43 protein-coding genes (1 of these 43 running past the window's edge) are annotated in these 57,671 nt (G+C 71.3%); 29 read left to right on the top strand and 14 right to left on the bottom strand.

Annotated features, from left to right (window positions below; all coding sequences use genetic code 11):
- The 6 genes from ABD481_RS03205 to ABD481_RS03180 all read right to left on the bottom strand — a co-directional run.
- Positions 1–1,575, bottom strand: the 5' portion of a protein-coding gene (locus ABD481_RS03205) for a ricin-type beta-trefoil lectin domain protein (RefSeq protein ID WP_344663964.1). 369 nt of this gene lie to the left of the window's left edge; the window shows 1,575 of its 1,944 coding nt (coding positions 1–1,575); its start codon is at positions 1,573–1,575; its stop codon lies beyond the left edge, outside the window.
- Positions 1,576–1,773: 198 nt separating this feature from the next.
- Positions 1,774–2,769, bottom strand: a complete 996-nt coding sequence (locus tag ABD481_RS03200; protein ID WP_344663963.1) for an ABC transporter permease — start codon at positions 2,767–2,769, stop codon at positions 1,774–1,776.
- Between the two features lie 130 nt (positions 2,770–2,899).
- The gene (locus tag ABD481_RS03195; protein ID WP_344663962.1) at positions 2,900–3,916 is read right to left on the bottom strand and encodes a sugar ABC transporter substrate-binding protein; all 1,017 of its coding nucleotides are present in this window, start codon (positions 3,914–3,916) and stop codon (positions 2,900–2,902) included.
- Positions 3,917–4,038: 122 nt separating this feature from the next.
- Positions 4,039–5,067, bottom strand: coding sequence for an ABC transporter permease (locus tag ABD481_RS03190; protein ID WP_344663961.1), 1,029 nt, complete (start codon positions 5,065–5,067; stop codon positions 4,039–4,041).
- Entirely contained in the window at positions 5,064–6,599 is a 1,536-nt protein-coding gene (locus ABD481_RS03185; protein WP_344663960.1) for a sugar ABC transporter ATP-binding protein, read from the bottom strand. The genes ABD481_RS03190 and ABD481_RS03185 overlap by 4 nt, the downstream gene beginning before the upstream one ends.
- Before the next feature lie 273 nt (positions 6,600–6,872).
- Positions 6,873–7,709 (bottom strand): fumarylacetoacetate hydrolase family protein, encoded by an 837-nt coding sequence (locus ABD481_RS03180; RefSeq protein ID WP_344663959.1) that lies wholly within the window; start codon positions 7,707–7,709, stop codon positions 6,873–6,875.
- 265 nt (positions 7,710–7,974) lie between these two features.
- On the opposite strand from ABD481_RS03180, the gene ABD481_RS03175 reads away from it, so the two are divergent.
- The 7 genes from ABD481_RS03175 to ABD481_RS03145 are packed head-to-tail and all read left to right on the top strand — an operon-like array spanning position 7,975 to position 15,672.
- Positions 7,975–9,510, top strand: coding sequence for a UxaA family hydrolase (locus ABD481_RS03175; RefSeq protein WP_344663958.1), 1,536 nt, complete (start codon positions 7,975–7,977; stop codon positions 9,508–9,510).
- A complete protein-coding gene (locus ABD481_RS03170) occupies positions 9,507–10,466 on the top strand; it encodes an SMP-30/gluconolactonase/LRE family protein (protein ID WP_344663957.1) in 960 nt (319 codons plus the stop codon). The genes ABD481_RS03175 and ABD481_RS03170 overlap by 4 nt, the downstream gene beginning before the upstream one ends.
- Positions 10,463–11,224: an SDR family NAD(P)-dependent oxidoreductase gene (locus ABD481_RS03165; RefSeq protein WP_344663956.1), complete on the top strand. Its 762-nt coding sequence runs from the start codon at positions 10,463–10,465 to the stop codon at positions 11,222–11,224. Before ABD481_RS03170 ends, ABD481_RS03165 begins: the two co-directional genes overlap by 4 nt.
- Positions 11,221–12,012, top strand: coding sequence for an SDR family NAD(P)-dependent oxidoreductase (locus ABD481_RS03160; RefSeq protein WP_344663955.1), 792 nt, complete (start codon positions 11,221–11,223; stop codon positions 12,010–12,012). The genes ABD481_RS03165 and ABD481_RS03160 overlap by 4 nt, the downstream gene beginning before the upstream one ends.
- Positions 12,009–13,481 carry an FAD-binding oxidoreductase gene (locus tag ABD481_RS03155; protein ID WP_425559101.1) on the top strand — a complete coding sequence of 491 codons (1,473 nt, stop codon included), beginning with the start codon at positions 12,009–12,011 and terminating at the stop codon, positions 13,479–13,481. The genes ABD481_RS03160 and ABD481_RS03155 overlap by 4 nt, the downstream gene beginning before the upstream one ends.
- Complete coding sequence (locus tag ABD481_RS03150) at positions 13,478–14,647, top strand: (Fe-S)-binding protein (protein WP_344663954.1); 1,170 nt, start codon at positions 13,478–13,480, stop codon at positions 14,645–14,647. The genes ABD481_RS03155 and ABD481_RS03150 overlap by 4 nt, the downstream gene beginning before the upstream one ends.
- The gene (locus ABD481_RS03145) at positions 14,644–15,672 is read left to right on the top strand and encodes a LysR family transcriptional regulator (RefSeq protein ID WP_344663953.1); all 1,029 of its coding nucleotides are present in this window, start codon (positions 14,644–14,646) and stop codon (positions 15,670–15,672) included. The genes ABD481_RS03150 and ABD481_RS03145 overlap by 4 nt, the downstream gene beginning before the upstream one ends.
- On the opposite strand, the gene ABD481_RS03140 is transcribed toward ABD481_RS03145, so the two are convergent.
- The gene (locus ABD481_RS03140; protein WP_344663952.1) at positions 15,621–17,240 is read right to left on the bottom strand and encodes an MFS transporter; all 1,620 of its coding nucleotides are present in this window, start codon (positions 17,238–17,240) and stop codon (positions 15,621–15,623) included. The genes ABD481_RS03145 and ABD481_RS03140 overlap by 52 nt on opposite strands.
- Positions 17,241–17,421: 181 nt before the next feature.
- On the opposite strand from ABD481_RS03140, the gene ABD481_RS03135 reads away from it, so the two are divergent.
- From ABD481_RS03135 to ABD481_RS03055, 17 genes are all read left to right on the top strand, one after another.
- Positions 17,422–18,261, top strand: a complete 840-nt coding sequence (locus ABD481_RS03135; protein WP_344663951.1) for a helix-turn-helix transcriptional regulator — start codon at positions 17,422–17,424, stop codon at positions 18,259–18,261.
- Positions 18,262–18,390: 129 nt separating this feature from the next.
- On the top strand, positions 18,391–19,314 hold the full coding sequence (locus ABD481_RS03130; protein ID WP_344663950.1) for an SPFH domain-containing protein: 924 nt from the start codon (positions 18,391–18,393) through the stop codon (positions 19,312–19,314).
- Between the two features lie 36 nt (positions 19,315–19,350).
- Positions 19,351–19,605, top strand: a complete 255-nt coding sequence (locus ABD481_RS03125) for a type II toxin-antitoxin system antitoxin (RefSeq protein WP_344663949.1) — start codon at positions 19,351–19,353, stop codon at positions 19,603–19,605.
- Positions 19,606–20,130: 525 nt separating this feature from the next.
- Complete coding sequence (locus ABD481_RS03120; RefSeq protein WP_344663948.1) at positions 20,131–21,453, top strand: phage tail sheath family protein; 1,323 nt, start codon at positions 20,131–20,133, stop codon at positions 21,451–21,453.
- Between the two features lie 11 nt (positions 21,454–21,464).
- The gene (locus ABD481_RS03115) at positions 21,465–21,905 is read left to right on the top strand and encodes a phage tail protein (protein ID WP_344663947.1); all 441 of its coding nucleotides are present in this window, start codon (positions 21,465–21,467) and stop codon (positions 21,903–21,905) included.
- The gene (locus tag ABD481_RS47320; RefSeq protein ID WP_425559106.1) at positions 21,818–22,261 is read left to right on the top strand and encodes a hypothetical protein; all 444 of its coding nucleotides are present in this window, start codon (positions 21,818–21,820) and stop codon (positions 22,259–22,261) included. The genes ABD481_RS03115 and ABD481_RS47320 overlap by 88 nt, the downstream gene beginning before the upstream one ends.
- Positions 22,262–22,278: 17 nt before the next feature.
- Positions 22,279–22,416, top strand: coding sequence for a DUF6760 family protein (locus ABD481_RS03105; protein WP_425559100.1), 138 nt, complete (start codon positions 22,279–22,281; stop codon positions 22,414–22,416).
- Positions 22,417–23,431: 1,015 nt separating this feature from the next.
- Positions 23,432–23,566, top strand: a complete 135-nt coding sequence (locus ABD481_RS03100; protein WP_344663946.1) for a hypothetical protein — start codon at positions 23,432–23,434, stop codon at positions 23,564–23,566.
- 60 nt (positions 23,567–23,626) lie between these two features.
- Positions 23,627–24,055, top strand: a complete 429-nt coding sequence (locus ABD481_RS03095) for a phage tail protein (protein ID WP_344663945.1) — start codon at positions 23,627–23,629, stop codon at positions 24,053–24,055.
- Positions 24,056–24,070: 15 nt separating this feature from the next.
- The gene (locus ABD481_RS03090) at positions 24,071–24,844 is read left to right on the top strand and encodes a CIS tube protein (RefSeq protein ID WP_344663944.1); all 774 of its coding nucleotides are present in this window, start codon (positions 24,071–24,073) and stop codon (positions 24,842–24,844) included.
- Entirely contained in the window at positions 24,841–26,520 is a 1,680-nt protein-coding gene (locus ABD481_RS03085) for a VgrG-related protein (RefSeq protein ID WP_344663943.1), read from the top strand. Before ABD481_RS03090 ends, ABD481_RS03085 begins: the two co-directional genes overlap by 4 nt.
- Positions 26,520–27,044 carry a GPW/gp25 family protein gene (locus tag ABD481_RS03080; RefSeq protein WP_344663942.1) on the top strand — a complete coding sequence of 175 codons (525 nt, stop codon included), beginning with the start codon at positions 26,520–26,522 and terminating at the stop codon, positions 27,042–27,044. Before ABD481_RS03085 ends, ABD481_RS03080 begins: the two co-directional genes overlap by 1 nt.
- Positions 27,041–30,226, top strand: a complete 3,186-nt coding sequence (locus ABD481_RS03075; RefSeq protein ID WP_344663941.1) for a peptidase inhibitor family I36 protein — start codon at positions 27,041–27,043, stop codon at positions 30,224–30,226. The genes ABD481_RS03080 and ABD481_RS03075 overlap by 4 nt, the downstream gene beginning before the upstream one ends.
- A 425-nt stretch (positions 30,227–30,651) precedes the next feature.
- Positions 30,652–33,792 (top strand): peptidase inhibitor family I36 protein, encoded by a 3,141-nt coding sequence (locus ABD481_RS03070; RefSeq protein WP_344663940.1) that lies wholly within the window; start codon positions 30,652–30,654, stop codon positions 33,790–33,792.
- 145 nt (positions 33,793–33,937) lie between these two features.
- On the top strand, positions 33,938–36,676 hold the full coding sequence (locus ABD481_RS03065) for a baseplate J/gp47 family protein (RefSeq protein ID WP_344663939.1): 2,739 nt from the start codon (positions 33,938–33,940) through the stop codon (positions 36,674–36,676).
- Positions 36,673–37,278 (top strand): Pvc16 family protein, encoded by a 606-nt coding sequence (locus tag ABD481_RS03060; protein ID WP_344663938.1) that lies wholly within the window; start codon positions 36,673–36,675, stop codon positions 37,276–37,278. The genes ABD481_RS03065 and ABD481_RS03060 overlap by 4 nt, the downstream gene beginning before the upstream one ends.
- A gap of 2 nt (positions 37,279–37,280) precedes the next feature.
- Entirely contained in the window at positions 37,281–39,434 is a 2,154-nt protein-coding gene (locus tag ABD481_RS03055; RefSeq protein ID WP_344663937.1) for an AAA family ATPase, read from the top strand.
- Here the strand turns inward: ABD481_RS03055 and ABD481_RS03050 are convergent.
- Positions 39,421–39,861, bottom strand: coding sequence for a hypothetical protein (locus ABD481_RS03050; protein ID WP_344663936.1), 441 nt, complete (start codon positions 39,859–39,861; stop codon positions 39,421–39,423). The genes ABD481_RS03055 and ABD481_RS03050 overlap by 14 nt on opposite strands.
- The gene (locus tag ABD481_RS03045; protein WP_344663935.1) at positions 39,858–40,433 is read right to left on the bottom strand and encodes a response regulator transcription factor; all 576 of its coding nucleotides are present in this window, start codon (positions 40,431–40,433) and stop codon (positions 39,858–39,860) included. The genes ABD481_RS03050 and ABD481_RS03045 overlap by 4 nt, the downstream gene beginning before the upstream one ends.
- 314 nt (positions 40,434–40,747) lie before the next feature.
- On the opposite strand from ABD481_RS03045, the gene ABD481_RS03040 reads away from it, so the two are divergent.
- Positions 40,748–41,920 (top strand): nucleotidyltransferase family protein, encoded by a 1,173-nt coding sequence (locus ABD481_RS03040; protein ID WP_344663934.1) that lies wholly within the window; start codon positions 40,748–40,750, stop codon positions 41,918–41,920.
- A 22-nt stretch (positions 41,921–41,942) separates the two neighbouring features.
- Here the strand turns inward: ABD481_RS03040 and ABD481_RS03035 are convergent, their stop codons facing one another.
- Genes ABD481_RS03035 through ABD481_RS03025 form a run of 3 tightly spaced genes read right to left on the bottom strand, consistent with a single transcriptional unit; the run spans position 41,943 to position 44,641 of the window.
- Positions 41,943–42,764 carry an ABC transporter permease gene (locus ABD481_RS03035; protein ID WP_344663933.1) on the bottom strand — a complete coding sequence of 274 codons (822 nt, stop codon included), beginning with the start codon at positions 42,762–42,764 and terminating at the stop codon, positions 41,943–41,945.
- A 40-nt stretch (positions 42,765–42,804) separates the two neighbouring features.
- Positions 42,805–43,560 (bottom strand): ABC transporter permease, encoded by a 756-nt coding sequence (locus ABD481_RS03030; protein ID WP_344663932.1) that lies wholly within the window; start codon positions 43,558–43,560, stop codon positions 42,805–42,807.
- A gap of 13 nt (positions 43,561–43,573) precedes the next feature.
- Positions 43,574–44,641, bottom strand: a complete 1,068-nt coding sequence (locus ABD481_RS03025) for an ABC transporter ATP-binding protein (RefSeq protein WP_344664144.1) — start codon at positions 44,639–44,641, stop codon at positions 43,574–43,576.
- A gap of 147 nt (positions 44,642–44,788) precedes the next feature.
- On the opposite strand from ABD481_RS03025, the gene ABD481_RS03020 reads away from it, so the two are divergent.
- Both ABD481_RS03020 and ABD481_RS03015 read left to right on the top strand, forming a co-directional pair.
- Positions 44,789–45,829: an alpha/beta fold hydrolase gene (locus tag ABD481_RS03020; RefSeq protein ID WP_344663931.1), complete on the top strand. Its 1,041-nt coding sequence runs from the start codon at positions 44,789–44,791 to the stop codon at positions 45,827–45,829.
- Between the two features lie 718 nt (positions 45,830–46,547).
- Positions 46,548–52,709 (top strand): ricin-type beta-trefoil lectin domain protein, encoded by a 6,162-nt coding sequence (locus tag ABD481_RS03015; protein ID WP_344663930.1) that lies wholly within the window; start codon positions 46,548–46,550, stop codon positions 52,707–52,709.
- A 105-nt stretch (positions 52,710–52,814) separates the two neighbouring features.
- Here the strand turns inward: ABD481_RS03015 and ABD481_RS03010 are convergent, their stop codons facing one another.
- Both ABD481_RS03010 and ABD481_RS03005 read right to left on the bottom strand, forming a co-directional pair.
- Positions 52,815–53,207 carry a cupin domain-containing protein gene (locus ABD481_RS03010; protein ID WP_344663929.1) on the bottom strand — a complete coding sequence of 131 codons (393 nt, stop codon included), beginning with the start codon at positions 53,205–53,207 and terminating at the stop codon, positions 52,815–52,817.
- Between the two features lie 31 nt (positions 53,208–53,238).
- Positions 53,239–54,150 (bottom strand): SAM-dependent methyltransferase, encoded by a 912-nt coding sequence (locus ABD481_RS03005; protein WP_344663928.1) that lies wholly within the window; start codon positions 54,148–54,150, stop codon positions 53,239–53,241.
- Between the two features lie 54 nt (positions 54,151–54,204).
- Here ABD481_RS03005 and ABD481_RS03000 point away from each other — a divergent pair, with 54 nt between their 5' ends.
- Both ABD481_RS03000 and ABD481_RS02995 read left to right on the top strand, forming a co-directional pair.
- Positions 54,205–54,633 (top strand): MarR family winged helix-turn-helix transcriptional regulator, encoded by a 429-nt coding sequence (locus tag ABD481_RS03000; protein WP_344663927.1) that lies wholly within the window; start codon positions 54,205–54,207, stop codon positions 54,631–54,633.
- A 149-nt stretch (positions 54,634–54,782) separates the two neighbouring features.
- Entirely contained in the window at positions 54,783–57,071 is a 2,289-nt protein-coding gene (locus ABD481_RS02995) for an ATP-binding protein (protein WP_344663926.1), read from the top strand.
- Positions 57,072–57,671 lie beyond the last annotated feature (600 nt).

The following is a 57,671-nucleotide window of genomic DNA, read 5'->3' as shown; positions in this document are numbered from 1 at the left end:
CCGCAGGCCCACCGGGGAGCCGGTGAGGCGCCACTTCTGGTTGGTGCCGCCGCCGCAGGACCACAGCTGGAGGTTGGTGGTGCCGTAGAGGTCGGCGTCGACGCACAGGTGGGACTGGCCGCCGCGGAGGGTTCCGTCGGAGAAGAAGAACCACTTCTGGTTCGCCCCGCCGGTGCAGTCGCTGATGACGACCTTGGTGCCGTTGGTCGTGCCGGCTCCGAGGGCGGTCAGGCATTTGGCGCCGCCGTAGACGGTGATCGTGTTGTTCGCCTGCCGCTTCCACTGCTGGTTGGCGGCGTTCGTGCAGCCGGCCACCTGGCCCTGCGTGCCGTTGGTCTGCGAGGAGCCGGGGACGTCGAGGCACTTGTTGTAGTAGACGCTGCGCAGCTCGGTGGTCTGGGAGCCCGGGCCGCCCCAGGCGTATTCGAGCCGGTCGACGGAGGTCGGGTTGGGAGTCCACAGCGGCAGGTTGCTGGAGCTCGTGGTGTCGAACGCGCTGAACAGCCGCTGGTTGTTGAGCGTGTCGTGGTCCGGGGTGGAGGTCCGGCCGCCGATGGTGTGGCACCAGATGGCGCCGAGGTGGTAGGTGTGCACGACGTCGGTGACGGCCTTCAGGAAGGCCACCTCCTTGTCGGTGGTGCCGCTGGGAGCGGCGTCGTAGTCCACGCCGGTGTCCGACTCGGCGCCGAACTCCTCGATCACGGTGCGCGAGGAGCAGTTGCCCATCAGGGTCGTGATGTCGGTGACCCACTGGTCGTAGGTCCGCGCGGCGTAGGGGAAGCCGTAGCGGTGCATGGCCAGGTAGACGCCGTTGAAGCGGGCGTCGTTGCACAGCGGCCGCAGGTCGCTGCCCCAGCCGCCGCCGTCGAGCTGCGCGCCCTCGACGAACAGCCGGTTGCTCGGGACGCCGTCACCGGTCATCCGGGTGATCCAGGTGGCCGCGAAGTCCAGCCACTGCTGGGTGGTGAAGCCGATGGGCTCGTTGATCGGGTCCAGATAGACCAGCGGCTGCGACTTGTACTTCGCCGCGAGCGTGTCCCACATCTGGTTCCAGGACGGCAGCAGGCCGGAGTTCACCATGTTGGTCCCGTCCTGCGACCAGTAGCACAGGACCACCTTGAACCCGCGGGCGACGGCCGCGTCGATGACACCGTAGTAGCTGGTGCCGGCCGCCGTGACCGGGTTGATCGGGATCCGGACCGTGTTCGCGCCGAGGTTGGAGGCGAAGGTCGCGAACATCGCGTCGGCCTTGGTGCGCGTCGCGTTGTAGTCGTCGGACGCGGACAGGCCCTGGAGCACGAGCGGGTCGGCGGTGAAGTTGTCGCCGAGCCGCGACCAGTGCACCCCGTGGAACTGGCTGGGGTCGAACGTCGGCGTGGCGGCCGCGGCCGGGGCGGCGCCGGTGACGAGCAGGAGCGGGACCGTGGCGACGGCGGTGGCCGCCGCCAGCACCCAGGACAGCAGACGGCGCTTGAGCCGGGTGGCGGACGGAGCAGCGGCAAGCGGAGCCGCGGCGGACGGAGCTGTGGGCGGGGACGGGTCCGAAGTGCGACGGGCGGGGAGGAGGCGGGCCATGGTCTTCCTTTCCAGAATCGGCATGACGGGACCGGGGATGAAGCTAGCGACGGCGGTCCGAATACGTCGATCGTGACTTTCAGAACACTGCGATCCGTCTGGCGGATGGCGATTCCCGCAGAACGCAACCGGCCGACCGGACGGCCGAGTGACAAGGTCGCTGGCGGTCCGGCCGGCCGGGAAAAGCCCTGGAACACGTCAGGAAGCGGCAGATCGCCTCCGCAGCCAACGCAATATCCCGTCGGCGGAAGCGGCCACGAAAATAAAGCATCCGGTGACCATTTGCTGGTCATAACTCTGCAATCCCAGAAGGCTCATCCCATTGGCCAGGAATCCCAGGAACAGCACCCCGATCCCGGTGCGCAGCAGACTCCCCCGGCCGCCGGCCAGGCTGGTCCCGCCGAGCACGACGGCGCCGACGACGTTCAGCAGCAGCGGACCGCCCATCCCGGCGCCGGCCCCGGCGAGCCCCGAGGTCAGCACCATGCCGGCGGCGGCCGAGAACAGCCCGGCCACCATGTAGACGCTGGTCCGGGTGCGGACCACATTGACGCCGCTGATGCGCGCCACCTCCGGGTTCGCCCCGACGTGCAGCACCCGGCGGCCCCAGACCGTCCGCGTGAGCGCGATCTGCGCCAGCACGTAGAGCACGAGCGCCACCCAGACCGAGTACGGCACCCCGCCGGGGCCGTCGATGCTGAACCGGACGAACCCGGCCGGCACCGGGGCGATCGTCCGGCCGTGGCTGAGCAGCGTCGTGCAGCCGCTCACCACGTACAGGCCGGCCAGCGTCACGGCGAACGGCACCACGTTCAGCCGGGCCACGACCTGCCCGATCAGCAGCCCGATCAGCATGCCGGTGGCCAGTCCGGCGACGATCCCCAGCGCCATGCTGCCGGTGCTGGTGATGATCCACGCCCCGGCGACGCCGCCGGCGCCGATCACGCTGCCGGTCGACAGGTCGATCCCGCCGGTGAGGATCACGAACGTGGCCCCGATCGCCGCGATCGCGACCACGGCCGACTGGCTCAGGACGTTGGTCAGGTTCGACGCGGTCAGCAGGCCGTCGGTCAGGAAGCTCAGGACCACGACCAGCAGCAGCAACGCCGGCAGCATCGCCAGGTCGGCGAACCACGCGGGCCGGTGCGCCGGATCACGCAGCCGGGCCACCGCCGACATTGACGCGGACGACACGGTCTTCGGGTTCGACGACCCAGTTTTCGGGTTCGACGACACAGCCCTCGGGTTCGACGACCCAGCGTTCGAGTTCGACGGCGCGGATGCGGTGGAGGGATCCGCGACGGACCCCTCCACCCGCGCGGGCTCAGGACGCACAGCCCCACACCTGCGAGCTGGTCGTGGCGAAGTTCGCCTGGTTCAGCGTCAGCCCCTTGGCCTGCACGCTCTTGGCCGGCACCGATCCGCCGCCGAGCGCCGTGGTGATCGCGGCGACGGCCTGCTTGCCGAAGTCGCCCACCGGGGTGGCGATGTCCGCGTCGAGCGTCTTGGCCCGCAACGCCTTGCAGCCGTTCTGGTCGCCGTCGATCGTCACCGTGAACACATGCTTGGGGTCGCCGATCGGGGCCAGCCGGCCCGCCGCGGTCAGCGCCGACTGGACCGAGGGCAGCAGGAAGTCCGAGGGGCTGTAGACCGCGTTGATCGTCGGGTCCTTCTGGAGCGCGTTGGCGGTCCCGTCCAGCGCCTTGGCCGGGTCCCAGTCGGTGGGCACCTGGCTGACGATCGTCACCCCGGGCTGGCCGGCGAGCGCCTGGTTGAACCCGTCGCGCCGGCCTATCGCGTTCTGGTCGGTCAGGCCGCCGACCAGCTCCAGCACCTTCAGCGGCGTGGTCTTGGCGGCGGCCAGGAACTCGTCCGCGACGGCCTTGCCGTCGGCGACCGGGTCGCCGGTGATCTGGAAGGTGAGGTCCTTCTGGTCGGCGACCGAGCGGTCGACGGCCAGGAACGGCACGTTGTGCGCCTTGGCCAGGCCGGCCGAGGCGGTGATCTGCTGGCCGTCCTGGGCGATCACGATGACCGCGTCGACCTTCTGGGTCTGGATCAGGTCCTGGATCTGCGAGGCCTGCTTCTGGGCGTCCTGGTCGGCGACGTCGAAGACGACGGAGTACCCGGCGGCCTCGGCGGCGCTCTGGATCGAGGCCTTCTCGGCCTGGCGGATCGCGTTGAGCAGGTCGAAGCTCACGCCGATGGTGTGCTTCTTGCCGCCGGCCGCGCCGCCGGAGCCGCCCGCGCTCTTGGCGCCGGAGCTCGACCCGCAGGCGGACAGGGCCAGCGCGGACGCGGCCAGGACGACGGAGGTCCGCAGAACACCGGTGTTTCTCACAATGACTCCCTTGGAGGGTCTGGTCGGAAAATGGTTCAGGGGATTTCGGAGCAGGCGGAACAGACGGAACAGGCAGAGCAGGCGGAACAGGCGGAACAGCCCGAGCAGACAGAGCGGACAGCTCAGGCCGCGAGGTCGGGACCCGTCGCGGGCCGGATCCGCCGGACGATCCGCCGCACCGCTCGGGCCGGCTCCCGCCACCGGGCCCCGGCGGCGAGGACCGCGGCCAGCAGCACGCCGCCCCGGACGATGTCGAACACGTAGGGCGAGGCTCCGGAGAAGACGAGTCCGGTCTGGACCGCCGTGAGGACCACCGCCCCGAGCACACTGCCGCCGACGCTGCCCCGGCCGCCGAACAGGCTGGTGCCGCCCAGCACCACGGCGGTGACGACGGTGAGCTCGTAGCCCTGGCCGATGGACGGTTGCACGGCGCCCAGCCGGGCGGTCTGGGTCAGCGAGGCGACGGCGGCCAGCAGTCCGGCCAGCGCGTAGGCGCCGATCAGCACCCCGCGCACCGGCAGGCCGGCGTCCTGCGCCGCCGCCTGGTTGGAGCCGACGGCCTGCACGTACCGGCCGAAGGTGGTCCGCCCGAACAGCGCGATACCGCCGAGCACCACCGCGGCCGCCAGCACGACCGGCGTCGGCACCCCGAGCAGGCTCCCGGTGCCGATGCCGCGCAGCGCGTCGGGCAGGCCGATGTTCTGCTGGCCGGTGATGTGGCCGCCGGCGCCGCGGAACACCTGCATCGTGGCCAGGGTGACGATCAGCGCCGGCACCCGGGTCAGGGCCACCGCCAGGCCGTTGACCAGGCCCATGCCCACGCCGGCGACGCAGACCACGGCGAAGACCACCGCCGGGCCGTGGTCCACGACCAGCGATCCGGACTCGATCGCCGCGGCCAGGAACAGCATCGAGCCCACCGACAGGTCGATCCCGGCGGTCAGGATGACGAAGGTCATGCCGACCGCCGCGATGACCAGCGGACTGGCCTGGATCGCGATGTTGCGGAAGTTGGCCACGGTGCCGAAGCCGTCGTAGCGCGCCGACAGTGCGAGCAGCACCACGAGCAGCACCGGGAACAGCGGCTGGCGGCGCACGGCGGTGCGCAGCGGGCCGAGCAGGCGGGGCAGTGCCGCCGGGCGGGCGGTCATCGGACCCCACCCCCGGTCGCCAGCCGGATCACGGCTTCCTGCGTGGCCCGCGCCCGGTCCAGGATCCCGGCCAGCCGGCCGTCGTGCATCACGCCGACCCGGTGGCTCAGCCCGAGCACCTCCTCCATCTCGGAGCTGATCAGCAGGATGGAGGTGCCGCCGTGGGCCAGGTCCACCAGCAGCCGGTGGATCTCGGCCTTGGCGCCGACGTCGATCCCGCGCGTCGGCTCGTCGAGGATGATCAGCCGGGGCGGCCGGACCAGCCACTTGCCGAGGACCACCTTCTGCTGGTTGCCGCCGCTGAGCGAGCCGCCGTCGGCGCCGAGGCCGCCGCGGGCGGTCAGCCGCACCCGGCCGGCCAGGTCGTCGGTCAGCCGGCGCTCGCCGCCGCGGTCGAGCCAGCCCAGGCGGCGCCGGTGCCGCACGGTGTCCAGCCCGACCAGCGACAGGCTCTCCCGGATCGGCCGTTCCAGGAACAGCCCCTCGTGCCGCCGGTCCTCGGTGACGAACGCCATCCCGGCCGCGATCCCGGCCCGGACGTCGCCGCGCCGCAGCCGGCGGCCGTCGAGCTCGACGTGGCCGGGGCCGCCGGCCAGGCCGAACACCGCGCGCGCCACCTCGGTGCGGCCGGAGCCCATCAGCCCGGCCAGCCCGAAGACCTCGCCGCGGGCGATGTCGAAGGAGACCCCGGACACCCGGTCCCCGTCGCCCAGGCCCCGCACCGCCAGCGTCGGCACCGAGCCGGGCCGGGGCAGCGGCGGGTAGCCGTGCGCGAGTTCCCGGCCGACCATCAGGGATTCCAGCGCCGGGCGGTCGAGCTCGGCGGTCGGCCGGTCGGCGACCACGCGGCCGTCGCGCATCACCACGACGCGCTGGCTGAGCCGGGCGATCTCCTCCAGGTAATGCGAGATGTAGAGGACTGCCACGCCGTCGGCGCGCAACTGCTCCACGATCCGCATCACCAGCTCGCGTTCGGCGAGGTTGAGCGAGGCGGTCGGCTCGTCGAAGACGATCGCGCGCGGGTCGCTCGCGAGCGCCTTGGCGATCTCGACCAGCTGGCGCTGTCCGGCGGACAGGTCGCGCACGAGCGCCTCGGGGCCGAAGCCCGCGCCGACGCGCCGCAGCAGGGGTCCGGCCACGCCGCGCAGGTGTCCGGGCCGGACCGTCGGGCGGCCGGGGGTGCGGAGCCGGTTGATGAGGATGTTCTCCGCGACGGTGAGGTCCGGGAACAGGCTCGTCTCCTGGTGCACGGTGGCGACGCCGGAGTGCTTGGCCCCGCCGACCCCGGCGCCGGCGGGCACGCCGCCGAAGCTGACCTGTCCGGAGTCCGGGCGCAGGATCCCGCCGATGATGTTCTTGACGGTCGACTTGCCGGCGCCGTTCTCGCCGGCCAGCGCGACGACCTCGCCGCCGGAGACCGTGAACGAGACGCCGGCCACCGCGGGGATGCCGCCGAAGGACTTCGACACGTTGCCGACCGCGATGGCCGGGGCGGCCGGGGCGGCTGGGACGGCCGGGGCCGGGGCCGCCACGGTCAGGCCCCTGAGGGGGTGGGCGCGGGAGCGGGTCCAGACATCTATTCCTCCAGTGCGGTTCCGGGCATGGCGAGAAAGGGAAACATCGCGGTTATCAGGCATCGTCCGCGGGGTGCAGCCGAGATTACGCTCGGCGTTCTCCGCCCGTGAAGCGCATGTTTCGGCAGGCGGCAATCCGGAATACGGATGGGCCCGGAATCGGCGTGCGGACCCGGCCGGGAATCCGCTTTATGAAGAACATTGATACGGCCGGCCCCGCCGGAGGTCCGATCAGTGCGCGTCGCGCAGGGTCTGCCGCTGCCGGCCGAGCCCGTCGATCTCCAGTTCCACCCGGTCGCCGGCGCGCAGGAAGACGGGGTCCGGACTGCCCAGGGCGACGCCGGCCGGCGTGCCGGTGTTGATGACGTCACCGGGCCGCAGCACCATGAACCGGCTCAGATACCAGACCAGATGCGCCACGCCGAAGATCATGTCGGCGGTGCTCCCGTCCTGCCTGAGCTCGCCGTTCACCCACAGCCGCAGCCCGAGCCGCTGCGGGTCGGGGACCTCGTCGGCGGTGCGGATCCAGGGCCCGAAGGGGTTGAAGGTCTCGCAGTTCTTGCCCTTGTCCCATTGGCCGCCGCGCTCCAGTTGGAACTCCCGCTCGCTGACGTCGTTGCTGATGGCGTAGCCGGCGACGTGGGCCAGGGCGTCGGCCGGACTGTCCAGGTAGCGGGCCTCGGTCCCGATGACGACGGCCAACTCCACCTCCCAGTCGGTCTTCACCGAGTCCCTGGGGATCAGGACCTCGTCCTCGGGTCCGACGACGGTGTCCGGGGCTTTGAAGAACACGATGGGCTCCTCGGGGGGCGTGGCCCCGGTCTCGCGCGCGTGGTCGCTGTAGTTGAGCCCGATGCAGACGATCTTCCCGATGCGGGGCAGCGGCGGCCCGAACCGCTCGACCTGCTCGACGACCGGCAACCGGAGCAGATCGAGCTCCGCCTCGGTCCGCAGGAGCAGGTCCGGGCCGAGGTCGGGCGCGACCGGGGTCAGGTCGCGCCACAGGCCGTCGGCGCCGCTGACGATCGGGCGCTCCTGGCCGGGGGCACCGTGGCGTGCGAATCTCATGGGACTCCTTTTCTCGACAAAGGCAGGGAATTGTTCACGGTAACGAAGGAGTTTTCGGATTCTCCAATCCGTCATCCGGATGGCTCCGATCCGGATTCCGGATAACCGGCTATCCGCGATACGGATGGTGCCGTTCTGTTACTCACTCTTCGCCGCGCCGGTCCCGGCGATCTATGGTCGGCGATATGAGAACCCGGCTTCCCGCCCCCGAATTCACGCCGGCTCCGTCGCCGGGGCCGATCCCGATCTCCCGCCGGACCCGGCCATGACGGCACCGGAGCCGCCCGGCGTCGTGCAGCCGCTGGTGCCGATGGCCGGGACCGACGACGTCGGGCTGGTCGTCGGCGACGTGGAGCGGGGCACGCCGGTGGCCACCGAGGCCGGGGTGGTCCCGGCCGGCGACGACGTGCCGGCCGGCCACAAGGTGGCGGTGCGCGCCGTCGCCGCCGGCGCCGCGGTCCGCAAATACGGCGAGGTGATCGGGCTGGCCCGCCAGGACATCCCGGCCGGGGCCCACGTGCACACGCACAACCTCGGCGTCGGATCGCACACCCTGGGCACCGCGCCGACGCGGACCTCGGCCGCGACGCCCTGGCGGCCGCCGGCCGAGCCGACCCGCGACCGCTTCCAGGGCTACCGCCGCGCCGACGGCCGGGCCGCGACCCGCAACTACATCGCCGTGCTGCCGACGGTGAACTGCTCGGCGACGGTGGCGCGGATGGTGGCGCAGACCGCCGCCGCCGCGCACGCCGGAACCCCCGGGCTCGACGGGGTCATCGCCCTGACCCACGACCTGGGCTGCGGCATGGCCGAGGGCACGGCCGGCGACGACATCCTGCGGCGCACGCTGCGCGGCTACGCCGGGCACGCGAACATCGCGGCCGTGCTGACCATCAGCCTGGGCTGCGAGGTCAACCTGCCGGAGAACCTGTTCGGGGCCGAGGTGCCCGCCGAGACCCTGGAGATCCAGCACCTCGGCGGGACCGCGGCCACCGTCAACGCCGCCCTGGAGCGGGTCGCCGAGATGGCCGCGAAGGTGTCGGCGCTGCGCCGGGAACCGATCCCGGTCTCCGAGCTCGTGCTGGGGTTGCAGTGCGGAGGCAGCGACGCCTACTCGGGCCTGACCGCCAACCCGACGCTCGGGGTGGCGGCCGATCTGCTGGTCGCGGCCGGCGGCAAGGTGATCCTCGGGGAGACGCCGGAGATCTACGGCGCCGAGCACCTGCTGCGGGACCGGGCCGTGAGCCCGGAGGTGGGGCGCCGCGTCGACGAGCTGATCGCGTGGTGGCAGGACTACACCGCGCGCAACGGCGCGGAGCTGGACAGCAACCCGTCGAAGGGCAACAAGGCCGGCGGGATCACGACCATCTGGGAGAAGTCGCTGGGCGCCGTCCTCAAGGGCGGCACGAGCCCGCTCACCGACGTCGTCGCCTACGCCGAGGCGGTGACCGCGGCGGGCCTGACGTTCATGGACACCCCCGGCTACGACCCCGTGTCGGCCACCGGGATGGTGGCCGGCGGAGCGACGCTGCTGGCGTTCACCACCGGCCGCGGCTCGGTGTTCGGGTCGCGGCCCACGCCGTGCCTGAAGATCAGCACGACCTCGCGGCTGTACGAGCACATGCGCGGCGACATGGACTTCGACGCCGGTCCGGCGATGTCGCGCCAGGACCAGGTCCGCTACGGTGTGCGCCTGTTCGAGGCGTTGATCGACATGGCCTCGGGCGCCCCGAGCAAGTCCGAGGCACTCGGCTTCGGCACCGAGGAGATCGTGCCGTGGCGGATGGGAGCGGTCGTATGAAGCCGGAACCTGCTGAGCTGTCGGAGCCGTCGGAGCTGTCGGAGCTGTCGGAGCTGTCGGAGCCGTCGCGGATCTCAGTGCTCTGGCCCGGGCGGGCAACCCTGGGCGAGGGCCCGGTGTGGGATGCGCGGACTGACACCTTGTACTGGGTGGACATCGTCGCGGGGGCTGTGTTCGTCCAGGGGCCCGGCGAGCCTCGGCGGATCGAGGTCGGGGCGCAGGTCGGCTGCCTGGGTCTGACCGAGGATCCTCGAATCCTGATCGCGGGCCTGCGCACCGGCTGGCACCTGCTCGACCTGGACAGCGGCGCCCTGCGGTTCCTGGCCGATCCCGAGGCCGACCGTCCGTCCTGCCGCTTCAACGACGGATCGGTCGACCCGGCCGGACGGTTCTGGACCGGTTCGCTGGAGGACGGCGAGACGCGGCCGGTCGGGCGGCTCTACCGGTTGGACGGCACCGCTGACGCCGCGGTCACCGTCGCCGACGAGGGCTTCTACTGCTCCAACGGCATCGACTGGTCGCCGGACGGCCGCTGGATGTACTTCGTGGACTCCCGCGCCGACGTCATCCACCGCTACGCGTTCGACGCCGCCACCGGCGCCCTCGGCCCGCGCCACGTCTTCGCCGACACCTCGGACCTGGCCGGGATCCCCGACGGCCTGCGGGTCGACGCGGCCGGGGACGTGTGGTGCGCCATGTGGGACGGCGCGCAGATCGTCCGCTTCTCCCCCGACGGCACGGTGGCCGGGCGGCTGCCGGTGCCGGTCCCGCGCCCGACGAGCGTGGCGTTCGGCGGGCCCGGGCTGCGGACCATGTTCATCACCTCGGCGTCGATCGACCTCACCGAGGACCAGCTGGCCGCCTGGCCGCTGTCCGGCTCCGTGCTCCGGCACGAGGCCGGGACGGCCGGCCGGGCCCCGAACCTTTTCCGGCGCGGACGAGAGGCGCACGCATGAGATTCACCGACAAGGTCGCCGTGGTCACCGGCGCCGACTCCGGCATCGGCCGGGCAACGGCCGAGCGGCTGCTGGCCGAGGGCGCGACGGTGTTCGCCGTCGACGTGCGGCACAGCCAGCCCTGGCGGGATCCGGGCGCGGGCCGGCTGCGGCTGCTCGACCTGGACGTCGCGGCCCCGGAGGCGGCGGACCGGCTGGCGGCGTGCCTGCGGTCCGAGGCCCCGCGGGTGGACGTGCTGGCCAACGTGGCCGGGATCCTGCACATCGCCCCGTTCCTGGAGGTGACCCGCCAGGACTGGGACCGGGTGCTGGCGGTGAACCTGACCGGGCTGTTCTTCCTGAGCCAGGCGGTGGCCCGGATCATGGTCGACACGCAGACCGCCGGGCGCATCGTCAACGTGTCCTCGGTGCACGCCGTCGTCTCGGAGCCGAACGCCGCGCCGTACACGGCGACGAAGGGCGGGCTGGAGGCGATGACCCGGACGATGGCCTCGGAGCTGGCGCCGTACGGGATCACCGTGAACTGTGTCCGCCCCGGGGCCACGAAGACCCGGATGAGCGAGCCCATCTACACCGCGCAGGTCGTCAGGTCCCTGCTGGGGAAGATCCCGCTGGGCAAGATCGCGCCGCCGGAGTGGGTGGCCTCGGCGATCTGCTACCTGGCCTCCGAGGACGCCTGCTACACCACCGGCGCTTGTCTGGACGTCGACGGCGGCTACGCCATGGACGGTTCGCTGCCCGGGACGGAGTACGCGTGAGCGCCGAGAATGCAGTCGCGGTCACTGTCACCGACACCGTCGCCGTCGCCGTCGTGACCGGCGCCGCGTCCGGCATCGGCCGCGCGACCGCGCTGCGGCTGGCCGCCGACGGGTTCCACGTCGCGATGATGGATCTGGACGCCGCCGGGCTGGCGGCCACCGGCGAGCTGGTCCAGGACGCCGGCGGCCGGGCCCGCGCGTTCCCGGTCGACCTGTGCGACCCGCTGGCCGTCGGGTCGGTGACCCGCGAGATCGCGGTCACGGTCGGGGCCCCGGAGCTGCTGGTGAACGTGGCCGGCATCGGGGTGGCCGCGACCGTGCTGGAGACCAGCGACGAGGACTGGAACCGGGTGCTGGCGGTGAACCTGACCGGCCCGTTCCTGACCACGCGGGCGATCCTGCCGCTGATGCTGGACCGCGGGACCGGGGTGATCGTGAACATCGCGTCGGTCGCCGGACAGGTCGGGATTCCGAAGCGCGCGGCCTACTGCGCCTCCAAGGCCGGGCTGGTGGGGCTCACCAAGGCGGTCGCGGTGGACCACGGGCACGAGGGGATCCGCAGCGTGGCGATCTGCCCGGGCACCGTGGAGACCGAGTGGATCGGCAAGATCCTGGCGAACGCGCCGGATCCGGCCGCCGCGCGGGCCGCGATGTCCGCGCGCCAGCTCGACGGCCGGATGGGAACCCCGGAGGAGATCGCGGCCCTGGTCGCGTTCCTGGCCGGGCCGGACGGCCGGTTCGTCAACGGCACGGCGCTGATCGCCGACGGCGGGATGACGGCGGCATGAGGACGGCCGAGCCGGCGCCGGCCGGGACACTCGGCGCGGGCCGCGACTCAAGCCGCTGCGCGGGCCACGACTCAAGCCACGGCGCGCCGCTCAGTCCGATCGCGATCGACGCGGACCTGCGGCGGATCGTCGGGCCCGAACACGTGGAGATCCGCCCGGCGGCCCTCGTGCCCTACCGGACCGACGCCACTTTCGGGTTCTCCGGCGTCCCGCAGGCCGTGGTCCGTCCCGGCAGCACCGAGGAGGTGGCGCGGATCCTGCGCTGGGCCGACCGGCACCGAATACCGATCGTGCCCCGGGGCGCGGGCACCAGCCTGGCCGCCGGCGCCGTCCCGGTCCAGGGCGGCGTCGTGCTGGCGCTGACCCGGATGGACCGCGTCGTGGCGGTCGACCCGGTCGACCTGACCGCGGTGGTGCAGCCCGGTGTCACGACCCAGACGCTGGCGCGCGCCGTCGCGGAGTACGGACTCCACTATCCGCCCGATCCCGGCAGCCAGCGGGTCTCGACGCTGGGCGGGAACGTGGCCACCAACGCCGGCGGGCTGCACGGCCTGAAGTACGGCAACACCGGCGGCTACGTGCTCGGCGTCGAGGCGGTGCTGGCCGACGGCGAGGTGATCCGGGCCGGCGGGCGGCTGCTGAAGGACGTCGCCGGCTACGACCTGGTCCGGCTGCTCACCGGGTCCGAGGGCACGCTGGCGGTGCTGACCGAGCTGACGCTGGCGTTGCGTCCGGCGCCCGCGACGAGCCGTACCGGGCTGGCGTACTTCGCCGATCTGGAGGCGGCCGGCGAGGCGGTGCGCGGCATCGTCGCGGCCGGGGTGCTCCCGGCGACGCTGGAGTTCCTGGACGCCCACTGCGTCAGGGCGGTCGAGTCCTACGCCCGGCTCGGGCTGGACACGACGGCCGGGGCGCTGTTGCTGTTCGGCGACGACGGCGGCGCGCCGGAGGTGGACCGGACGCTGCACGTGATGGCCGAGACGGCGCGGTCGCACGGCGCGCTGTCGGTGCAGGTCGCGACGGCCGCGGCGGAGTCGGAGGCGCTGTTGGCGGCGCGCCGCTGCGCGCTGCCGGCGCTGTCGAAGCTGGGCGGGGCGACGATGCTGGAGGACGTGGGGGTGCCGCGCTCGCGGCTGCCCGAGCTGGTGCGACGCATCGACGAGATCGCGGCGCGGCACGGCGTGACGATCGCGACCTTCGGGCACGCCGGCGACGGGAACGCGCATCCGGTCGGGTGCTTCGATCCCGGTGACGCCCGGCAGCGGGCCGCGGTCGCCGCGGCGTTCGACGACGTCTTCGCGGTCGCCGTGGAACTCGGCGGGACGATCACCGGCGAGCACGGGGTCGGCGCGGCGAAGCTGCCGTATCTGGCCGCGCAGCTCGGCGGCGCGCAGGTCGCTTTGCAGGCCCGGATCAAGCGGGCCTTCGACCCGAAGGGCATCCTCAACCCCGGAAAGCTCGGATCATGACGACGGAACGATTCACTGAGCGACTCACGGAACAGCGCGATCAAGGGTTCTTCGATGCCGAGGACCTGGGGACGTGCATCTCGTGCGGGTTCTGCCTGCCCTCGTGTCCGACGTACAAGCTGACCGGCGACGAGGCGTCGTCGCCGCGCGGGCGGATCGCGCTGATGCGCGCGATCGACCACGGCGAGGTCGACATCTTCGACGCGGCGGCCAAGGAGCAGGGGTCGTTCTGCCTGGGATGCCGGGCGTGCGAACCGGTGTGTCCGGCCGAGGTGCCCTACGGCCGGTTGTTGGAGCAGCTGCGGGACGCGCAGTGGAAGGGACGGCGGCGGCCGGTGCGGGTGTGGCCGCTGCTGGTCTTCGCGCGGAGTCGACGGCTCATCCGGTTGGCCGGCTCGCTGGTGCCGTTCCGGCGGCACGCGTCGTTCACGGCGTCCGGGAGCGGTGCCGGTGCTGGTTCCGGTGCCGCGAGCGATGTCGCTAGCGATAGCACTGGCACCGACCGGCTCATGCTCGGCTGTTTCGAGCGGGTCCTGTTCCCGGGCGTCAGCCGCGCCGCCGCCGATGCGTTGCCGGGCTTGGAGATTCCCTCCGACCAAGGCTGCTGCGGTGCACTGCACGCGCACAACGGCGATCTGGCGACCGGCACCGAACTCGCCGAGCAGCTGACGGCGCGACCGGGCCGGATCGTCTCCACGGCTGGTGGCTGCGCAGCACATCTGGCCGCGGTCGCTGGTCGCGATCGGGTCGCCGACTTCTCCGAAGTCCTGCTGGAGCGCGGCGAACTGCCCGGACCGCTGCTCGTCGACGGACGCCCGGCGCGCATCGGCTTGCAGGACTCGTGCCACCTGCGCAACGGGATGGGGGTCAGCGAGGCGCCGCGCCGGGTGCTCGCGGCGCTCGGCGAGTACGTCGAGGTACCGGGGGCCGGGGACTGCTGCGGCGCGGCCGGGACGTACGCGATTCTGCGGCGCCGTGACAGCCGGCGAGTGCTTGAAGCCAAGCTAGCCGTGCTGGAGGAACTCGATCTAGACTTCGTGGCCGTGGTGAACCCCGGATGCCAGCGCCAGCTGATCACCGCGGTGCGGCGTGCCCGCCTGCGGACCCGGGTGCTGCACCTGGCCGAGCTGGTCGCGCTGGCCCGGGCCGGATCGGCGGCGGAATGAGCGACGCGGCCGAATCGCGTGACTCCCCCGAGCCCTCGGGCGTCTACGACGGCTTGGACGCCCTGGACCTGCCGCGCGATCCGCGCGACGCGATGTCGTTGCAGACCGCGTGGCTGAAAAGCTTCCTCGCCGTCGCCGACTGCGGCGGGTTCGGCGCCGCCACTCTGGCGCTGCACCTGTCGCAGTCGCGGGTCAGCGCCCACATCGCGGCCCTGGAGCACGCGCTCGGCGTGACGCTGTTCGACCGCAAGGCCCGGCCGATCTGCACCACCGAGGCCGGCGAGCTGTTCCGCGGGCACGCGCTCACCGCCATGCTGGAGCTCCAGCGCGGCGTCGAGGCGGCCCGCAGCACGCTGGACAACATCGTCGCGCACGTGTCGATCGGCAGCTATCCGAGCGTCAGCTCCACCTACCTGCCGGCCATCCTCCAGGAGCTCCAGGCCCGGCACCCCGGCATCACCGTCGAGCTCTGCGAAGGGACGGCCGCGACGCTGGAGGAGATGGTCGCCAAGGGGACGGTCGACCTCGCCTTCCGGCCGCTGCTGCCGAAGATGCGCGAGGCGATGCTGTCGCACCGCACCATCTGGCGCGAGGACATCGTCGCCGTGATGCGGGAGAACGATCCGCTGGCCGAGCGGTCGTCGGTGAGCGTCGAGGACGTCCTGGGCCGGCCGCTGATCGGCAACCCGGCGGGCACCGAGGAGGAGGGCGGCGGCTTCGACCTGCGCAACACGCTCGGGGACGCCGCCGCCCGGGCCAACATCGTCTACCTCACCGACCAGCCGGCCACGCTGGTCGCCCTGGTCCGGGCCGCCTTCGGCATCGGGATCGTCAACCGGCTGGCGTTGCAGACGACGAGCACCGAGGGGCTGACGATCCGGACCATCGACTCCCCCACCGCGCACCGCAACGTCGCGCTGTTCTGGCTCCGGCGACGGTCGGACAGCGCGACGGTGAAGGCGTTCCTGGACGCTCAGCGGACGGCGCCGCTGCCGCCCGGCGTGGTGGCCACGCCCGCGGACTGAGCGGACTGAGCAGACTGAGCGGACTGGTCGGGCTGGCGGGGCTGGCCGGACTGGTCGAGCTGGCCAGACTGGTCGGACTGGTGGCCGCGCAGGAACACGGCGCTGGTGAGGATCCCGAACACCACGATGGCGGCGTTCACCGCGATCGCGACGCGCAGTCCGCTGAGGACGGCCGCGGTTCCGGTGCCGACCATGGCGGCGGTGACGACGGAGCTCATGATCGGCGTGCCCATGGTGATGCCGACCTGCTGGGTCATGGTGGCCAGTCCGGTGGCGAGGCCTTGTTCGCGGTCGGCGAGGCCGGAGGTGGCGGTGACCATGAAGGCGACGATGACCAGCATGTTGCCCACGCCGCCGAAGTAGCTGGCCGTCAGCATCAGCCACAGCCACGAGTGCTCGGGGCCGAGGCCGATCAGGGCGGCGGTGAACACGGCCTGGAGGAGGCCGCCGGCGATCAGCGTCCGCTTGGTGCCCAGGCGGCCGATCACCTTCGAGGCGGTGACGCCGCCGGTGACGGTGCCCAGGCCCAGGACGCCGAAGGACAGGCCGGCGGCGAGCGGGGAGAAGCCCAGGACGTTCTGCAAGTAGAGGGTCAGCGGGAAGACCAGGGACGTCTCGGTGAGGAAGGCGATCAGGCCGGCGACGTTGCCCCAGGCCACCGTCCGCTTGCGCAGGACCGTGAGGGGAACCAGCGGCGCGGACACTTTGCGCTCGACCGCGTAGAACACGACGAGGAGCGCGGCACCCGCCGCCAGCGACAGCAGCGCACCGGCCGAGCCCCAGCCGCGGTCGCCGGCCTGGGTGAGGCCGAAGACGACGGCCAGCAGGCCGAGGGTGACGGCGACGGCGCCGGGGACGTCCAGCTTCGGGCGCACGTCGGGGCGCGACTCCTTGATGACACGCGGTGCGACGACCAGGACGGCGAGCGCCACGGGCACGTTGATGAAGAAGGCCCAGCGCCACGACAGCAGGTCGGTGAGCACGCCGCCGAGGATCGCGCCGGTGGTGAAGCCGCTGGACATCAGCGCGCCGTTGAGGCCGAGGGCCTTCTCCCGGAGCGGGCCTTCGGGGAAGGAGATCGTCATCAGGGAGAGCGCGGCCGGGGTGACGGCGGCGGTGGCGAGGCCTTGGAAGACGCGCGCCGCGATGAGCATCTCAGGGTTCTGCGCCAGGCCGCCGACGACCGAGGCCGCGGCCAGGACCACGAGGCCGCCGAGGAAGAGGCGGCGGCGTCCGAACAGGTCGCCGACGCGGCCGAGCAGGAGGGTGAAGCCGGCCGCCGCGAGGGCGAAGGCGGTGATGACCCACTGGAGGTGGGCCAGGGAGAAGCCCAGGCTCTTGCCGACGTCGGGGAGGGCCACGTTGAGGATAGCGAAGTCGACGGCGAGCATGAACTGGGTCGTGAGGAGGAGGACGAGGACGAGGCGGAGGCGGGGGGTGAGGGGTTCGGTGGCGGGGTTTTCGGTGGTCGGGGCTTCGGTGGCGGGGGTCGGTGTGGCGGGGACTTCGGTGGTGCGAGTCGCGGTGGCCGGAGTCTCTCCGGCCGCTTCTCGATCAATAACGGGCATGGCAGCAAGGCTCGCCGGTCGGCGGGATCCCAGCCAGAACCCCGTCCTGCGCAGCCTCCGCGAGGGTAGTCATCACAGCACCACCCTCACGGCTTCAGTCCGCGCCGACCGGCGGGCATGATGGAAAGTCACTGAGCTCTCCGCAAGAGAACCGCCGCGACACGCCGATCCGGAGTGATCCATGAACGACTCGTCCGAGCTGGGCGCCTTCCTGAAGTCCCGCCGCGCCGCCCTGCGTCCCAAGGAAGTCGGCATCACCCCGCACCCGACCCGCCGTCGCGTCACCGGTCTGCGCCGCGAGGAGCTCGCGATGCTGGCGAACGTGAGCATCACCCACTACACGCGCCTGGAGCAGGGCCGCGCCACCAGCGTCTCCGACGGCCTGCTGGACGCGATCGCGCGCACCCTGCGCCTCACCGAGGACGAGACGGCGCACCTGAAGGACCTCGCCCGCCCCGCGCCCGCGCCGTCCCGCCGCCCCGCCACTCCCCCGGCGACCGCGATCAGCACCTCCGCCCGGCAACTGCTGCAAGCCATGACCGAGGTGCCGGCCCTGGTCCTGGACCGCCGCAACGACGTCCTCGCCTGGAACCGCCTGGGCCACGCCCTGCTCGCCGCCCACCTCCCGGCCGACAGCCCCGACCACCCCGCGACCCGCCCCAACATGGTCCGCATGCTGTTCCTCGACGAGCAGTATCAGAACCTGTACACCAACTGGCACGACCAGGCCCACCTCGCCGTGGCCGCCCTCCGCCTGGTCGCCGGCCGCCACTCCGACGACCGCGCCCTCGCCGAACTCGTCGGCCGCCTCAGCATGAACAGCGACGAGTTCGCCGCCCTCTGGGCCGCCCACCCGGTACGCACCTGCACCTCCGGCGTGAAGCACATGCGCCACCCCGGCGTCGGCCCGATCGACCTGCACTTCGAGAACCTGCTCATCCCCGGCACCGAGGGTCAGCATCTGATCGCTTACACCGCCGAGCCGGGGACGGCGTCGGAGGCGGCGCTGCGGTTGTTGTGAGGTTGTGGTGGTGTGGAGGTGTGGTGGCGGGCTGCGGCGGCTGAGGCCGCGTATCAGCCCTCTGGTCGGCCCCGCCAAAAAGTGATATCACTTTGATAGAAGCTTTACGGGGTGCTGAGAGGGCGTGCGATGACAACAGACCCAGGCCGACACGAACCGCTGTCGGAGGCGGAGATATCCGAGACGCCCGAACCGTCGATCGTCGAGATCCCGGCCCGGGACGTCTCCGGCTGGGGCGCACTCGTGGCGGGCCTGCTGCTCCTCGTCCTCGCCGGGGTCACGGCGGCGCTGACCACCGACCGGACGCGGATCGTGGCCGTGGCCCCGGGGCTGGCGGGCTTCGTGCTGCTGATCGGGCTGACGCCGGTGTCGCCGGGGCAGGCGCGGGTCGTCACGCTGGCCGGGCGGTACATCGGGACGGTGCGGACCACGGGGCTGCGGTGGGTGATCCCGTTCACGTCGAAGCGCACGATCTCCACCCGGGTGATCAACGACGAGACGACCACGTTGAAGGTCAACGACGCGGACGGGAACCCGATCGAGATCGCGGCGGTCGTGGTGTGGCAGGTGCGGGACACCGCCAAGGCCGTCTACGCGGTCGACGACTTCGCGGAGTTCCTCGCCATCCAGGCCGAGACCGCGGTCCGGCACATCGCCACCAGCTATCCCTACGACGCCCACCAAGAGGGCCAGATCTCGCTGCGCCAGCACGCCGACGAGATCACCGCCCGCATGTCGGCGGAGATCACCGAGCGGGTGACGCTGGCGGGCATCCGCGTCATCGAGTCGCGCATCACCCGCCTGTCCTACGCACCGGAGATCGCCCAGACCATGCTGCGCCGCCAGCAGGCCGACGCGGTCATCGCCGCCCGGCAGCGCCTGGTGCAGGGCGCCGTCGGTATGGTGCGTTCGGCACTGGACGCCCTCAGCGCGGAGAACATCGTCGACCTCGACGACGAGCGCAAGGCGTCGATGGTCAGCAACCTGCTGGTGGTCCTGTGCAGCGAGCAGGCCACCCAGCCGGTGATCAACGCCGGGACGCTGTATCAGTAAGCAGGCACTAACAGGTAAGGACGAGCCGGAACCTCCATGAGCCAGCGGAAGCAGATCCTGTTGCGCCTGGACCCGGCGGTCCACGACGCGCTGGCCCGCTGGGCCGGCGCGGAGCTGCGCAGCACCACCGCACAGATCGAGTACCTCCTGCGCCAGTCTTTGGCCCAGGCCGGCCGGCTGCCGGCGGACGTCGGGCAGCTGCCTCGGCGCGGGCGGCCGCCGAAGGGTGAAGCGGGACTGGACGATCAGCTGACGGGGTCGGAAGAAATCGCGGATCAAGAAGAGGAATAGCCGGACGGCTGTCGGCCCGGTCCGGCTGCGCGCACTTTGCTACCGATCGGCCGCGAAGACCTGAGGGCCGTGTTTGTCGGCCGTGCTGCGCGCACTTTGCTACCGATCGGCCGCGAAGACCTGAGGGCCGTGTTTGTCGGCCGTGCTGCGCGCACTTTGCTACCGATCGGCCGCGAAGACCTGAGGGCCGTGTTTGTCGGTCATTCATCGGTCGTGCTGCGCGCACTTTGCCACAGGCCGGCGCCGCCATCTGCTTCGGCCGCCAAGCGGGCTGCCCGTTCGGACCGGCCGGCCGCGCCAATAGCCCCAGCCCCAGCGGACCAAGCCGGGCCCTGACTCGAAGCGGCGCGCATAAGCCTTCGCCATACCGCCCGAATGACCGGAGCCCCGCACCTCGCGGACCGGCTCATCGCTGCCCGAAGGGGCGGGTCCGCCGCCTCCACCGGCCGCCGTTGGTGCGTGGTGCGGCAGCGGGGCGGGCCGCAGGCTTGGGGCAGGAACTCTCTTCACCGTAAGGAGTCGTCCATGGCGGCCTTGGCCCCTGGTGTCTATGTGCAGACCGTTGCCAGCGGGATGCGTGTCGTCTCGGCGGCGGGTACTTCGGTCGCGGCGTTCCTGGGAACGGCGGATCTCGAAAGCCAGCCGGTCGACACGCCGATCCTGGTGTCGAACTGGTCGGACTACCTGACCAAGTTCGTCGCGCCGCCCGCTTCCGCCGCGAGCTCCACGTCCAGCAGTTCACCTTCGAGCAGCTCCACTTCTGGCACCTCCACTTCGGGCAGTTCCACTTCCGGCAGTACCACTTCCGGCAGCTCCAGCTCCAGCTCATCCACCCCCGCCTCCACCCCCGCCGCCCCGCCCGCGCCCCCGCTGATGGCCGACGCCGTCTACGGCTGGTTCGCCAACGGCGGCGGCCCCTGCTACGTGGTGCGGCTGGCCCCGGCCGAGACCACGCTCGACGCGGCGCTGACCGCGCTGGAGGCGCGGACCGACGTCACGATCGTGGCCGTCCCGGGGTTGTCGGACGTCACCGGCATCGCGCCGGCGAACTGGCCGACCGAGCAACAGAAGGTGGCCGCTCACTGCAAGACGATGGGGAACCGGGTGGCCGTGCTCGACCTGCCGGTCGGCACGCCGGCGCAGGGCGACGTCGCGAAGTCGGTGCTGGGCGCCGGCGACGTCGCGGACGCGCTGGCGATGTCCGGGGAGCTCGCGACCTTCGCAGTGGTCTACTACCCGTGGGTGACCGCGGCCAGCGTCTACACCAGCCTCACGCAGCCGCGGGCGATCCCGCCGAGCGGGCACGTGGCCGGCGCCTGGGCGCGCACCGACACCGACCGCGGCGTGTACAAGGCGCCCGCGAACGTGGCGCTGCAAGGGATCCAGGGGTTGCAGGTGACGCTCACCGACGCGCTCCAGGCGCCGCTGAACGACAAGGGCGTGAACTGCCTGCGCACCTTCCCCGGGCAGGGCACGCTGGTCTGGGGCGCGCGGACGCTGGCCGCCCGGAACTCGAACGAGCTGGACTTCAAGTACGTCAACGTCCGCCGGTACATCAACTTCCTCAGCGACTCGATCCGGCAGTCCACCCGCTGGGCGGTCTTCGAGCCGAACAACGCGCTGCTCCAGGCCCGGGTGGCGGGCAGCGTGAGCAGCTTCCTGACCGACCAGTGGCGGCTCGGCGCGCTGGTCGGGGCGACGGCGGCGCAGTCGTTCTACGTCATCTGCGACGAGCGGAACAACACCGCGGCGTCGGTGGCGCAGGGCAACCTGGTCTGCGACATCGGGGTCGCCCCGGCGCGGCCGGCCGAGTTCGTCACCTTCCGTATCACGCAGACCTACTCCTGAGGCGGGCACGCATGGCAACCGGCAACACGCTCTCGACCCACCTGTACGCCATCGACCTGGGCAAGTTCCAGGTCGAGACGGTCCAGGACGTCAGCGGTCTGGTGTGGGAGCAGGACGTGGTGGAGGTCCGGCAGGTCGGCCCCACCGGCGAGCTGCTGATCCGCAAGCAGCCCGGGGCCCGCAAGAGCGGGCAGATCACCGTCACCCGGGGCCTGGACAAGAGCACCGCGTTCACCGACTGGATCCGGGCCACCCTGGTCGACAAGGACCTCGACGGCGCCCGCCAGGACGTGACGGTGTCTCTGATGGACGCCAAGCGCACGGTGGTCCGCCGGGTCCGCCTGACCAACGCCTTCGCCACTCGCTGGGAGGGCCCCTCGCTGCAGGCGGCGGGCGCCGGCCCGGCGACCGAGCAGGTGACCATCGACTACGAAGACATCACGGTCGAGTGATGACGACCGCGGCCGAGCGGCACGCCCAGCTGCGCACCGAGTACGAGTTCGAACTCCCCCTGGGCTACGTCGACCCCGCCGGCAAGGTCCACCGCCGCGGCACCATGCGGCTGGCCACCGCCCGCGACGAACTCGCCCCGCTGATCGACCGCCGGGTCCAGGAGAACCCCGCCTACCTGGGCGTGGTGCTGCTCAGCCTGGTCATCACCCGCCTGGGCGACCTGGAGGACCTGCACGCCGGCCTGGTCGAGCAGTTCTTCGCCGCCGACGTCGCCTACCTCCAGGCGTTCTACGAACGCATCAACGACGTGGATCCCGAAGGCCGCGGAGCGGGTGACCGCCTGGGGGAATCCTGATCCGGCCGGCCGGCCGGTTGTACGAGGAGATCTCCTACCTCGCCTACCACTTCCACTGGCCGCCGGACGCCCTGTTGGACCTGCCGCACCGGGACCGGGCGCGGTACGTCGCCGAGGTCGGGCGCATCAACATCCGAATCAACCAAGGCGGGTGAGGGGCACGTGGCGGAGCGGGTGGCGGGGGCCTCGGCGCCTGGGGAGGGGATCGGGCGGGGTGAGCGGGGTGAGCGGGGTGAGCAGATCGGGCAGGCCGGGCAGGCTGGGCAGGTCAGACAGGCCGGGCCAGCGGACGCTGAACCGGGCTGGCGCTCTGTGCCGCCGTTGCGGAGGACGCTTGGCGCGACCGTCCCAGTGAGTGATCCGCTGGGATTCCGCGATCGGCTGGCGGCTTGGCAGCGGCCTGCGTTGCTGGTGACGTCGCGGCCGGTAAGCGAGTGGGTGTGCGTAACGCCGGTGGTGGGGGCGGCTTGGACTCGTCGGCGCACCGCCGGCGCTCAAGCAGAGGCCGGGGCCAGGAGCGTGGTGGATGCGCGGCCGGTTGTGGAACGAGTGATGCTTCCTGAGATCGCGCCTCCGCCCACGGCAAAGAAAGGTCCTGATCCGGTCCGGCAGACGATCGCCGCCGACCCCGCGCCAGTAGTGGCACCTCGCGTGGCCCCACCACTGCCGCCGACGAGGCCAGGTATGGGGCGTCCGGTAGCAGCGGTGCCGGTCCGGACTGTGTCGCAACATATTGAGCCAGTCCAGGCCGAGCAGCGCACGACAACGACCCCGGCTCCACCGCCCCCGCTTCCCACTCCCCCTCCGACACCGCCGGTGCGTATGCCAGCACATGCGGATCACCCGGAACCGGGTCTCAGGAGGCCGGTTGTGAACCTGCCGCTCGCCACTGTCACACCCGCCAGGTCGGCTGCCCAGCCAGCAGCGTCTCCGCCCCCGCTTCGGCCCGCTCCCACGCCGGCACCCACGCTTCCCGTGGTACACAGCGCCACTTCCGCGCCACCATCGCAGACCCCTGCTCCGCATCGCGACCCACCTCGCACGGCTTCACCGCTGTCACAACCCTCTGCTACCCGGTCGAGCCGCACAGCATCGGCCATCCCGCCAACACCGGCGCCGACACTCACGCCCAGTCCGACCCCCACCCCCAAACCACCCGACGCCGCATCCGTGGCCGGCGAGCTCGCCCGCCACCACGGCGCCGAACTCGCCCGCGCCCTGGAACCCGTCGTCGAACGCTGGGTCCGGCCGCCCCGCAAACGGCCCTGGTCCCGCGACGGACGCCGCCTGGAGCTGCCCCGATGACCGGCCCCCGCACTCCGCTCGCCCGACTCAGTCCGCCCCACCCGCAAGGAGCCCCGCACCGTGTCTGAGCAACCCTTCGCCACCAGCGTCCGGTTCCGGGTGACGATCGGCGCCGTCGACCTGGGCTCCTTCACCACCTGCGACGGGCTGGCCTGCGAGGTGGAGGTCGAGGAGCACTGGGAGGGCGGGCTGGACTCCCATCCGTGGATCCTGCCGTCGCGGCTGCGGTACTCGCACATCGTGCTGACCCGGCCGCTGACCGCCTCCGCCGTCGCGGCGTGGCAGTGGGTGCAGGCGCAGGTGCTGCTGCCGGTGCCGGTGACCGGGCGGATCGTGGCGCTGGCGCCGGACCACAGTCCGATCGTGCGGTGGGACCTGGACCGGGTGGTGCCGGTGCGCTGGACCGGGCCGTCGTTCACGGCCGAGTCGTCGCAGGCGGCGATGGAGACGTTGGAACTGGCCCACCACGGGTTCCTCGTGGCCGGCTGAAAAGGAGCTCTGGCGATGCCGTCCCCACCCGCCCTCGGTCTCACCCGCGCCGTCCTGGTGCTGTTCGAGCCGCCGTCGACCACCGCCAACCAGCCCGGCGCGGTGCGGCAGCGGATCCCGTTGCAGTTCAACCCGGAGCGGATCAGCCTGTCGAAGTCGGCGACCTGGCACCGCAGTCCGGCCAACCGGGCGGCCGCGGCGGCCATGCCGGAGTTCCGCGGGGCCACGCCCCGGGTGCTGTCGGTCGAGCTGTTCCTGGACGCCACGCTGAGCCTGCGCAACACCGTCGAGCAGCAGGTCGAGACGCTGCTCGGGTGCTGCGTCCCGACCGGCGGCAGCGTGCGCGCCGACCGGCCCTCGCCGCCGTGGGTGCGGCTGGAGTGGGGCCGGGGCCGCAGCACCTCGTTCAACGCCTGCCTCACGTCGGTGCAGGCGAACTACACCATGTTCGGCGGCGACGGCGCTCCGCGGCGCGCGACGTGCTCGGTGGTGCTGGAGGAGATCGGCGGGTCCACCGCGAAGCAGAACCCGACCTCCGGCTCGCCGGACGTGCAGGTGGTGCACCTGATGCAGGCCGGCGACAGCCTGGCGTCGGTGGCCTGGCAGCGGTACGGGGACGCGACCGGCTGGCGGGCGATCGCCGCGGCCAACAACATCGCGGACCCCGAGCGGGTCCCGCCGGGGACGGTCCTGATCGTCCCCCCGCCGGCCGACCCGGTGTTCGACCCGGCCAGCAACCCGGCGATCAACCCGGCGACCAACCTGCCGACCACCCCGGGGCCGGCATGACGACCCGCGCCTTCGCCAACGCCCCGGTGGTGGCCACCAACAACCAGCCGCTGCCCGCCGTGTGGCAGGACTGGCTGGTCGAGACCCACGTCGACGCCGAGGAGGGCCGCCCGGCGGTGGCCGAGCTGCGGTTCCGCGATCCGGGGCACCGGATGCTGGCCGGCACCCGGACCGGCATCGGCGCCCCGCTGCGGATCTGGGCGGCGACCACGGCCGAACCGGGCAAGGTGCAGATCTTCTCCGGCGAGGTGACGCGCGTGGCGTGCGAATACGACAACGACGACGGGACCTTCACCGTGGTCCGGGCCCAGGATCTGGGTCACCGACTGACCCGCGGGCGCCGGCTGGACGTCTGGGAGGGGCTGACGCTGCGCGAGGTCGTGACGAAGGTCGCGCGGCACGGCAAGCTGACCGTCGACCAGGTGCACCAGGGCGACACCGTGTACCGCCGCCTGGTGCAGCCGAACATCACCGATTGGGAGTTCCTGCGGACGCTCGCCGGGCTGCACGGCGCGGCACTCACGGTCCAGGACGAGCGCCTGTCGCTGCGGGAGGCGGCACCGGCGGGCCGGGCGCCGAGTCCGGGTCAGGACTCTGATCGCAATCCCTACGTGCTCCGCTACGGCGACAACCTGCTGGCGCTGGACACGTCGGTGGAGGATCTGGGCCCGGTGCGGACCGTCCAGGTCCGGGGCTGGAACAGCGAGGCCAAGCAGGCGCTCGTGGAGCCGACCGGCCTGACCGACAGCCCTCAGGTGGCGGTCGGCGTCAAGGTGGCCGATCTGGCGCGGGCCTGGAAGGGCGACGTCGTCACCGAGGTGGCCGGGACCGGGTTCGCGCTCCAGGAGCATCTGGCACCGGCGGCACGCGCCTTCGCCGAGGCCGCGGCAGCGGATTTCGCCCAACTGGAGGCCACCGCCTCGGGTTCGCCGTACCTGACCGTCGGCGCGCCGGTGACACTGGACGGCGTCGGCTCGCCGTTCACCGGCCGGTACACCGTCACCGGCGTCCATCACCACTTCGCAGAGGACGGATACCGCACCACGGTCTCGGTGGCCACCGGACGCGGCGAACCGGGCGCAGCCGTCGCGCAGCCCTCCGCATACGCGATGCCGGGCCTGGCTGTCGCCCTCGTCGTGGACGTGAAGGAGCCGGAGGGCCGACAGTCCGGCGCGGTGAAGCTCCGCTTCCCGTGGCTCGACGACAAGTACACCTCCGATTGGGCCCGCACCGTGCAGTGGGGCGGCGTCGACGGCGGCGGGGTGATCAGCCCCAGCACGGGAGACGAGGTGCTCGTGGGCTTCGAACAGGGCCGGCTGGACCGGCCCTACGTGCTGGGCGGTCTGTACAACGGGAAGGACAAGCCCACCGCGAACGAGACGGCGCTGGTGTCCGACGACGGCAAGGTCAATCGCAGATCCCTGGCTTCCCGGGGCGGCGACCGCATCGAGCTGCGCGACGAGAAAGAGTCGGCCGGGGTTGTGCTGGCCACGGGGAACGGCGGGATCACTGTCGAGCTGGCCCGCAACGGCAACAAGCTCACGCTGACCGCGGACGAGATCACCCTGAGCGCGAAGACCATCAAGCTGGACGCCACGTCGGAGGTCTCCATCACTGGCAAGCAGAGCGTCGCCATCAGTTCCCTCAAGGTCGATGTGAAGCGCGGTGGTGCCTGATGAGCGGCGACCTCATCGGTACCGGCCCCGGTACCATCAGCGGCGCCGGCACCAGCGCCGCCGCCACCAGCGCCGCCACCAGCGCCAGCACCAGCACCAGCACCGACGCCCTCGTCGGCCGCGGCTGGGCCTACCCGGCGGCCGTCGCCGCCGACGGCACCATCGCCCTGATCGGCGGCACCCCCGACATCGAGCGCTCGATCGAGCTGATCCTGACCACCGCGCCCGGCGAGCGCCCGATGCGCCCGGACTTCGGCTGCGGGGTGCACGCCCTGGTCTTCGCCCCGGCCGACGCCGCCACCGCCGGCCGCCTGGCCGACGCCGTGCAGACGGCGCTGGACCGCTGGGAGCCGCGGATCGTCGTGGACCTCGTCGAGGTGACCGCGGACGACCTCACCCAGGGGCTGCTCTACATCGACGTGCAGTACACGATCCGGGCCACCAACAGCCCGCGCAACCTCGTCTTCCCCTTCTACACACTGCCCGGCGAGCCCGCGAACGCCTCGGGGGGAGCAGCTCAATGACCGACCTGCGCGTGCCGTATCTGGACGATCTGCGGTTCCAGGACCTGGTCGACGCCGCCAAGCGCTATCTTCCGCAGCGGGTCCCGGCCTGGACCGACCACAACGTCTCGGACCCCGGCATCACGCTCATCGAGGCCTGCGCGGCGCGCGTGGACCAGCTCGGGTACCGCACCGACCAGGTGCCCGATCCGGTCCGGGCGGCGTTGCTGCGGCTGGCCGGGGTGGTCCCGAGCCCGCCGGCCGGGGCCCGGGTCACCTTGACGTTCACTCTGGCCGACGCCGCGAGCCCGGACCGGACCGTCCCCGCCGACACCGAGGTGACCACCCGGCCCGGCGGGCCCGGACCGGCCGTCGCGTTCCGCACCGTGGCCGACCTGACCATCCCGGCGGACAAGAGCAGCGGCACCGTCGACGCCGTCAATGTCCTGAGTGTCCACGAGGACCTCGGGCCCGCGACCGGTTCGCCCGCGCTGCGACTGGCGCCCTCCCGGGTGCCGTTGACGGAGGCCGGCCCCGACGGCGACCGTACCGCGCGGCTGACGCTGACAGTGGTCAGCCCGGACGGCTCCGCGGCGGTCTGGCAGCAGGTCTCGACGTTCGCCGGCACGACCGGATCAGACTCCTGTTTCGTCTGGGACGCGACCTCACGCGAGGTGGTCTTCGGCCCGCGCACCCCTTATGCCTCCGGGGCGCAGAACCACGGCGCCGTACCGGTCGCCGGGGCGCGGATCGTCGTCGACTACCGGACCAGCCAGGGCATGCTCGGCAACATCCCGGCCCGGACGCCGCTGACCTGGGCCCACGCCGACACCGTCGCGGTGTCCGCCGCGAAGGCCGCGGCCGGCGGCGCGGACGCCGAGTCGGTGGCGGACGCGGTGGCGCGCACGGTCGCCGATCTGGTGCCGTTGCAGCGGGCCGTCACCGCCGAGGACTACGCACAGCTGCTGACCCGGCAGATCCCGGCGCTGGCCCGGGTCCTCACCGCGCCGGTCCCGCCGACGCCGGTCCCGGGCAAGCCGATCGATCCGGCGGACAACGGCAGCCTCCAGGTCACCGTGGTCCCGACGCCGTCCGGGAATCCCCGGGCGAAGCTCACCGAGGCGGATCTGCGTCTGGGCCCTGATACCGCGAAGGCGGTGGCCGCGCAGGTGGAGGCCGCGCGGCTGCTGTGCGCCCGGGTCCGGGTCACCGAGCCGGACTGGACCCGGTTCAGCGTGACGGCGACCGTCCGGTCCTGGTCCAGCGGCGACAGTCCGGCGGCGGTGCGGGGCCGGACCGCGGCGGCGGAGGCGCTGTTCGCGTTCTTCCATCCGACGCTCGGCGGGCCGGACGGCACGGGGTGGCCGTTCGGCCGGCCGATCCACGCCGGCGACGCGTACGGCGTGCTGGCGGCGCTGCCGGAGACCATCGACGTCGTCGAGCTCACCGTCACCGACCAGGCCGGCTACGCCACGACCCGGCTCGCGCCGCTCCCGCACGGCCTGCCGGCGCTCCAGGCGGCCAACATCTCGTTCGTGACGTCCGACCAGGACAAGTACGACCGGGTGCCGCAGGGCATGTGGGGCCTGTTCGACGCCGCCGACGGCCGCGGCAAGCTGCTGGCGCTGTTCGCCGGCGACACCGCGGGGCTGGACACCGGGATCGGCGCGAGCGCGCAGTCGCTGGTGAACGCGACGTCCTGGACGCTTCAGGCGTTCTCGCAGCCGACGAAGAACATGGCGACCAAGACCGTCTACCCGGGCACGACGGCGAACCTGGTCTTCGGCACGAACCAGAAGCTGAGCTCCGCGACCGTGTACACCTCGGTCCCGGACGGCGCGTTCGCGCTGTCGGAGCACGCCGGGCAGACCGGCAAGCAGTGGATCTTCTGGAGCGCCGACCGGCCGATCGACCTGGCGCAGGCCGGGATCGGCGCCGGGAAGAGTGTGTCGTCGGTGGTCAACCGGACCGCGCGCACGGTGGACCTGCGCCAGGACGCCGCCCAGACCGGCCCCGGGCAGCTGTTCCAACCGGGGGCGGCCGGGGCGGTCGGCGACGTCACCGCCGACCTCGACAACAAGCTGCGCTGGGTGACCTTGCTGGACGGGCCGCGCGCCGGCCAGTACTGCCTCTACGGGGACGCGGCCTTCGGCGGCAAGCAGTGGGTGTTCGACGCCGGCGTCCCGAACCTCGGCGGCATCCTGGGCCCCGGCGACTCGGTCGGGTCGGTGGTGAATCAGACCACGGACACGATCGCGCTGTTCGCGCAGCCCGGCTTCATGTCCGGGTCCGCCGGCCTGCAACCGGTGCCGCCGGGGACCAGGGCGGCCGTACGCGCCCCGCTGGCCGGCACCGCGGCCTCGGCACAGCGCCGGCCGCCCGGATCGGTCTTCGCCTGGGGCACGGCCACCTCCCCGCTGGCCGACATCCCGTCCGGCCTGACCGACGCGGTGGCGCTCGCGGCGGGCGCGAACCACTCGCTGGCGGTGAAGGCGGACGGCTCGGTGGTGGCCTGGGGCGCGAACGACAACGGCCAGATCTCGGTCCCGCCGGGGCTGACGGCGCGCGCCGTCGCGGCCGGGGCCAAGCACTCGCTGGCGCTGGGCGCCGACAGCACGGTCGCGGCCTGGGGCTCGAACGACGACGGCCAGACGGCGGTCCCGGCCGGCCTGACGGCGACGGCGGTCGCGGCCGGGGTGAAGCACTCGCTGGCGCTGGCGGCCGACGGCACGGTCGTGGCCTGGGGCGCGGGCACCGGCGCGGGCGGCGCGAACGCGGTCCCGGCCGGGCTGTCCGGCGTGACCGCGATCGCGGCGGGCGATCAGCACTCGCTGGCGCTCAAGGCCGACGGCTCGGTGGTGGCCTGGGGCGCGAACGACAGCGGCCAGACCACGGTTCCGGCCGGGCTGAAGGCGATCGCCGTGGCGGCCGGGGCCGCGCACTCGCTGGCGCTGAAGGCGGACGGCTCGGTGGTGGGTTGGGGGGCCGGCGGGCCGGCGACGGCGCCGACCGGGCTGGCGGCGGTGGCCGTGGCCGCCGGCGCGGACCGCTCGACGGCGCTGACCGCGGACGGCACGGTCGTCGCGTGGGGCGGCGGCACAGGCACCGGGCAGCCGTTCGCGGTGCTGCCGGTGACCGGTGCGCGATCCGTCGCCGTGGCGCTCGGGCCGACGCAGTCGCTGGCAATCTCCGTGACGAACTGAGGGCAGGGGCAGACATGACCGTGGATACTCAGTCCGCTGATGGTTCGGGAGGGACGGGTCCGGCGGCGGCAGCCAGTGCTGGCGGCACTGGCAGCTCTGGCGGCACTGGCAGCTCTGGCAGCTCTGGCAGCTCTGGCGGCTCTGGCGGCTCTAGCGGCTCTAGCGGCTCTAGCGGCTCTAGCGGCTCTGGCGGCTCTAGCGGCTCTAGCGGCTCTAGCGGCTCTAGCGGCTCTAGCGGCTCTGGCGGCTCTGGTCCGACCGACGGCCCCGCGCCCACGCCGCCGCCCTCCGGTCAGCCGCTCCCGAACCCGGCAGCCGGGCCGCCCGCGCCACCTCCACCAGTCCGCACCGTCCTGCCCGCCGCCTACGCCGAGGACACCACGATCCAGGCGTTCGCCGGCGCCGTCGACGGCATGCTCGCGCCGGTGGACCAAGTCCTGAGCGCGATGGCCGACAACTTCCGGCCGTTCCAGGCCCCCGCGGCGATGCTGCCGTATCTGGTGCGGCTGAGCCGGGCGCGGGTCGAGCCGTCGTGGCCGGAGCGGGCCGTGCGCGCGGCGATCGACCTGGCCGGTTGGCTGTCCGTGCACCGCGGCACCCCGGCGGGCCTGCTGCGCGAGGCGCGCGTGGTCTACGGCTGGTCGCTGGTGGTCACCGACTCCGGCGGCACCCGGCTGCCGGGCGACACGGCCGCGTGGCCCGCCGACGTGCGGCTGTGCGTGGAGCTCGATCCGGCGGTGGCCGGCCCGGACCCGATCGCCTACGACCAGGGCACCTTGGAGCGCCTCATCGACGCGCACCTGCCGGTGTCCTCGGCCCGGGTCCTGGCGCCGCCGCCGGGCCGGTGCGCCCTGTATGAGGGTCCTTACTCGACCGGTCGCGCGCTGGTCCTGAGCCGCGACGAGGCCGACCTCGCGCCGCTGCGCTTCGACAACCGGACCGCCTCGGTCTGGAACCGCACGGCGGGCATCGTCGCGCTCTACGACGACGTGGCCTTCGGCGACAGCGGCGGGCACCAGTACGTCCCGGCGCAGCAGGCCGTGAACATGTCCGAGGCGCTGACCCGGCGGACGTCGTCGGTGCGCTTCCTGACCACGGTCCCCGACGGCTCCTGGGGCCTGTTCGACGACACCGACGGCAAGGGCAACCTGCTGGGCGTCTACGACGTCAGCGTGCCCGCCGTGGCGCAGACCGTCGCCGCCGCCGCGAAATCGCTGGTCAACAAGACCAACTACACCCTCGAAGCGTTCGGGGCGGGCCTGACCCCCCGGCAGGTCGTCTACCCGGGCGTCACGGCCACCCTGGCCACCGGCCTGTCCCAGGCGCTGGCCACCGTGAAGGTCAACACCGAGGTCCCGGTGGGCGCGTTCTGCCTCTACGAGCGACCGAGGCAGGGCGGCAAGCAGTGGGTGATGTGGACGGCGGCGGGCGACCTCGCCGACCTGACGCCCATCGCCGCCGCGAACCAGGTGTCGTCGGTCTACAACCGGACCGAGTACACCGTGGAGCTGTTCACGGCGGTCGACGGGACCGGTAGCAGTCAGCTGTTCTACCCCATGACCTACGCGGAAGTGACCACCGCACTCGATCACCGCACCAACTCCGTCACCGTACGAAACGGCCCCCCGTCCGGCTACTACTGCCTCTACGGAGGAAAGGACAAGGCCGGACGCCAGTGGGTGTTCGCCGAGGTCGCCAACAAGAACGTGGTTCTCACCGATCCGGCGATCACGGCGGCGAACACCGTGTCATCAGTGTTCAACAACACCTCGCACACGCTGGAGTTGTTCAAGGAGAGCAACGGGACCGGGGTCAGCCAGCTGTTCTACCCGGGCCTGGCCACCAACGTCACCGTGGCGGGCCTGGACCGCCAGGCGAAGGCGGTCCAGCCCTACGACGGCGCGCCGGCCGACTACTACTGCCTGTATGCCGGCACGAACAAGACCGGCAAGCAGTGGGTCTTCCGCGACACCGCGTTGCGGGTGAACCTCACCGACGCGGCCATCGCCGCCGGCAACGCAGTGGCCTGCGTCGACAACCGGACGAGCCGAACGCTGGAGGTGTTCAAGGACGCCGCCGGGACGGGCACCAGCCAGCTGGTCTATCCCGGGAAGTCGGCGAACTTGGCGAGCGGACTCGCCGCGCTGGCCAACTCGGCGACGGTCTACAACGGCCCGCCGTCGGGCTACTACTGCCTCTACGAAACCCGCGGCGCGGCGGGAAGGCAGTGGGTCTTCCCCGGGACGGTGGGCGAGCGGAGCCTGACGGCGGCCGACGTCGGCGCCACCGGGATATCCGAGGTCCGCAACGCCACCCAATACACCCTGGAGCTGTTCCAGAGCAGCACCGACGCATCAGGGCTCTACCAGATGTGCTATCCCGGGCGAACGACCACGATGACCACGGCGTTCGACGACAAGGCCACCTACGCGAAGCTGTACAACGGAGCCCCGGACGGCTACTTCTGCCTCTACGGCACCGGTCCGGATATGCAGTGGGTGTTCCGGGGAGCCTCGGGGATCGAGCAGAACCTCGTCGACATCAGCGCCGACCTCAAGGTGTCCCGGGTGGTCAACAAGACCCAGAAGACGTTGGAACTCTTCCAGAACACCGACGCCACCGGCGGCTACCAGCTGATCTATCCGGCCAAGGACGTCCAGGTCTCCTCCGGCCTGAGCAAGGCCTCCCGGCTCGTGCGGTGCTACGACAACTGCCCGCAGGGCTACTACTGCCTTTATGAGAACGGCGACCAGGGCGGGCGCCAGTACGTGTTCCGCGCCACGATCGGCGAGTTCGACCTGCGGGACGCGAACATCGACGCCAACGACAAGGTCTCCTCCGTCCGCAACCTGACACGCTTCACGCTTCAGCTGTTCGCCGATCCGGGACCCAGCGGCACACAGCAGTACTGCTATCCCTCGCAGACCGTGAACGTGCGGTCCGACCTCAACGACCGGACCACGATCGTCAAGCTCCACGACGGCGCGCCGTCCGGCGGCATCTGCTTGTACGAGGACGGCCCGACCCAGGGCCGGCAGTGGATCCTGCCCGGCACCGCGAACGCGGAGTACGACCTGACCGCGATAGGCGCCGGCGGCTGCATATCCAACGTGGGCAACAACACGATGTACACGCTGGAGCTGTACGAGTGGACCAACAAGACCGGCCTGAACCAGATGTTCTGGCCGTACCGGACCACCTCGGCGGACGGCGGCTTCAACGACCGGGCCCGGTACGCCAGGCTGCACGACGGCGCCCGCAACATCCTGCCGCGCGGCTACTTCTGCCTGTTCAGCAACCGGGATTTCCTGGGCGTGCAGTGGGTGGTGCGCGGCAATCCCAACACCCGGATCAGGGCGGCCGACATCGGCGCCGCCAACGCGATCTCCAGCGTGGGGAACAACACCACGGGCACCGTGCGGCTGTTCCGGAACAACAGCTGGAGCGGCGACAACTGGTGGACCAACGGCGGGGACTGGCATTCGATCGTCCAGGCCAACATGGGATGGGCCTGGGCCAAGGACTTCAACGACGCCACGGTGACCTTCTCCTGGGACCAGACATGAGCGGGCTGAGGGATGCCGGCGGCCGCCGGTTCGCGGATACCGGTCGCGTTGGCACGGACGCGGTCAACACGGCCGCCAAGCGCTTCGCGACCGCCGCGACCATGAAGACCGCCTCAACCGCCACGACCGGGAAGGACCACCGGCGATGACCCTGCCCGTGCCGCCGCTGGACCCCCGCACCGTGGACGACGTGGTCGCCGCGGCGAAGTCCGAGGTCCGGCGCAAGCTTCCGCAATGGGCCGGGATCGACGGCCCGGATCCCGGCACCGCGCTGGTGGAGGCGTGTGCCGCCATGGCCGCCGCGCTGGCGGGCCGGGTGAACCAGGCTCCTGACAAGGCGCGGCTGGCCGTGCTGAAGGACCTCGGGGTCCGGCCGCGGCCGGCCGCCCCGGCCCGCACCGAGGTGGCGTTCACCCTGACGGTGGCCAGCGCGGCACCCGTGGAGATCCCCTCCGGGACCCAGGTGGCCACCCAGCCGTCGGGCGGCTCGGGCAACTCGGGCGGCTCGGGCAGCGCGACCGACTCAGGCAGCGCGACCGGCTCCGGCAGCTCAGCGAGCACCGACACCGCGGCCGGCGCCGCGGTGGCCTTCACCACCACCCGCAACGCACTGCTCTACTCCTGCACCCTGCTGGCCGGCGGCCTGTTCCGGGGCGAGCACTACATCCCCGGCAACCAGACCTTCACCGGCGGTCTGGCGGCGCTCGCCGCCGGGAGCACCGTCACCCAGAGCACCAGGCTCCTGGCCGTGCTGTCCGGCACGGTTCCGGACACCCAGATCACCCTCGACTTCCCGACCGCGACCGACTCCTCCGCGCTCGGCCTGAAGGCCTCGGACTGGGTCTGGGACGTCTGGGCCGGGACCCGGTGGGACCCCTGCGACCTGGTCGAGGACACCACCGCCGGCCTGACCCGCGGCGGGCACGTGGTGCTGCACGTCCCGGCCTCGCACGCGCCGACCACCGTGGAGCTGAACCGCGGCACCGACGCGGTCCCGCAGCAGTGGCGCGCCGAGGACGTGGGCCTGCTGCGCTGCCACTACAACGGCACCGCCGTCTTCACCGCCCCGCTGGCCGCGATGGCGCTGAGCACCGAGATGTCGGTGCTGGTCCCGGTCGTGCAGGCGGCCGTGGTGGACGGGGCGCTGATCGGCGTCTCCACCGGGCAGCCCGGGCAGCGGTTCGCCCTGCCCTCGCCGCCGCTGACCCAGGAGGGGCGGATCACCGCGCAGATCGCCGTGCCCGGGCAGCCGCCGCGGCTCTGGGAGCACCGCGGCTCGCCGGCCGCCAGCGGCCCCGACGACCCCGTGTTCTGGATCGACCCGGCGACCGGCGAGGCCGTGTTCGGGATCCGGGCCCTGACCCCGGACGGCGTGCGCCGACACGGGGCGATCCCGCCCCAGGGCGCGGAGATCCGCATCACCCGGTATCTCACCGGCGGCGGCAGCGGCGGCAACGTCCCGGCGCGGTCCATCACGGTGCTGCGCAACCCGCTGCCCCCGATCTCGCGCGTCTCCAACCCGTCCGCCGCGACCGGCGGCGCCGACGCCGAGAGCGTCGAGTCCTTCGCCGACCGGGTCCCGCTCGGCCGGCCCGGGGCGCAGCGCGCGGTGACGGCCGCCGACCTGGAGGACGCGGTGCTGTCCGCCCCGACCGGGGTGCGGCGGGTGCTGTACGTCGCGGCCGGCAAGGGCCAGCTGCTGACCCCGTTCCGGGACGTGGCGCTGTGGACGCCCGCCTCGGCCACCGTCCGGTTCACCAACCCGGGCAAGGCCTCGGTGACGGTGCCCGCCGGGACCCGGGTCTCCACCGTGCCGGCGCCGGGCGGCACGCCGATCGTCTTCACCACCACGTACCAGGTCGCGGTCGACGGCGGCGGCATCGCCGACGCCGTCGTGACCCAGCAGAAGACCGTCCCGGCGGACACCGCGATCCCCGGCGCCGTCTCGGACGGCACCCCGGGCCAGAAGCTGCGGCTCACCGACTACCCGATCACCGGACCGAAGCCCACCATCACGGTCCTGACCCCGAACGCCGGCTCGCAGACCTGGGCCGTGGTCGAGACCTTCGCCGCCTCCAGCCCCACCGACCAGCACGTCATGGTGAACGCCAGCACCGGCGAGGTCTGGTTCGGGATCGGCGAGTACGGCGCCATCCCGGTCGCCGGGTCGCGGTTCGCGGTCGGCAGCGCCTACCAGGCCACCGTCGGCGCGGACGGGAACGTCCCGGTCGGCGCCCTCACCCAGACCGACCCGGCGCTGAAGCTCACCGCGGTCAACAACGTCCCGGCCCAGGACGGCGCGAACGGCGGCTCGGTCGTCACCGAGTCCTCCGGGCCCTACGGGCTGCTGGTGGTCCCGGCGCTCGCGGCCGGCCCCGGGATCCGCCTGAACTACAACGACCTGGTGCCCTCCGGGACGCTGCGCGACAACGTCGCCAGGGTGCTGCGGCCGCTGATGCCGCCGGGCACCGCCGTCGGCGTCCACGCACCCGGCTACCAGGGCATCGGCGTCGACGCCACCGTGGTCCCGACCGACTCGCTGCTGCCCTCCGAACGCATAGCTCTGCGACAGAGCGCCGAGGACGCGCTGCACGCCTACCTCAACCCGATCGGCGGCGGCCCCGACGGCACCGGCTGGCCCTTCGGCCGCCCGGTGCACCTCGGCGACGCCTACGCGGTGCTGGACCGGCTGCCCGGCGTGGCCGAGGTCAGCACCCTGAGTCTGTATCCGGTCAGCCCGGTCACCGGCGAGCGCGGCCGGCCGGTGGACCGGATCGACGTCACCGACCTGTCGACGGTGTTCTCGGTGGGGCACCGGGTCACGGTCGCCGACCCGGCGGCGGCCCCGGCCGGGACCGTGGCAACCCAGAAGGCGGCACCGTGATCAGCGAAGTGGACAAGGCACTGCGGGACATCATAGCCCTGAAGGTCCCGAACACGCCGGTGCGGTTCGAGGCGCCGAGCAAGGAGTGGGCCGAGCAGATCGGCGGCGCGCAGACCATCAACGTGTTCCTCTACGACCTGCGCGAGGCGGTGGCCGGGACCTCCGTCGGCGGCTACCGCCTCAACCAGACCCCGAACGGCTGGCTGACGGCCGACAGCGTCGGCCAGGCCACCCACACGATCGACCCGCCGCGCTGGTACACGCTGTCCTACATGGTCACCGCCTGGTATCAGGACCCTGGCGACATGCACCGCGTGCTGGAGGATCTGCTCATCGCGCTGACCACGAAGCTCACGCTCGACATCCCGTTCAGCGACGTGCTCAAGCCGCTGAGCCCCGTCGCCGAGGTGGTGGTGGCCGCGCCGCCGGACAACCGGACCGTGTCCGAGCTGTGGAGCGCGCTGGGGAACCGGCCGCTGCCGAACGTCAACCTCGCGGTGACGCTGCCGCTGGACCGGTGGCGGACGGACGGGCCGACGGCGATCGGCGGGGAGCGGGTCAAGCAGGTCGTGGTCACCGCGAGCGAGTTGCGGACGCCGTGAGCGTGCCGGTCTCGGAAATGGCGGAGTCGCGGATCGCGGTCACGGAGGATGCGGCTTCGGGTCGTACGACAGCGGGCGATGCGGCTTCCAGCGATGCGTCTTCGGATCGTGCGGCTTCCGGCGATACGGCTTCGGGCGACACAGCTTCGAGCCGTGCGGTCGCGCCGCCGCCGGATCCAACCGGCGCGACCTACCTGGCGGCGCGCCTCGACGTCGTCGAGGCCCGCATCCGCAGTGTCCTGACAGCTCGCGGCCACGCGATGTCGGGATCGGACGTCCGCTCCGTCGAGGAGCGGCTCGCCATCGCCGAAGCCGTCGGCGACCGGACCGAGGCGCTCGGCACCCGGCCGCGACTCCGGGCGCTCGCCGACGCCTGCGGCCTCGAAGCCACCGACGTCGAGTTCCTGCTGATCGCGCTGGCCCCCGAGGCCGATCCCCGATTCGGCCAGCTCTACAGCTATCTGCACGACGACGCCGACCGACGCCGCGCAACCGTCGGCCTCGCGCTGGAACTGTGCGGCGCGGCGCCGATGGACGCGGCCCATCGCTCCCGCTTCCACCCCGGTGCGCCGCTGTCGTCCAACGGCCTGCTCGCCGTGGCGGACACCGAGCAGCCCTTCCCCTTCCGCACCCTGCGCGTGCCCGACCGCGTCGCGGCCCACCTGCTCGGCGACGACCATCTCGACCCCGCCGTGACCGACGTCGCAAGGCTGGTACCCGCCGCGCCCCTTCCGCCGGCCGGCAGCCAGGCCCGATCGATCGCCGAGCAACTGAGCGCATGTCTGGCCTCTGATCGTCCCGCCTACCTGCGCGGCGCTCGCGACAGTGCCGTACTGGACATCGCCACAGCGGCGGTATCCCGAGCGGGCTTCGTCCTCGTCCTCGACCTCTCACGCATCCCCGCCGGCACCGACCCAAGAGGGATCCTGGCCGCAGCGGTCACGGAATCCCGGCTGCGTGGCTGCGGACTGGTTGTGGGGCCGCTGGAGAATCTGGGTTCTGACAGCGCGCACCTGGCGCACCTCCTGCCGGACCTCCACGGCCGACCGCTCCCCACCGTGTTCTTCGGCGAAGCCACCTGGGACGCCCGGTGGACCGGATCGCTGCCCTTGCTGCTCGACGTCCCCTCGCCCGACCACCGGGAGCGCGTCGCCTGGTGGCGGCAGGCACTGGGCGATCGGTCGCCGGAAGCCGCCGAGGCCCTGTCCCTCCACAGGCTGTCCCCGCACCGCATGCGCGGCACCGTCGAAGCCGCCGTGGCGCAGGCCGCTGCCGAACAGCGCCCCGTCACGACCGCGAGCCTGCTCCGCACCGCCCGCCTCCACAACGCCGCCGGCCTGGAACGCGTGGCGCGCCGCGTCGAACCGTCGGCGGGCTGGGACGACCTGGTCCTGGCGGCGCGCCCCACCGAGCAGCTCCACGAGCTGGCCGCCCGCCACCGCCACCGGGGCACCGTTCTGTCGGACTGGCGCCTGCGTCCGCACCATGGGCGCGGTCGCGGCGTGACCGCGCTGTTCAGCGGCGAGTCGGGGACGGGCAAGACGCTCGCGGCGGAGGTGCTGGCCGCCGTGTCCGGCGTCGACCTCTACATCGTGAACCTGGCCACCGTCGTCGACAAATACGTCGGCGAGACCGAGAAGAACCTGGAACGGATCTTCACCGCGGCCGCCGACGCCCAGGGCATGGTCTTCTTCGACGAGGCCGACGCGCTGTTCGGCAAACGGTCGAAGGTTACCGATGCCCACGACCGCTTCGCCAACATCGAGACCGCCTATTTGCTGCAACGCCTGGAGGCCTTCGACGGGCTCGCGGTGCTGGCCACCAACCTGTCCGGCAACGTCGATCCGGCGTTCCTGCGCCGCCTGGACACGATCATCCACTTCCCGCGTCCCGATGCGGCCGAGCGGGCCCGGCTGTGGGACCTGTGCCTCGGTCCGGGCGTCCCGCGCGCCGCCGGCCTGGACCTGGACCGGATCGCCGCCGCCTTCGAGTTGAACGGCGGCAACATCCGGTCCTGCGCGCTCACCGCCTCCTACCAGGCCGCCCGCACGGGCGACCCGGTGGGCACCACCGACCTGTTCGCGGCGGTGCGGGCCGAGTATCACAAGCTGGGGCGGCTCGTTGACGAGAACGAATTCACCGTCACTGCGCGGTGAAGACGTTGTTCTTGGTGGCGAAGGTCGCCGTCCCGTTCTTCGGCGCGTTGGACGCGGTCTGCCCGTTGGGGTTGGCGGCGGGGGTGGTGACGGTGAAGACGGCACTGAAGGGAGCACCCTTGATCAGCAGTGCCTTGTTGTTGTCCTTCAACAGCGTCGTAAGGTTCACACCCGGGGACGGGACGAGTTTGAGCGTGCCGGTCCCGGTGATCGAGTACCCGGACTCGGTGAAGGTCAGCGGGCCCTTGAGCGTCGGGGCGAGCTCGTCCCCTTCGAGGCACACGAACGCGCCGCCGAACGTGAGGTCCTGGCTGGTCCCGACGAGCGGCTGCGGCGTCTGGGCGACCGGGATGACGATACCCGGAATCGTTACCGAGACGGTGTCGCCGGTCACCATCACGAAGTTGTCGGCCATCAGGACCCTCACACCAAGCCTTCCCGGATCGCGTGCGCCACCGCGTGGGTGCGGTTGCGCAGCCCGTATCGGACCATGACGCCGTGCAGGAGAGTCTTCACGGTGCGCTCGGAGAAGCCGGCGCGGCGGGCGATTCCGGCGGTGTCATAACCCTGCGACGCCAGCTCCAGGATCTGCGCCTCGCGCGTGGTCAGGCCCTTGACGGTGAGCCCGTGCGGGTCCAGAACCTGCTGATGTAAGCGGCCGACCTGGTCCAGCAGGTCGCCGAGCAGATCGCCGGGCATCACGCCCTCGCCGTTCGCGGCGGCCACGACGGCCGCGACGATCCGGTCCGGGGTGGCCAGGTTCCGGTACAACAGGGCTCTGACCCCGTACGAGGCGGCGGCCGGCAGCCCGGCGGCCTCCATCCGGCCGATCAGCAGCACCGAGACGCCCGAGACGGAGGCCTGGAGCTTGCGCAGGGTCTGCAAGGTCGGGGTGTTGAGGGTCTCGGCGACGACCAGGTCGACGGCGGCGGGCCTGCCGTCCTGGGTGTCGCCGGCCAGGATCTCCACCTCCGGCCGGGTTCGCAGGTGACTGGTCACCCCGGCCTCCAGGATCAGATCCTCCGCGTGAACTCGAACAGGTATGCGCATCACGACAGTCCCCCACCTCTCCCCAGGTATGCCGACCGGGATCGGCGCGGGACGATCTCCACCGCGCCGGTGCTTCGACGTTACTGCGCGCGGCACCACTTGTCCCACCCTGTCCATGCAGAACACTGATTAACTGGCGCCCCACTGGCGAACGCCCTCCGAGCAGGGACGGGAGCCGGAACAAGAAGGCTTTCCGAGCAGGCTGGATCACGGCATGCTGTGGACAGGCGGGTCCCGCGCCCGCGGGTCGAGAGGAGTCCGCAATGGGCAGAAATCCCCAGCACGAAACGGCCCCGCGCCGCCCCGCCGCCGTCGACACCGTCCGTGAGGTCTCCGCTCAGGCCGCCTCCGCGGCGCGGGTACGGCGGCACGCGGCCCCCTACGACCTGTCGCCGACCGGCTGGCTGACCGAGGACGCGAACCACCGCGGGCGGACCCGCGGCGTCCGCGACCGCGCCGCGTATCTGGACCCTGCGTCCCTCGCACCGCGCCGCCGCACCGACGCCGAGCTCCAGGACCCGCGGCTGGCCCGGCTGGACGCCTGGCTCACCGACCGCGTGAACCGGGTCAAGGCGACGGACGAGGAACTCGCGACCGCCGAGTTCCGCGCGCAGGCCGTGATCGGCGCGCTGGACCGGATCTATCCCGGCGCGGAGGTGTACCGCACCGGGAGCATCGCGCACGGCGACGCCATGCATCCGCTGAACGACGTCGACCTCGGCGTGATCCTCACCGACCGTCCCGAACTCGGGCCCGACGGACTAGGGCCCCGGGCCGAGATGCGGCATGTGGCGGGCGAATTGGTGAAGCGGCTCAAGCCGACGTTCCCGAAGCTGTCCGCCGACCCGGAGGGGAAGCGGTCCGTGGTGCTGACGTTCAACGCCGTCCAGGGGGCATCCGACCCGGACTTCACCTGCGACGTGATCATCGCCCTGCCCGGACCGGATCAGACCCTGCTCATCCCCAACACCGACCTCCGCGGCGGCTGGGACCAGAACGATCCCCGGGGGCACGTGGACCGCGTGCAGCGCGTGGACGCCGCGTCCGGCGGGTCGCTGTCGCGCACCGTCCGGCTGGCCAAGCACTGGCGGGACCGCCACGGCAAGCCGCTCTACTCCTGGAACATCAAAACCCTGGCATTGGAGGCGTTGTCGGGGGCGTCGCACCCCTTCGAAGGGCTGTACCGGTTCTTCGAGCACTCCGCCGGGGCGGTCGCCGAGGGGCCCACGGAGAACCCGGGAAGCATGGCGTATCCGCCGCCGACCGTGGCCGGGAACCGGGGCGAGGCCACGCGGCAGCTGCTCGACGCGCTGGCCCGGCTGGAACTGGCGCGGCTGGCGGCCCTGGCCGGCAAGGACGACGCGGCCGAGCAGGCCCTCGGCCGGTTCTTCGGCGACGGGATCGACGGACCCGGCGGGGCGGCGTTCAGCGGCTGAGCGGGCGCGCCGCCGTCGTGCCTCAACGCGCCAGCATCGGGCCCATGCGCCGGATCGCGATCCGCAGGGCGAGCCAGCTGAAGACGATGAGATAGCCGGCGGCGACCGGGACCGTCGCCGGGAACCGCCCCAGCGCGGGCTCGCGGATCAGCTCAATGCTCTGATAGAGCGGCAGCACCTCGATGAACGGCTGGAGCGGGCGCGGGTAGACCGTCAGCGGATAGAAGGTCGTGGCGAACAAGAACATCGGCAGCATCACCAGCTGCACCAATTGGAGGTCCGCGAAGTCCCGCAGGTAGGTGGTCGCGGCCAGCCCGGCGGCGCCGAACGCCACGCCGACGAGCACCGAGGCGGGCACGGCGAGCAGCACCCCCGGCGAGACCACCAAGCCCAGCGCGGCCAGGGCGGCCAGGAATCCCACCGACGTGATCAGGGCATTGATGACCGCGCTGGTCACCTCGGCGTAGGCGATGTCGGTGACCGACAACGGCGTCGGCACGATCGCCTCGTAGGTGTGGTCCTTCTTGACGCGGGTGAAGACGCCGAAAATCGTGTGGCTGACAGCGGTGTTCATCGCGGTGGTGGCCAGGATCGCCGGGGCGACGTAGGCGGCGTAGCGGGTGTCGACGCCGGGCACCGAGCCCACCAGCGAGCCGACGCCGTAGCCGATCGTCAGCAGATACAGCACCGGCTCGACGAGGCCGAACACCACCGGGGTGAGCGACCGCCGGTAGATCATGAAGTTGCGCTCGACGAGGGACAGGACGCGGCGGACCGGGCCCGCCTGGTCGGCCGGGACCGGGCCGGCGGACGGCGAGTCGATCAGGGTGGGCAGCGTGGTCACGGTGAGGGCTTCCTGGTCGGCGTGCTCGGGACGAGGCGGGTCACGCGTGCAGCCGCCCGGTGTAGGCGCGGCGGGCCCAGAGCAGCCCGACGGCGGTGAGGGCGAACAGGTACCCGGCGCGGGCGGCGTCGGCGGCGGACACCGTTTCCAGGCTCAGGTCGCGGCACAGGATCACGGCCTGGGCCAGGGGCAGCGTCTCGGCGACGATCCGGACCGCCGTGGGGAGCTTGGCGAGGGCGAAGAAGGCGCCGGAGAACATGTACATCGGCATGACGATCATCCGGAACACGGTGGTGAGCCGCGCGGTCCGGCGGACACCGACCGCCCACGCGGCGACCGGCGCGGCGAAGGCCATTCCGGTCAGCACGGCGCCGCCGAGCACGGCGGGAGCCGCCCGCGGGGAGGTCAGGCCGAAGGCCGTCATCACCACGACGAACGCGGCGCTGGAGGTCAGGACCCGGAAGATGACGAACATCTGGTGGCCGGCCATGATCTGCGGCGGTTCGAGCGGGGTCGGGGTCGCGTCCCGGTAGGAGCCGTCGATGGCGGCGTAGGTCACCGGGCCGGAGGATTCGAGGAACGCGGTCTGCATGGCGGCGGCGCACAGCAGGCCCGGGGCGAAGAAGGCGGCGTAGGTAGTGCCGCTCAGCTGCGCCGGGGCGTGCTGGTCGACGAGGCGTCCGAGCCCGGCGCCGAAGCCCACCAGGAACAGGAGGGGGTTGGCGACGCTGATGACGACCGTGGCGCGCCAGGTGCGGCGGTACCGGAGGAGCCAGTATTCGAAGGTGTGGACCATGGACGGCCTCCGATCAGTCGATGAGCGAGCGGCCGGTGATGGTCAGGAACACGTCTTCCAGCGTGGCTCGTCGCACGATCGTGGAGACGGGGGTCAGGGACATGGCGCGGACCTCGGCGAGCGCGGCTTCGCCGTCGTCGGTGTAGACGAGGACGCGGTCGCGGAGGATCTCGACGCGGGGGCCGCCGCTGTGCTTGCTGTGCGCGCTGTGCTTGCTCTGTTCGTTCTGTTCGTTCTGTTCGTTCTGCTCGTTCTGCTCGCTGTGCTCACCACGGCCGCCGTCGCCGGCGTCGCCGCCGGCCAGCGAGGAGGAACGCAGCTTCTCGGCCGCGGCGTCCCTGGTGTCCAGCGGGAACCGGAGCTCCAGGACCTCGCGGGTGGTGTGGGTGCGGATCAGCTCCGCGGGCGAGCCCTCGGTCACGACCCGGCCGTGGTCGACGATGACCAGCCGGTCGCAGAGCTGCTCGGCCTCGTCCATGTAGTGCGTGGTGATCAGCAGCGTGGCGCCGTCCTGCTTCAGCCGGTACAGCCGGTCCCACAGGACTTGGCGCGCCTGGGGGTCCAGGCCCGTGGTCGGCTCGTCCAGGAGGAGCAAGTCAGGATTGTTCATCAGCGAGCGGGCGATCGCCAGCCGCCGGCGCATGCCGCCGGACAGCGCCTCGACCCGGCTGTCCGCCTTGTCCTCCAACTGGGCGAACTCGAGCAGCTCGGTGATCCGCTCGCGGATCGTGGCCCGGGGCAGTTGGAAGTATCGGCCGTATATATAGAGGTTCTCGCGGACCGTCAGCTCGCGGTCGAGACAGTCCTCCTGCGGGACGACCCCGAGCCGGGCCCGGATCGCCGGGCCCTGCGTCATCGGGTCCATGCCGAGGACCCGCAGCGTGCCGCCGCCGACCGGGGAGGTCGCGCCGATCATCCGCATCGTCGTCGATTTACCGGCCCCGTTGGGACCGAGCAGGCCGACGGCCTCGCCCCGGTGCACGGTGAAGTCGATGCCCGCCACCGCGTCGACGCATGCCCCGCCATCGCGGGCCGAGTAGGACTTCTTGAGCCCTGTCGCCACTACCAGCGCCGTTTCGATCACGCACGGAGTCTACTGATTTTCTACAACGAGCAGCAATTATTTTACTACTGGATGAAATTTGACGCGCGCCTTCTGTCGTGCCGACAACGATGCGCAGAGATCCAGACGCGACGTAAGGTCTGAGCATGACTGGTGGCGTCGTCCGTGGTTGACACCGATTCCGGGCCCGTCGAGTCGGACGACGCCTCGCTCGCCGACGACGACACCGAGGCCGTGCCTCTGCTCCCCTACCGGTCGAGGCTGCGCCGGCTGGGTCGACGGCTCGTCGGCATCGCGGCCGTCGTCTTCGTCACGACCACCTTCCTCTCCACGGCCTACAACGCCGCGACCGACCGACGGGCGTCCGTACCGGCGGGGCTCAGCTACATCCAGACCGGAGACGTGTCCACGCGATACCGTGCCTGGGGCAGCAGCGGAACGCCGATCGTGCTGGTCCACGGCTTCATCGAGTCCGCCGACACGTGGCAGTACCTCGCTCCCCTGCTCGCCGCGCAAGGACACCGCGTCTACGCCCTCGACATCGTCGGCTGGGGCTACACCCAGCGGGTCGGGCCCTACGACATCGGACATCAGGCCCGCCAGGTCGAAGCCTTCATCGACGCCCTGCATCTGGACCGGCCGCTCCTCGTCGGGCACTCCAGCGGCGCGGCGGTAGCAGCCCTCGCGACCTTGAACGCCCCCCAGAAGGTCGGCGGCATCATGTTCCTCGACGGCGACGGCCTGGCCACCGGCGCGGGCCAGAAAACCCCGCTCACCCACCTCTTCCTCAACCCCTACCGCACGACCCTGATGCGCCTTGCCGTCCGCTCCGACACCGTCGTCCGCGGCATCTACTCAGCCACCTGCGGGTCCGGCTGCCCCAAGCTCGACGCCGCCGGCCTCGACCAATGGCGCCGCCCCCTGGAGGTACCCGGCGCGGAGGAATCCCTGTGGAGCATGGTCAACCTCGGCGTCGCGGGCCTACCCCCGGCCCGCCTCGCCGAACTGGCCGCCCTGCCGCTCCCCAAGTCGGTCGTCTTCGGCGGCGAGGACTCCTCCTACGCTCCGGACGCCCCACAGACCACCGCCACCCGCATCGGCGCCCCGCCCCCGACGATCATCCCGGGAGCTCGGCACCTCACGTCGGTCAACAGCCCGGAGCAGGTGGCGGCGGCGGTTAAGGAGTTGGCGGGGCGGAAGGGGTAGCGGGGGTCGCGGGCTCACATGCCTGCGGCAGGACGGTCACTCGTCGATCGGCGGCAGGACAGCTGGCAAGGCTTGAGGCCCGGTTTCGGAGCGAGTCCATAACCGCTTCTTGGCGAGGCGGAACTCGGGCCCGTCCCCGGCGATCTCCAGCAGAGCCTCCTCCGGAAGCCCGGCCTCCTCGGGCAATACAGTCCGTAGAGACCGGGGTCGCCGTAGCCGGCCATCCCACGAACAATCAGCGGCTCCCCGCCGTCCAGCCGCACAGCCAAGGCCAGTTCCCAGCCGGGGTGTTATACCCGGGCGCTACCCGCCGCGGTGTCCGACGGCGGCAGCGGACGGCACTTTATTCGAACTCTGCGATGCTGTCGATATCTGAACCCTGACATAAAGCCGCCACAGTCACGATTTGGTCACGGCCGAACGAGCGTTCTCGCGCGCCGCGCTCACTGGCAGTAGCAGTCGGCGCGGCATTTGGGGAAGCTTGGCTGCCCTTTGCCATGATTCACCCCCTGCACGGCCCGCAGCCAAGATCAGTGGCCGAACGCCCGTTGATAACGATTCGGTTCGATCAACCCCATTGACTCAGGGCTCTACAACACTTAGCGTCCGCTGGCGCGCTGTCGACGCGCACCCCTTACATCAGTACACGAAGGGTCTCTCCATGCACCATGCACGTGAACGACGCAGACTTTTCAGACAGTTGACATATTCAACGCTGGTGGCGACGCTTGCTGGCGGACTCATGGTCAGCGGTGGCCAGGCGTGGGCACAGTCCGCCGCGCCCACGCCGTCGCCCTCGGCGGGTTCCACGACGGCGGACGGCAAGAGCACGACGCCGGCCAAGCCCGGGAGCGACAACTCGGCCAAGGAGAGCAACACCGGGCCGGTGCAGAAGGTGGCCGCTGCCTCGCCGGAGAAGCTGGCGGCGCAGAAGGACCTGTCTGACGCGACGGCGAAGGCCAAGGCGAGCGGCAAGGCGGCCCCGGTCGACTCGCAGACCACGATTTACGCGACAACCGTGGCGAACCCTGATGGTTCGTTCACCTCGACGGAGAACATCGCGCCGCAGCGGGTCAAGCAGAACAACGCCTGGGTCCCGGTCGACACCACCCTGAAGCAGGCAGCCGACGGCACCTGGCAGACCAAAGCCTCCGTGTTCGGCGTCACCATCTCTGGCGGCGGCACCGCCCCACTGGCCGTCGAGGATGACCGCGCCGGGCACGTCCTCACCGTCACCTGGCCCACCGCCCTTCCCAAGCCGCAGGTCAGCGGCAACACCGCCACCTACCCGGCGATCCTGCCCGGCGTGGACCTGAAGCTGACCGCCACCGCCTACGGCGTCAGCGACGTCCTGGTCATCCACGACGCCAAAGCCGCCGCCAACCCGGCCTTGCAGAGCCTGCACCTGGGCATGTCCAGCCCCGGACTGACCGTGAAGTCCGACAACGCCGGCGGTCTGAAAGTCACCGACAAGGACGGCAAGGACCGCTTCACCGGCACCACCCCGATGATGTGGGACTCCGCGACGGCACCGGCCGCCAAGGCCGCCGCCACCCCGGATCAGAGCTCGAACACGGCAGCGCCGGACACCAACGACATCACCAAGTCCCCGGCGCTGACTTCACACCTGGCCAAGATGCCCATCACCACCGGCGGCAACGGCGTCGACTTCCGCCCCGACGCCAGGATGCTCGGCGACCCCGGCACCATCTACCCGGTGTATCTGGACCCGGACATCACCCCGGTCTACTCCAACGAGCGCGCCGAGATCTGGCAGTGCGGCGACACCGAATACATCAATGGCGCCGGCGAGACCGGCAGCCAGACCATGCGTCTGGGCTGGCACTCCTGCGGCGGACTGATCCGCGGCATGCTCCAGTTCGACACCAGCCAACTGGTCGGCCTTGAGGACGTCTCCGACTACATCGACCGAGCCAACATCAGCCTGCACAACCAGTACCAGTGCACGCCGGTGACCGTCTACCGCACCGGACCGATCCAAACCGGCGTCAGCTGGAGCAACCAGGGCGGCAAGAGCATCTGGTCCGGCGGCACCGCCGGGCAGCTCCCCGGCCAGGCACAAGGCTGCCCCACCCAGAACGTCGGGCAGCAGTTCACCATCGACGACCTGGCGCAGGCCAAGGACGCCGCGTTGCACGACTGGGGCACCATCACTCTGGGATTCCAGGCCACCAACGAGGGCATCCACTCCACCTCGAACTACATGGCCTACTACGCCTCCCCCAACGGCGTCTGGGGCGCCAGCGAGCCGACCCTGACCGCGCACTGGTGGAGCTGGCCGACCGTCTCCAACTTCGGCGTCAGCGCCGCGCCGATCAACAACCACGGCGTGACCCAGAACATCTGCGGCCCGGACAAGCTCCACCCCGGCTATCTGCCCATCACCAGCACCCCGGTCCAGCTGTCCGCCGACGTCAGCGACGTCGACCAGGGCCACGACCTCGGCTTCGCCTACGAGCTCGACGCCTACAACCTCGTCGGCGACTGGCTCGGCAACACACCCCTGTCGACACAGAAGTTCCCGTATCCGACAGCCAACACCCCCCGGCACATCACCGCCCCGCTGACGACCAACTTCGTCGACGGCGAGATGTACCAGATCAACCCATGGGCCTGGGACACCGTGGAGAATCAGAACGGTGACAACTGGTCGTCCAGCGAAGGCGGGGACTGCTGGTTCATCGCCGCCACCACCGCCCCCGGCCAGCCCACCTTCGGCGCCACCACCTACCAGCGCACCGGCCAGCACCTGGCCTCCTACCCCACCGTCGGCACCGGCGGCAACCTGACGGTCACGGCCGTCGCGCCGACCACCCCGATCGCCCGCTTCGACTGGGCCCTGAACACCGCCTCCACCAATGAGGGCGACGGCCACTGCACCAAGGCCGGCAACAACTGCGGATCGATCAGCACCTGGGGTACCAGTCCCAGCGCCACCATCTCGATCCCCGCCGGCCCTGGCAACGGCGAACACTGGGGCAACAACTACATCTACGTCAGCGCCGTGGACGCCGCCGGCAACGTCTCCCCCTATGGCCGCTTCGACTTCTTCGAAGCCCAGGCGTTCCAGCCGGTGTCCTTCGGCAACGTCACGGGTGACGGCACCCCCAACGTCATGTCGACGGACAGCGCCGGAAACCTGGTGATCTACCCGGCCAACCGCGACATGTCCAAGAGCACTGACCCGAACGCCACCGCGGCCGCCAACGCCATCCAGGTCGCCCCGGCCGCGACCGCGCCCAACGACACATCCTGGGCCAGCGCGCTCTACACCCACCGCGGTGCGGAAGTCGTCCAACCCACCGACGACCTGTTCGCCTTCGACCACACCGGCGACGGCACCGGCCACATGTACTACTACCGCAACGCCCAGACCGCATCAGCATCCACACAACCCGGCTACAACCCACCCGACACCGTCAACGCCTTCACCCAGACCGCCCGCACCCAAGTCCAGCGGCCCGCCTGCACCCCGGCCGCCAACAACGGCTGGTGCACCGGCTACAACCAGACCAGCTGGAACGACGTCAAAAAGATCATCGCCCTCGGGCCGGTGACCGGCGGCTGTGACATCGTCCACCCGACGATGGCCTGCAAAACCAACCTGATCACCGTCGAAACCGACGGCGTCTCCCCCGCCCGAGTGTGGCTGTTCACCGCCGCCGGCACCGGCGCCGTCCGCAGTCCGGTCCTGCTGTCCACCTCGACGCCGACGTGGGACTGGGCCTCGGACCGCCTGACCCTGATCGCCCCCGGCAACGCCTCGCACCATCCGGCTCCGACCGGGGCGCCAGCCGCCGGCGGCATGCCCGACCTGTGGGCCGACTACGACGGCACCCTCTGGCAGTTCACCAACCACTCCGACACCGGCATCCTCGGCGCGGGCCTGGGCGACCTCAGCGCCAAGACCCGGCTCGGCAGCACCGACCAGTTCAAGGCCTACGACTGGGTGTCCTCGGCCGGTGACCTCAACGGCGACGGCAACCCCGACCTGTGGACCATGGCCAACGGACGCCTCGACGTCCTGTTCGGGCCGCTCACCGGCACCATCGATCTGTCCGAGCAGTCGCAGACCACTGCCACGCTGATGGAATGGGGCGCCAGCCTCGGCGTCACCAGCCTGCAAGGCAGCCAAGTCACCCCCGGGTCGGTCGGGCAGGTCGTCTCCGACATCAGCGGCGGCCCCGGCGGCCAGATGTGCCTCGACGACCTCAACGGCGCCCAGACCAACAACACCATCGCCGACATCTACCAGTGCAACGGCACCCGACCCCAGAAATGGAAGTTCGGAGCCGACAGCACCATCCGCTCCGTCGACGGAACCGGCGCGGCCAACCTCTGCCTGGACAGCGGCGGACCCGCAGTGCAGGGATCGAAGGTCGTGCTGTACACCTGCCAGCCGAACAACATATGGCAGCAGTGGCGCACCATCCCCTCGCCCTCGGCACCCGGCCACTTCTGGATCTACAACCCGAACACCGGATTCTGCCTGGACGACACCAACCGCTCGAACGCCAACGGCACCCAGTTCCAGAGCTGGCAGTGCATTGACACCACCAGCTCCCCGGCGCCACAGCAGACCTTCGCGCTGCCCGGTGCCGACGGCCAGTCCCAGGGCATCGAGGCCGAGAACCTCGGCGCACCGTGGGGCAGCAACAACGGCGGCACCTCCCAGGTGCAGTTCAACTGCTGCGGCGGGTCCTGGTCCAACGGCGCCCAGCTGATGCTGGTCAACAACACCGCCGGCTCGACCCTGACGCTCAACTACAACGTGACGAAGGCCGGCACGTACCAGATCGCTCCGATCATGACCAAGGCGGCCGACTACGGCACCGTCTCCCTGACCGTGGACAACGCCGCCAAACCGCTGCCCACGGTGTTCGACGGGTATCAGAGCTCTGGGGTGTCCACCACCCAGGTCCCGTTCGGCACCGTCACCCTGACCCCGGGCAACCACAGCTTCACCTTCAAGGCCGCCGGGACCAACCCCGCGAGCATCAACGCCCGCTACAACCTCGGCGTCGACAAGCTCGTCCTGGTGCCGACCGGCAGCTCCGTGCCGGCTCCGGCGCTGAACGTCCCGACGAGCGGACTCGTCGGCGTTCCGGTCACCGCGGACGCCAGCGGCACCTACCCGGGCACCGCCGCCATCAGCGGCTACACCTTCGACTTCGGCGACGGCACCACCGCCGTCCAGCAGTCGACGGCCACGGCCGCCCACACCTACACCGCCGTCGGGACCTACCTGATCAAGGCGACGCTCACCGACGGCACCAACACCGTCACCACCTCCTCGACCATCACCGTCACGGCCGGCGCGACCAACCAGTGGAAGCTCAACGACGGCACCGGGACCACCGCGGCCGACTCGGGCACCACGGGCGGCGCGCCCGGGACGGTGAGCACCCCCGGCGTCACGTTCAACGCCGCCGGCTACGCCACGTTCGCCGGCACCTCCGGCGCCGTCTCCACCAGCGCCCCCACCGTGGACACCACCAAGAGCTTCACGGTGTCCGCGTGGGTCAACATCACCGCTGCCAACCCCGGCTACCAGACGATGGTGGTGCAGCGGGGCAATCAGCACTCCGCATTCTACCTGGAATACAACGGCAGCACGTGGCAATTCGCCCGCGCGTTGGCCGACACAGCCGGTATCAACGCGGCCCGCATCGCCGCCCCGTCGCCCGCGGTCCCCAGGACCTGGACGTATCTGGTCGGCACCTATGACGTCATCCAGGGCACGATGACGTTCTACGTCAACGGCCAGCTCGTCGGCACCGCGACCGACACCACGCCGATGGCCTCCACCGGACCGCTGGTCATCGGCCAGGGCTTCGTCAACGGCAGCGCGAACAACTACTTCACCGGCAGCGTCGGCGACGTCCGCGTCTACCAGCAGGCCCTGACCCCCGACCAGACGCAGTACCTGTACCAGAACAGCGGCTTCGCCAAGCCGCCGGTGCCCGGCTTCGCCGGCACGCTGATCTCGGCCAACGCCGACGCCAACAGCCTGGGCCGCCAGGTGTGCCTGGACGACCTCAACGGAAGCCTGGCGAATTCCACCACCGTCATCGACGTCTACGACTGCAACGCCACCTGGCCGCAGCAGTGGTCCTTCGGCGCCGACGGCACCGTCCGCCTGATGGGCGCCAACCCCGCCAGCCCGCCCAACAAGTGCCTGGACACCGGCGGCGTCAACACTCAGGGCTCGAAGGTGACCCTGTACGACTGCCAGGCCAACAACCTCAACCAGATCTGGAAGATCGTCCCGTCCGCTTCCAACCCCGGAAGGATCACTCTCCAGAACCCGGCCAGCAGCATGTGTCTGGACAACTCGGCCGGGAGCGTCAGCAACGGCAACCCGCTCCAGTTGTGGAGCTGCCTGGACAACGCCAACCAGCAGTTCACCGGGCCGTCCACGATCGGCGGCCAGCAGCGGGCCGAGGGCGAGTCGGTCTGGGGCGGCGCCACCGGCGGCACCATGGCCAAGCAGACCAACTGCTGCAACATCACCTTCTCGAACAACGCCCAGGAGATGCTGACGGCGACCGCGGTCAACGCGACGATGAACCTGGACTACTACGTCGCGAACCCCGGCCTCTACCAGGTCATCCCGACCATGACCAAGGCTCCCGACTACGGGATCCTGGCCCTGGCGGTGGACGGGACCACGCTGGCCAACACCATGGACGGCTACAACGCCACCGTCACCACCGGACAGTTCACCTTCGGCACCGTCAACCTGACAGCCGGAGTGCACCACTTCACCTTCAAGGTGACCGGCACCAACGCGGCCAGCACCGGTAACAAGTACAACGCCGGTGTCGATGTCTTCCGACTCGTGCCGACGGCGTCATGACCGGCGAGAGGCGAGACGGAGGAACTGACCGACAACGAGTGAACGAAAGCGAATAACCGAACAGGAGGCGGGCCGGCGCGACACTCGCGCCGGCCCGCTTTTTCGTCAGGAAGCTGATTCAGGCCGCATGCCGTGCCTGGCCATCAGCTCCATCTCCTGCTCGCGGGTCGGCGCCGCGTCGGGGTCGGACCACAGCTCGTGCAGCTCGCGGAAGTAGCCGTCCATGGCCGGCGCGTGCACGATGAGGACGCCCGCTGTCTCAGTCCCCTCATTGCCGAAGCTGTGCATCACGCCGCCGGGGACCAGCACGAAGGATCCCGCGCCCCGGGTGGCCGTCTCCTCGTCCAGCGAGAACGTGACCTCGCCGCGCAGGACATAGAAGGCCTCGTCCGCGCCGACGTGCACGTGCCGCGGCGGCCGACGCCCGCCGGGCGGCAGATCCCGCTCCATGAACGAGAACGAGCCGTGGGTCGTGGACGCCAGGGCTTTGAACACCATCTCGCTGCCACGGGCCTGAAAGTGCGTACCTTCACCCGGACCGAACACTTGAGCTGTCATTACCCTGACTTTCTGGCCGAGGGACAGGCCGCGCAATACGTCGGGCGCGCAGGAATCCCGCGGTGGACGGTCCGACGGCCGGCGGCATCTCACGACCATACCCGGCGGCCAGGTCCTCCAGCCCGGCGAACTCGACCTGCCAGCCGTGGACTGCGAGCCAGTCGGCGGTGCCGGGACCGAGGCCGCCGCGCCACAGGTCGGTCAGGGCGGTGAGTCCGTCCTCGCGGGGCGTGCCGCTCACGTCGCGGCCCTGCTCCAGCATCAGAATGCTGCCAGGAGCCGCCAACTCGCCGACGGCGCCCAGCAGCCCGGCCGCCTGGTCGGCGTCCAAGTAGACCAGCAGCCCCTCGGCCAGCCACGCCGAGGGCCGCGCGGCGTCGAAACCGGCTGCCCGCAAGCGATTCGGCCAGTCCGGGTCGACCAGGTCCAGGGGCAGCACGATGCGCTCGCAGTGCGGCCGGGCGCCGTGCTCGGCCAGAACGCGGTCCTTGAAGGCCAGGATCGGCGGCAGGTCCAGCTCGAAGACTCGGGTTCCCTCCGGCCAGGGCAGGCGGAACGCGCGAGCGTCCAGGCCGGCCGCGAGCAGCACCACCTGATCGACGCCGGCCGCCATCAGCTGTTCGTCGTAGTGGCGGGTCCGCAGAATGCCTTGCGCGACCAGGCGCTTGGCCAGCGGAGAGGCCGGCCCGGCGACGTCCATCGGGATGCCGGACGCCTCGATGAAGACCTGCGCGTAGGGATCGGTGAACAGCGGCTCCGGCTGCGCGGTTTCGAAGGCGCGCACGCGGGCGACCGCCAACGCCGTGCGGGACACCGGGCTCAGCGCCGCCGCGGGGTCCGCGACGATGTCCGCCGCGACGCCCTCGGGCTCATGGTTCGTCATAGCCCGCAAACTACATCGCTACCGATACATCTGTGAAGATGTATTCTGGCGGGCATGGACGGCGTGCGGCTTCTCCGGCTCGGCAAGCGGCTGACCGAGCTCGGCCGGGAACTGGTCACCGATCCGGCGTCGGCGACCCTGACCCCGGGCGAGATCGCGGTGATCGCGGACGTCTACGGGCACCCCGGGACCTCGGTGCAGGACGTCCGGGCCCGCACCGGCTTCGCCCAGAGCCACGTCTCGACCTCGGTGGCGCGGCTGCGCGAGCGCGGGCTGCTGGACACCGGGCCCGACCCGGCCGACGGCCGCCGGACCTTGCTGACCGCCTCCGCGGAGGCCCGCGACTACATCCGCGCCCGCGCCGCCGACCCCGCCGAGCCGGTCCTCGCCCGCGCCGTGCCCGACCCGGCCGCCGCCCGCCGGGTCGCCGAGCTGCTCGACGAACTCGCCACCCTGCTGCTGCCGGGACCGGCCCGGGACTGACCCCCGACCACAGCCGCACCGAGCCGCCGGAACCACAGGCCGCACCCCGCCCGGGTTCGTAAAATCGTTACCGGCCGGTTCGGCCGCCGCGTGGGGAGGGTGTCTTGGAATCGTCAGAGCCGCGACCGGATCCATCGCGGGCATCGGATATGACCGACTTCATCGCGGCGCTGGACCAGTTGCGCATCTGGGCGGGCAACCCGTCGTTGCGCCTCCTGGCCCAGCGCGTCGGCCCCTTCCTGCGGCCACCCCGGCCGATGAGCCACTCGACGCTGGCCGACGTGTTCCGCCCCGGACGACGTCGGCTCGACCTGGACGTCGTGGTGGCGGTGCTGCGCGCACTCGGGCTGGACGAGGCCGAGGTGTCGCACTGGCGGGACAACTGCCTCCGGGTCCACGCCGAGCAGAAGACCGGCGGACCGGTCGGGGTCTTCCGGCAGCTGCCGCCGGACCTGGCCACGTTCACCGGCCGCGAGGACGAACTGCGCGCCCTGATCACGGCCGCCGCCCGGACCACCTCGGGCACGCCCACCGTCGTCATCTCCGCGATCGAGGGCATGGCCGGCATCGGCAAGACCCGGCTCGCGGTCCACGCCGCGCACCAACTCGTCCGCGCGGGCCACTACCCCGACGGGCAGTTCTTCGTGAACCTGCGCGGCTTCGACCCCGAGCAGTCGCCCGCCGACCCCACGGACGTCCTCGACGCGCTGCTGCGCCAGCTCGAAGTCCCCGCCTCCCACATCCCGGCCGGCCGCGACGAACGCGCCGCGATGTTCCGCGACCGCCTCCACGACAAGCACGCCCTGCTGATCCTGGACAACGCCGCCGGCGAGGACCAGATCAGGGACCTGATTCCGGCGAGCCCCACCTGCCTGGTCCTGATCACCAGCCGCCGCAGCATGGCCCAACTCGACGCCGCGCACCTGCACCAGCTCGACGTCTTCCCGCTCCACGAAGCGATAGCGCTGCTGGCCCAGGTCGCCGGCGCCGCCCGCGTCGCCGCCGAACCGGAAGCCGCGGCCGAGATCGTCCACCGGTGCGGCTACCTGCCCCTCGCCGTGTCCGTAGCCGCCTCCCGCCTGCGCTCACGCCCCACCTGGATGCTGTCCCACCTGGCCCAACGCCTGCGCGACAACACCATGGCGGCCCTGACCGTCGGCGGCAAGGAACTGCCGCAGATCTTCGAACTCTCCTACCGCGCCCTGCCCGAAGCGGCCCAACGCGTCTTCCGCCTGGCGGGCCTGCACGTCGGGGAGGACTTCAGCGCCCCCGGCATGGCCGCCCTCGCCGACCTGGAACCGACCGCCGTCCTGCCCCTGCTCGACCTCCTCCAGGACGAGAACCTGATCCAGGAGAACACCCAGGGCCGCTACGAACTCCACGACCTGCTCCGCGTCTTCGCCCGCCACTGCCTCGACGCCGAGGAACCGGCCCCCGACCAAGCCCTGGACCGCCTCCTGGACTGGTACCTGAACACCGCCGACGGCGCCGCCCGCATCATGACCCCCTCCCGCATCCCCACCGTGACCACCCAAGTCGCCCCCGGCCGCCACCGCCTCCCCCTCCACGACTACCGCCAGGCCCAGGAATGGCTCGACGCCGAACACTCCTGCCTGATGTCAGCCATCCACCTCACCGCCGACACCGACCGCCACCACCACCTCTCCCTCCTCCCCCGCGCGATGTACGAACTGTTCCGCCACCGAGGCCACACCCGCGACTGGGAGAACGCCTGCCGCCTCGCCATCACCTCCGCCCACCGCCACCACGACCAGGACACCGAAGCCTGGATGACCAACAGCCTCGGCCTCGCCCTCACCCGCCAAGGCCGCCTCACCGAAGCCATCACCGAATTCCAAACCTCAGCCGACCTCCGCCACACCCTCGGCCAATACCCCTTCGAACTCTCCGCCCTGACCAACCTCGGCCTGACAGCCATCCAAACCGGCCACCACGAAGCCGCCGAATCCACCTTCCACAGAGTCCTGGCCCGCAACCAAGAAGCCGAAGACGTCTGGCACGGCCGAGCCCTCAGCGGCCTGGGCGAGATCTACATCGAACGCAACGAACTCACCAAAGCCCTGAAAGCAAAACAAGACTCCCTAGCGATCTTCCTCAAACTCCGCGACCAGGTCAACGTCGGCGAGGAGTACCTAACCCTCGCCCAAATCCTGTACCGCCAAGGAGAACCCGAGGAATCAACCCGATACCTCCGCCTAGCACTGGAAGTCAACGAGGAACTCGGCGTTCTGAACGTACTCGGCATGGCATGGGAGCTCCAAGCCGAGATCTGGAACGACGAAGGCAACCGCCCAGGCGCAATAGAGGCCCTGACCAAGGCCTACGAGCTCCTGGCGCAGTCCGACGAGGTGTTGGCGCAGCGGGTGGCCGGGCGCCTGGAGGAGTTGAGGGGCAGCGCCGCGAGCAACAGCCACTAGCGCCGCTGCTCACACATGACGGATGGCGGACACAAGACCCGGTCAACATCGCGGCCCGGCACCTGGCCGCCATCACAACCAATGGCAGCTAGCAGCATCGCAACCGACTTCTTGTCCACCATCACGACCGGCGGCGGCCAGCAAAACCGGTGGTCATCGCGACCGGTTGCCCCGCTTTTGACTTTTGCTTTGCCCCAAAGTTAGGTCTTCGGTTCCGGTCTTTCCGTCGCTTCGGCGGGCGCAGCCAATCGCGCCGCCCAGGCGGTGTCAAGGCTCGCATGAGCTGGGGCACAAGCCTGAAGGGTCGCCTTGATACCGCCTGGGCGGTGTGATTCCTTCAGGCGACGATGCGACGGAAAGACCGGAACCGAAACCGGAACCCACCACAAAGCCGCACGTCCCCGCCTGGCCCACTCTTTCCAGAGCGAGGCCCTCCCCGGAGGGGCCGCCGGAGGCGCAGTTGACCTTGACTGGCCTAATGATTCCCGGGAGCGAGTCCATGGGGCAGACTTCCGGGTTACAGCTGCCGGCTGGTGAGCACTGCATTGGCCTGGACTATCAAGTCCTAATCAAAGAACGTGCCCCAGCCGGTTGGCCGGG

The sequence above is a fragment of the Catenulispora yoronensis genome, from assembly GCF_039531695.1.
Lineage (GTDB): Bacteria > Actinomycetota > Actinomycetes > Streptomycetales > Catenulisporaceae > Catenulispora > Catenulispora yoronensis.
This window is presented reverse-complemented; position numbering and strand designations above follow the sequence as displayed.

Bases quoted from the DNA above. Each gene is read 5' to 3' on its own strand.
- ABD481_RS03125 (WP_344663949.1), top strand. From the start codon at position 19,351: ATGAGCCAGCGGAAGCAGATCCTGTTGCGCCTGGACCCGGCGGTCCAC.
- ABD481_RS02995 (WP_344663926.1), top strand. From the start codon at position 54,783: ATGACCGACTTCATCGCGGCGCTGGACCAGTTGCGCATCTGGGCGGGC.
- ABD481_RS03140 (WP_344663952.1), bottom strand. From the start codon at position 17,240: ATGCCCGTTATTGATCGAGAAGCGGCCGGAGAGACTCCGGCCACCGCG.
- ABD481_RS03090 (WP_344663944.1), top strand. From the start codon at position 24,071: ATGCCGTCCCCACCCGCCCTCGGTCTCACCCGCGCCGTCCTGGTGCTG.
- ABD481_RS03180 (WP_344663959.1), bottom strand. From the start codon at position 7,709: ATGAGATTCGCACGCCACGGTGCCCCCGGCCAGGAGCGCCCGATCGTC.
- ABD481_RS03130 (WP_344663950.1), top strand. From the start codon at position 18,391: ATGACAACAGACCCAGGCCGACACGAACCGCTGTCGGAGGCGGAGATA.
- ABD481_RS03040 (WP_344663934.1), top strand. From the start codon at position 40,748: ATGGGCAGAAATCCCCAGCACGAAACGGCCCCGCGCCGCCCCGCCGCC.
- ABD481_RS03065 (WP_344663939.1), top strand. From the start codon at position 33,938: ATGACCCTGCCCGTGCCGCCGCTGGACCCCCGCACCGTGGACGACGTG.
- ABD481_RS03120 (WP_344663948.1), top strand. From the start codon at position 20,131: ATGGCGGCCTTGGCCCCTGGTGTCTATGTGCAGACCGTTGCCAGCGGG.
- ABD481_RS03165 (WP_344663956.1), top strand. From the start codon at position 10,463: ATGAGATTCACCGACAAGGTCGCCGTGGTCACCGGCGCCGACTCCGGC.
- ABD481_RS03150 (WP_344663954.1), top strand. From the start codon at position 13,478: ATGACGACGGAACGATTCACTGAGCGACTCACGGAACAGCGCGATCAA.
- ABD481_RS03085 (WP_344663943.1), top strand. From the start codon at position 24,841: ATGACGACCCGCGCCTTCGCCAACGCCCCGGTGGTGGCCACCAACAAC.
- ABD481_RS03175 (WP_344663958.1), top strand. From the start codon at position 7,975: ATGACGGCACCGGAGCCGCCCGGCGTCGTGCAGCCGCTGGTGCCGATG.
- ABD481_RS03115 (WP_344663947.1), top strand. From the start codon at position 21,465: ATGGCAACCGGCAACACGCTCTCGACCCACCTGTACGCCATCGACCTG.
- ABD481_RS03030 (WP_344663932.1), bottom strand. From the start codon at position 43,560: ATGGTCCACACCTTCGAATACTGGCTCCTCCGGTACCGCCGCACCTGG.
- ABD481_RS03000 (WP_344663927.1), top strand. From the start codon at position 54,205: ATGGACGGCGTGCGGCTTCTCCGGCTCGGCAAGCGGCTGACCGAGCTC.
- ABD481_RS03135 (WP_344663951.1), top strand. From the start codon at position 17,422: ATGAACGACTCGTCCGAGCTGGGCGCCTTCCTGAAGTCCCGCCGCGCC.
- ABD481_RS03170 (WP_344663957.1), top strand. From the start codon at position 9,507: ATGAAGCCGGAACCTGCTGAGCTGTCGGAGCCGTCGGAGCTGTCGGAG.
- ABD481_RS03155 (WP_425559101.1), top strand. From the start codon at position 12,009: ATGAGGACGGCCGAGCCGGCGCCGGCCGGGACACTCGGCGCGGGCCGC.
- ABD481_RS03080 (WP_344663942.1), top strand. From the start codon at position 26,520: ATGAGCGGCGACCTCATCGGTACCGGCCCCGGTACCATCAGCGGCGCC.
- ABD481_RS03075 (WP_344663941.1), top strand. From the start codon at position 27,041: ATGACCGACCTGCGCGTGCCGTATCTGGACGATCTGCGGTTCCAGGAC.
- ABD481_RS03010 (WP_344663929.1), bottom strand. From the start codon at position 53,207: ATGGTGTTCAAAGCCCTGGCGTCCACGACCCACGGCTCGTTCTCGTTC.
- ABD481_RS03145 (WP_344663953.1), top strand. From the start codon at position 14,644: ATGAGCGACGCGGCCGAATCGCGTGACTCCCCCGAGCCCTCGGGCGTC.
- ABD481_RS03005 (WP_344663928.1), bottom strand. From the start codon at position 54,150: ATGACGAACCATGAGCCCGAGGGCGTCGCGGCGGACATCGTCGCGGAC.
- ABD481_RS03190 (WP_344663961.1), bottom strand. From the start codon at position 5,067: ATGACCGCCCGCCCGGCGGCACTGCCCCGCCTGCTCGGCCCGCTGCGC.